This is a genomic window from Nostoc sp. (assembly GCF_036917815.1).
Lineage (GTDB): Bacteria > Cyanobacteriota > Cyanobacteriia > Cyanobacteriales > Nostocaceae > Nostoc.
Map to the genome: position 1 here is coordinate 1 of NZ_JBALEK010000042.1, position 57671 is coordinate 57671.

General features: G+C 42.9%; 52 protein-coding genes and 1 pseudogene. 33 read left to right on the forward strand and 20 right to left on the reverse strand.

Annotated features, from left to right (window positions below):
- Window positions 1-219 precede the first annotated feature (219 nt).
- Together V7K97_RS12155 and sufR are read right to left on the reverse strand one after the other, a co-directional pair.
- A complete protein-coding gene (locus V7K97_RS12155; protein WP_334801207.1) occupies window positions 220-480 on the reverse strand; it encodes a hypothetical protein in 261 nt (86 codons plus the stop codon).
- A 45-nt stretch (window positions 481-525) separates the two neighbouring features.
- A complete protein-coding gene (gene sufR / locus V7K97_RS12160) occupies window positions 526-1209 on the reverse strand; it encodes an iron-sulfur cluster biosynthesis transcriptional regulator SufR (RefSeq protein ID WP_334801209.1) in 684 nt (227 codons plus the stop codon).
- A 247-nt stretch (window positions 1210-1456) separates the two neighbouring features.
- Between sufR and sufB the strand changes: the two genes are divergently transcribed.
- The 8 genes and pseudogenes from sufB to V7K97_RS12200 all read left to right on the forward strand — a co-directional run bounded on the left by sufB (window position 1457) and on the right by V7K97_RS12200 (window position 10510).
- Window positions 1457-2896 (forward strand): Fe-S cluster assembly protein SufB, encoded by a 1440-nt coding sequence (gene sufB / locus V7K97_RS12165; protein WP_334801211.1) that lies wholly within the window; start codon window positions 1457-1459, stop codon window positions 2894-2896.
- Window positions 2897-2991: 95 nt separating this feature from the next.
- Window positions 2992-3780, forward strand: coding sequence for a Fe-S cluster assembly ATPase SufC (gene sufC, locus V7K97_RS12170; protein WP_334801213.1), 789 nt, complete (start codon window positions 2992-2994; stop codon window positions 3778-3780).
- Complete coding sequence (gene sufD / locus V7K97_RS12175; protein WP_334801214.1) at window positions 3780-5150, forward strand: Fe-S cluster assembly protein SufD; 1371 nt, start codon at window positions 3780-3782, stop codon at window positions 5148-5150. Before sufC ends, sufD begins: the two co-directional genes overlap by 1 nt.
- Window positions 5151-5258: 108 nt before the next feature.
- Window positions 5259-6521 carry a cysteine desulfurase gene (locus V7K97_RS12180; protein ID WP_334801216.1) on the forward strand — a complete coding sequence of 421 codons (1263 nt, stop codon included), beginning with the start codon at window positions 5259-5261 and terminating at the stop codon, window positions 6519-6521.
- Window positions 6522-7266: 745 nt separating this feature from the next.
- Complete coding sequence (locus V7K97_RS12185) at window positions 7267-7389, forward strand: hypothetical protein (RefSeq protein ID WP_334801217.1); 123 nt, start codon at window positions 7267-7269, stop codon at window positions 7387-7389.
- Between the two features lie 338 nt (window positions 7390-7727).
- Window positions 7728-8117 carry an agenet domain-containing protein gene (locus V7K97_RS12190; RefSeq protein ID WP_334801219.1) on the forward strand — a complete coding sequence of 130 codons (390 nt, stop codon included), beginning with the start codon at window positions 7728-7730 and terminating at the stop codon, window positions 8115-8117.
- A gap of 258 nt (window positions 8118-8375) precedes the next feature.
- Window positions 8376-8753, forward strand: coding sequence for a hypothetical protein (locus V7K97_RS12195; protein ID WP_334801220.1), 378 nt, complete (start codon window positions 8376-8378; stop codon window positions 8751-8753).
- A 69-nt stretch (window positions 8754-8822) separates the two neighbouring features.
- A pseudogene (locus V7K97_RS12200) lies at window positions 8823-10510 on the forward strand (tetratricopeptide repeat protein).
- Between the two features lie 69 nt (window positions 10511-10579).
- Here V7K97_RS12200 and V7K97_RS12210 read toward each other — a convergent pair.
- The 3 genes from V7K97_RS12210 to V7K97_RS12220 form a co-directional block, all read right to left on the reverse strand.
- Window positions 10580-10885 (reverse strand): type II toxin-antitoxin system RelE/ParE family toxin, encoded by a 306-nt coding sequence (locus tag V7K97_RS12210; protein ID WP_334801223.1) that lies wholly within the window; start codon window positions 10883-10885, stop codon window positions 10580-10582.
- A gap of 2 nt (window positions 10886-10887) precedes the next feature.
- Complete coding sequence (locus V7K97_RS12215; protein ID WP_334801224.1) at window positions 10888-11148, reverse strand: type II toxin-antitoxin system ParD family antitoxin; 261 nt, start codon at window positions 11146-11148, stop codon at window positions 10888-10890.
- Between the two features lie 200 nt (window positions 11149-11348).
- Window positions 11349-11648, reverse strand: a complete 300-nt coding sequence (locus V7K97_RS12220; RefSeq protein WP_334801226.1) for a type II toxin-antitoxin system HicB family antitoxin — start codon at window positions 11646-11648, stop codon at window positions 11349-11351.
- A 233-nt stretch (window positions 11649-11881) separates the two neighbouring features.
- Between V7K97_RS12220 and V7K97_RS12225 the strand changes: the two genes are divergently transcribed.
- From V7K97_RS12225 to V7K97_RS12255, 7 genes are all read left to right on the forward strand, one after another.
- The gene (locus tag V7K97_RS12225) at window positions 11882-12100 is read left to right on the forward strand and encodes a type II toxin-antitoxin system HicB family antitoxin (protein ID WP_041565577.1); all 219 of its coding nucleotides are present in this window, start codon (window positions 11882-11884) and stop codon (window positions 12098-12100) included.
- A 2-nt stretch (window positions 12101-12102) separates the two neighbouring features.
- Window positions 12103-12291 carry a type II toxin-antitoxin system HicA family toxin gene (locus tag V7K97_RS12230; protein WP_292750017.1) on the forward strand — a complete coding sequence of 63 codons (189 nt, stop codon included), beginning with the start codon at window positions 12103-12105 and terminating at the stop codon, window positions 12289-12291.
- Window positions 12251-12460: a hypothetical protein gene (locus V7K97_RS12235; protein ID WP_334801228.1), complete on the forward strand. Its 210-nt coding sequence runs from the start codon at window positions 12251-12253 to the stop codon at window positions 12458-12460. The genes V7K97_RS12230 and V7K97_RS12235 overlap by 41 nt, the downstream gene beginning before the upstream one ends.
- 30 nt (window positions 12461-12490) lie before the next feature.
- On the forward strand, window positions 12491-13060 hold the full coding sequence (locus V7K97_RS12240) for a Uma2 family endonuclease (protein ID WP_334801229.1): 570 nt from the start codon (window positions 12491-12493) through the stop codon (window positions 13058-13060).
- A gap of 117 nt (window positions 13061-13177) precedes the next feature.
- Complete coding sequence (locus V7K97_RS12245) at window positions 13178-15025, forward strand: aspartate kinase (protein ID WP_334801230.1); 1848 nt, start codon at window positions 13178-13180, stop codon at window positions 15023-15025.
- Window positions 15026-15482: 457 nt separating this feature from the next.
- Window positions 15483-17543 carry a tetratricopeptide repeat protein gene (locus V7K97_RS12250; RefSeq protein WP_334801232.1) on the forward strand — a complete coding sequence of 687 codons (2061 nt, stop codon included), beginning with the start codon at window positions 15483-15485 and terminating at the stop codon, window positions 17541-17543.
- A 92-nt stretch (window positions 17544-17635) separates the two neighbouring features.
- Window positions 17636-18616: a magnesium transporter CorA family protein gene (locus V7K97_RS12255; protein ID WP_334801233.1), complete on the forward strand. Its 981-nt coding sequence runs from the start codon at window positions 17636-17638 to the stop codon at window positions 18614-18616.
- 236 nt (window positions 18617-18852) lie between these two features.
- On the opposite strand, the gene V7K97_RS12260 is transcribed toward V7K97_RS12255, so the two are convergent.
- From V7K97_RS12260 to V7K97_RS12270, 3 genes are all read right to left on the reverse strand, one after another.
- Window positions 18853-20217, reverse strand: a complete 1365-nt coding sequence (locus V7K97_RS12260; protein WP_334801235.1) for a Rid family detoxifying hydrolase — start codon at window positions 20215-20217, stop codon at window positions 18853-18855.
- A 110-nt stretch (window positions 20218-20327) separates the two neighbouring features.
- A complete protein-coding gene (locus V7K97_RS12265; protein ID WP_334801237.1) occupies window positions 20328-20759 on the reverse strand; it encodes an NUDIX hydrolase in 432 nt (143 codons plus the stop codon).
- A gap of 96 nt (window positions 20760-20855) precedes the next feature.
- Window positions 20856-21023, reverse strand: coding sequence for a hypothetical protein (locus V7K97_RS12270; protein WP_334801239.1), 168 nt, complete (start codon window positions 21021-21023; stop codon window positions 20856-20858).
- On the opposite strand from V7K97_RS12270, the gene malQ reads away from it, so the two are divergent.
- On the forward strand, window positions 20998-22506 hold the full coding sequence (gene malQ, locus V7K97_RS12275) for a 4-alpha-glucanotransferase (RefSeq protein ID WP_334801241.1): 1509 nt from the start codon (window positions 20998-21000) through the stop codon (window positions 22504-22506). The two genes, V7K97_RS12270 and malQ, sit on opposite strands and share 26 nt — an antisense overlap.
- A 135-nt stretch (window positions 22507-22641) precedes the next feature.
- On the opposite strand, the gene V7K97_RS12280 is transcribed toward malQ, so the two are convergent.
- Window positions 22642-23457, reverse strand: a complete 816-nt coding sequence (locus V7K97_RS12280) for a helix-turn-helix domain-containing protein (RefSeq protein ID WP_334801242.1) — start codon at window positions 23455-23457, stop codon at window positions 22642-22644.
- Window positions 23458-23486: 29 nt separating this feature from the next.
- Entirely contained in the window at window positions 23487-24245 is a 759-nt protein-coding gene (locus V7K97_RS12285; protein WP_334801243.1) for a pseudouridine synthase, read from the reverse strand.
- A 134-nt stretch (window positions 24246-24379) separates the two neighbouring features.
- Here V7K97_RS12285 and V7K97_RS12290 point away from each other — a divergent pair, with 134 nt between their 5' ends.
- A complete protein-coding gene (locus V7K97_RS12290; protein ID WP_334801244.1) occupies window positions 24380-25093 on the forward strand; it encodes an LmeA family phospholipid-binding protein in 714 nt (237 codons plus the stop codon).
- Window positions 25094-25267: 174 nt separating this feature from the next.
- On the opposite strand, the gene V7K97_RS12295 is transcribed toward V7K97_RS12290, so the two are convergent.
- Both V7K97_RS12295 and cbiT read right to left on the reverse strand, forming a co-directional pair.
- Window positions 25268-26149, reverse strand: a complete 882-nt coding sequence (locus V7K97_RS12295) for a phosphatidate cytidylyltransferase (protein WP_334801449.1) — start codon at window positions 26147-26149, stop codon at window positions 25268-25270.
- Between the two features lie 177 nt (window positions 26150-26326).
- Complete coding sequence (cbiT, locus tag V7K97_RS12300) at window positions 26327-26929, reverse strand: precorrin-6Y C5,15-methyltransferase subunit CbiT (protein ID WP_334801246.1); 603 nt, start codon at window positions 26927-26929, stop codon at window positions 26327-26329.
- Between the two features lie 94 nt (window positions 26930-27023).
- Between cbiT and V7K97_RS12305 the strand changes: the two genes are divergently transcribed.
- The 5 genes from V7K97_RS12305 (at window position 27024) to tatA (ending at window position 32183) form a co-directional block, all read left to right on the forward strand.
- Window positions 27024-28412 carry a serine/threonine protein kinase gene (locus V7K97_RS12305; protein WP_334801247.1) on the forward strand — a complete coding sequence of 463 codons (1389 nt, stop codon included), beginning with the start codon at window positions 27024-27026 and terminating at the stop codon, window positions 28410-28412.
- A 153-nt stretch (window positions 28413-28565) separates the two neighbouring features.
- On the forward strand, window positions 28566-29999 hold the full coding sequence (locus tag V7K97_RS12310) for a serine/threonine protein kinase (RefSeq protein ID WP_334801248.1): 1434 nt from the start codon (window positions 28566-28568) through the stop codon (window positions 29997-29999).
- 59 nt (window positions 30000-30058) lie between these two features.
- A complete protein-coding gene (locus tag V7K97_RS12315; RefSeq protein ID WP_334801249.1) occupies window positions 30059-30271 on the forward strand; it encodes a hypothetical protein in 213 nt (70 codons plus the stop codon).
- Window positions 30272-30362: 91 nt separating this feature from the next.
- Window positions 30363-31445 carry a DNA-methyltransferase gene (locus V7K97_RS12320; RefSeq protein ID WP_334801251.1) on the forward strand — a complete coding sequence of 361 codons (1083 nt, stop codon included), beginning with the start codon at window positions 30363-30365 and terminating at the stop codon, window positions 31443-31445.
- Window positions 31446-32009: 564 nt separating this feature from the next.
- Window positions 32010-32183, forward strand: a complete 174-nt coding sequence (tatA, locus tag V7K97_RS12325; RefSeq protein WP_334801450.1) for a twin-arginine translocase TatA/TatE family subunit — start codon at window positions 32010-32012, stop codon at window positions 32181-32183.
- A 58-nt stretch (window positions 32184-32241) separates the two neighbouring features.
- On the opposite strand, the gene cphA is transcribed toward tatA, so the two are convergent.
- On the reverse strand, window positions 32242-34947 hold the full coding sequence (gene cphA / locus V7K97_RS12330; RefSeq protein WP_334801451.1) for a cyanophycin synthetase: 2706 nt from the start codon (window positions 34945-34947) through the stop codon (window positions 32242-32244).
- Window positions 34948-35376: 429 nt separating this feature from the next.
- Entirely contained in the window at window positions 35377-36240 is an 864-nt protein-coding gene (locus tag V7K97_RS12335; RefSeq protein WP_334797970.1) for a cyanophycinase, read from the reverse strand.
- A gap of 540 nt (window positions 36241-36780) precedes the next feature.
- Between V7K97_RS12335 and trmD the strand changes: the two genes are divergently transcribed.
- The 8 genes from trmD (at window position 36781) to V7K97_RS12375 (ending at window position 45122) form a co-directional block, all read left to right on the forward strand.
- Window positions 36781-37470, forward strand: a complete 690-nt coding sequence (gene trmD / locus V7K97_RS12340) for a tRNA (guanosine(37)-N1)-methyltransferase TrmD (RefSeq protein ID WP_334801252.1) — start codon at window positions 36781-36783, stop codon at window positions 37468-37470.
- Between the two features lie 141 nt (window positions 37471-37611).
- Complete coding sequence (ispF, locus tag V7K97_RS12345) at window positions 37612-38097, forward strand: 2-C-methyl-D-erythritol 2,4-cyclodiphosphate synthase (protein ID WP_334801253.1); 486 nt, start codon at window positions 37612-37614, stop codon at window positions 38095-38097.
- A 117-nt stretch (window positions 38098-38214) separates the two neighbouring features.
- Window positions 38215-39939, forward strand: coding sequence for an ABC transporter substrate-binding protein (locus V7K97_RS12350; RefSeq protein WP_334801255.1), 1725 nt, complete (start codon window positions 38215-38217; stop codon window positions 39937-39939).
- A gap of 125 nt (window positions 39940-40064) precedes the next feature.
- A complete protein-coding gene (gene larB, locus V7K97_RS12355) occupies window positions 40065-40853 on the forward strand; it encodes a nickel pincer cofactor biosynthesis protein LarB (protein WP_334801256.1) in 789 nt (262 codons plus the stop codon).
- A 107-nt stretch (window positions 40854-40960) separates the two neighbouring features.
- A complete protein-coding gene (locus V7K97_RS12360) occupies window positions 40961-41167 on the forward strand; it encodes a hypothetical protein (RefSeq protein ID WP_334801258.1) in 207 nt (68 codons plus the stop codon).
- 108 nt (window positions 41168-41275) lie between these two features.
- The gene (gene argH / locus V7K97_RS12365; protein WP_334801259.1) at window positions 41276-42673 is read left to right on the forward strand and encodes an argininosuccinate lyase; all 1398 of its coding nucleotides are present in this window, start codon (window positions 41276-41278) and stop codon (window positions 42671-42673) included.
- Window positions 42674-43589: 916 nt separating this feature from the next.
- Complete coding sequence (locus tag V7K97_RS12370; protein WP_334801260.1) at window positions 43590-44084, forward strand: NUDIX hydrolase; 495 nt, start codon at window positions 43590-43592, stop codon at window positions 44082-44084.
- Window positions 44085-44279: 195 nt separating this feature from the next.
- Window positions 44280-45122 (forward strand): alpha/beta fold hydrolase, encoded by an 843-nt coding sequence (locus V7K97_RS12375; RefSeq protein WP_334801262.1) that lies wholly within the window; start codon window positions 44280-44282, stop codon window positions 45120-45122.
- Here V7K97_RS12375 and V7K97_RS12380 read toward each other — a convergent pair.
- Genes V7K97_RS12380 through V7K97_RS12390 form a run of 3 tightly spaced genes read right to left on the reverse strand, consistent with a single transcriptional unit; the run spans window position 45114 to window position 46939 of the window.
- A complete protein-coding gene (locus tag V7K97_RS12380; protein ID WP_334801263.1) occupies window positions 45114-45461 on the reverse strand; it encodes a hypothetical protein in 348 nt (115 codons plus the stop codon). The two genes, V7K97_RS12375 and V7K97_RS12380, sit on opposite strands and share 9 nt — an antisense overlap.
- Complete coding sequence (locus V7K97_RS12385) at window positions 45449-46018, reverse strand: RNA-guided endonuclease InsQ/TnpB family protein (protein WP_334801264.1); 570 nt, start codon at window positions 46016-46018, stop codon at window positions 45449-45451. The genes V7K97_RS12380 and V7K97_RS12385 overlap by 13 nt, the downstream gene beginning before the upstream one ends.
- Window positions 46019-46939 carry a pantothenate kinase gene (locus V7K97_RS12390; RefSeq protein WP_334801265.1) on the reverse strand — a complete coding sequence of 307 codons (921 nt, stop codon included), beginning with the start codon at window positions 46937-46939 and terminating at the stop codon, window positions 46019-46021.
- A 109-nt stretch (window positions 46940-47048) separates the two neighbouring features.
- Between V7K97_RS12390 and V7K97_RS12395 the strand changes: the two genes are divergently transcribed.
- Window positions 47049-48773 (forward strand): diflavin flavoprotein, encoded by a 1725-nt coding sequence (locus tag V7K97_RS12395; protein WP_334801266.1) that lies wholly within the window; start codon window positions 47049-47051, stop codon window positions 48771-48773.
- 152 nt (window positions 48774-48925) lie between these two features.
- Window positions 48926-50638, forward strand: coding sequence for a diflavin flavoprotein (locus V7K97_RS12400; RefSeq protein WP_334801267.1), 1713 nt, complete (start codon window positions 48926-48928; stop codon window positions 50636-50638).
- A gap of 261 nt (window positions 50639-50899) precedes the next feature.
- On the opposite strand, the gene V7K97_RS12405 is transcribed toward V7K97_RS12400, so the two are convergent.
- From V7K97_RS12405 to V7K97_RS12415, 3 genes are all read right to left on the reverse strand, one after another.
- Window positions 50900-52846, reverse strand: a complete 1947-nt coding sequence (locus V7K97_RS12405) for an amino acid transporter (RefSeq protein WP_334801268.1) — start codon at window positions 52844-52846, stop codon at window positions 50900-50902.
- A gap of 749 nt (window positions 52847-53595) precedes the next feature.
- Entirely contained in the window at window positions 53596-54363 is a 768-nt protein-coding gene (locus V7K97_RS12410; RefSeq protein ID WP_334801270.1) for a DsbA family protein, read from the reverse strand.
- 47 nt (window positions 54364-54410) lie between these two features.
- Window positions 54411-55292, reverse strand: a complete 882-nt coding sequence (locus V7K97_RS12415) for a 4-hydroxybenzoate solanesyltransferase (RefSeq protein WP_334801271.1) — start codon at window positions 55290-55292, stop codon at window positions 54411-54413.
- Between the two features lie 379 nt (window positions 55293-55671).
- On the opposite strand from V7K97_RS12415, the gene V7K97_RS12420 reads away from it, so the two are divergent.
- Window positions 55672-57330, forward strand: coding sequence for a Ppx/GppA phosphatase family protein (locus V7K97_RS12420; RefSeq protein ID WP_334801272.1), 1659 nt, complete (start codon window positions 55672-55674; stop codon window positions 57328-57330).
- Window positions 57331-57671: the final 341 nt, after the last annotated feature.

A 57671-nucleotide genomic window follows, 5' to 3' on the forward strand; every position in this document is an offset into this window, starting at 1 on the left:
AGACGGCGATTGATCGCGTCTCAAAAAGACGGCGATTGATCGCGTCTCAAAAAGACGGCGATTGATCGCGTCTCAAAAAGACGGCGATTGATCGCGTCTCAAAAACTCAAAAACCCAAAATTGTTGCCAGTAGCCTTTAACTGAACCATATTGCCTAATAAAATAGAACCCCGACTTTTGATGATCAGTCGGGGTTCTGGGTATTAGTTTATATCTAGTTCACCATTTCAAATATGAATCTTCAATTCCCTGTTCACGTCGAATTTTGCCATCTTTTTCAAACCAAGCAATTACTTGTTGTGCTGTCAAATCTTCAATAGCAACACCGTACTCTTGGGCGATATGCTTCAAAAGCTTAAGTGATGAAATTGTCAATCTTGTTAAAAACTTTTCTGGAGAAGACAACAAAGCCGCGTCTACTTTTGCTGACTCTTCCAGAGTTAAAAACTGTGCTGATGGTTGCTGTGGTAGTACGTCCATAAACGCTATCTCAAACTTAGTTGACTAATGACTAATGACTAATGACTAATGGCGAACTTGTACTAAATAGCCACAACGATGTTCGCCATCAATAATCCAGTGGGTGCGTTCTACGGTACAATCAGGTAATACAGCAGCAAACATTTCTAATTCGTGACCACAAATGCTGGGGAAAGATTCGGCAACGTTAGAAATGGCGCAGTTATGCTCTATAAAAATAAAGCGATCGCTCTCAAAGCTGTCATTCACATCAACAGGGTGATATTCTGCCATGAAGCCTTCTGCTTTTCTCAATTCTACTAAGTTGGCTACCCGTTCTCGCAGTGAACCGCTACCCACGCGATCGCGGTATTCTAGGGCTTTGCGTTGCCACTGTTTCTCTAAAATCGATTTAAATTGGTCGTGTCCCATCGTTTCGGCTAAGGTGTCTAGCAACGAAACCGCAAAATTGCCGTGGCCATCACCAAAGCGATCGCTCATTGTGCGGTGCAAGCGATCGCGTCCCTGACGACTCAGTTGATAAATGTGTTGTGGCCGCCCCATGCCCACCGCCTGTACAGATGTCGCATACAAAACTAGCTCCTCCGTCTCCAAATCCTTGAGATGGCGACGAATCGCTTGGGGGGTAACGTCTAAAACTTCAGCTAGCTCCAAAGCCGTTGCTTTTTCGTGTTTGTGCAGATACTCTAGGATATCTTGCTTGGTTGAGGACTGGTGAGTAGTCGCCATCTTCTGGTGCGAGACGTTCAGCGAACGTCCCAAAAATTTCTTTGAAAATTTGACTTTGACAACATTGTTGTTGTTAATTTAGCGTAAAATGAAGATACATTAAACAACATAGCTGTTGTTTTACTCTCCACCACTATTCTAGCAGCCGTGTAACCATTCCGTAATGCGATATGGGGAATCGGCTAAAGAAAAGTCCGACTCCCATCCTTATAAAGATTCAAGTTCCGAACACGAGAGATTATTACTGATGAGTGCCACTGTCAAAACCTTAGTCAACCAACCTTACAAGTACGGCTTTATCACCGATATTGAGTCCGACACTATACCGCGTGGACTAGATGAGGACGTTGTTCGCTTGATCTCTTCCAAGAAGAACGAGCCGCAGTTCATGTTGGACTTTCGCCTCAGAGCTTATCGCCAGTGGCAAAAAATGACGGAACCAACTTGGCCCAATGTCAAGTATCCGCCAATTAATTATCAGGATATCATTTACTACTCAGCGCCGAAACGCAAGAAAGAAAAACTAAACAGTTTGGACGAAGTTGATCCAACTCTTTTAGAAACCTTTGAGAAGTTAGGCATTTCCCTATCTGAACAGAAGCGACTGGCAAATGTCGCCGTCGATGCAATTTTCGATAGCGTCTCTGTCGCCACGACATTTAAAGAAAAGCTAGCGGAAGACGGCGTTATTTTCTGTTCGTTTTCGGAAGCGTTGCAAGAACACCCAGAACTGATTAAAAAATACCTGGGTAGCGTTGTTCCCATCGCTGACAACTATTTTGCCGCCTTAAACGCCGCCGTCTTTAGTGATGGTTCCTTTGTCTACATTCCTAAAGGCGTTAAATGTCCAATGGAACTGTCTACCTACTTCCGCATCAACTCTGGTGATACGGGACAATTTGAGCGGACTTTGATTGTCGCCGAAGAAGGTAGTTATGTTTCTTACCTTGAAGGTTGCACCGCGCCGATGTATGACAGCAACCAGTTGCACGCCGCCGTTGTGGAACTTGTCGCCCTCGACAACGCTGAAATTAAATACTCAACTGTCCAAAACTGGTACGCTGGAGATGCCAACGGTAAAGGCGGTATTTACAACTTTGTCACCAAGCGCGGTTTGTGTCAGGGCGTAAATTCCAAGATTTCTTGGACTCAAGTAGAAACAGGTTCGGCAATTACTTGGAAATATCCTAGCTGTGTATTGGTGGGTGATAACTCTGTGGGTGAGTTCTACTCGGTGGCGCTGACAAATCATCAGCAGCAAGCTGATACGGGTAGTAAGATGATTCACGTTGGTAAGAATACCCGCAGCACAATTATTTCTAAAGGAATCTCCGCAGGTAAATCTAGCAATAGCTATCGGGGTTTGGTGAAAGTTAACCCGACAGCGATTGGGGCGAGAAATTATTCTCAGTGTGACTCCATGCTGATTGGGGATAATGCTCATGCGAATACTTTCCCTTATATCCAGGTGCAAAATAACGCCGCGAAGGTGGAGCATGAAGCTTCTACTTCTAAGATTGGGGAAGATCAGTTATTTTACTTCGCTCAAAGAGGTATTTCTTCGGAAGATGCTATTTCGATGATGATTAGCGGCTTCTGTAAGGATGTTTTCAATCAGCTACCGATGGAGTTTGCTGTGGAAGCTGATAAGTTGTTGAGTTTGAAGTTGGAAGGTAGTGTTGGATAAATGGAAGCAAGGATAAACACGGGGACATCTGTGTTTATCTTTGGAAGAATAACGAACCGCAGAGGCGCAGAGAGCGCAGAGAGAAGAGAGAGAAGATGATTATTGAAAATAGTGAAGTTGTGCTGTCAGTAAGGAATCTGACGGCTAATGTTGATGGGACACCGATTCTTAAGGGTGTGAATCTGGAGGTGCGATCGGGTGAAATTCATGCGATCATGGGGCCGAATGGTTCTGGTAAGAGTACTTTTTCTAAGGTGTTGGCTGGGCATCCAGCATATCAGGTGACTGGTGGTGAGGTGATTTTTCAGGGGCAAAATCTCCTGGAGTTGGAGCCGGAGGAACGGGCTAGAAGTGGTGTGTTTTTGGCGTTTCAGTATCCATTAGAAATTCCGGGTGTGAGCAATTTGGATTTCTTGCGGGTGGCGTACAATTCCCGGCGGAAGGCCCAAGGTTTAGAGGAAATAGACGCTTTTGATTTTGACGATTTGATTGAAGAAAAGCTGGATGTGGTGAAGATGAATCCCAGTTTTCTCAGTCGGAGTTTGAATGAAGGGTTTTCTGGTGGTGAGAAAAAGCGGAATGAAATTCTGCAAATGGCGCTGCTGGAACCAAAGTTGGGAATTTTGGATGAGACTGATTCGGGTTTGGATATTGACGCGCTCCGAATTGTGGCGAATGGGGTAAATCAACTGGCAAGTCCAGAAAATGCCACAATTTTAATTACTCACTACCAACGGTTACTTGATTATATTGTGCCTGATTTTGTCCATGTGATGGCACAGGGGCAGATTATTACAAGTGGTGGTAAGGAACTGGCGCTAGAGTTAGAATCTCGTGGTTATGACTGGGTGTTGGCAGAATTTGCAGCTGAGGTGGGTGTGTAATGAGTATTCAAGTTTCTCCCAGCACAATTCCTAACTCAAATGTAGTCAGTTTGACATCGACTCTGTTAGATAAAGATGCCTACCTAACTGAATTGTTAAATCAGGTAACTGCATCAAAAACAGAGGGGTGGTTGCAGGATTTACGCCAAAGTGCTGCTAGTTGGGTACGCCACTCGACTATTCCCACCACGCGCGAGGAAGAATGGCGATTTACTGATTTGTCGTCTCTGCGTAAGGTGCAATTTAATGTAGAGACGGTAAATTATGCGTCTTTACAATTTGATGTTTTGCCAGAAGCGGCTAATAGTCGCTTGGTATTTGTTAATGGCGTTTTTGCACCGGAGTTATCCGCAGTTTCAGATTTACCATCTGGTATTGTGGTGAGTAATTTGGCTGGCTTACCTCTGCATGAGCAGGAGGGTGTACGGCAGTATTTAGCTCAAGCTGAGGGAGCGCAGGAGGTTTTTACTGCTCTCAATACGGCTGGGATAATTGATGCAGCTGTGGTGTGGGTGAAGAAGAATGTGGTTGTTAAAACGCCAATTCATTTGGTGTTTATTTCAGGTAAGACGCTGACGATTTCGCAACCGCGTTGTTTGGTGGTGGCGGAAGGTGGTTCGCAGGTGACGTTGGTTGAGGAGTATACGAACCGCAGAGGCGCAGAGAGCGCGGAGGAAGAGGGAGTATATTTTACTAACGCGGTTACGGAAGTTTGGGTTGGTGACAATGCCCAGGTGAGTCACACTAGGGTTGAGCGAGAAGGTGCAGAGGCTTTTCATATTGGGAAGACTGCGATCGCACAATCTCGTGATAGTGGATATACTTGTCATGCCATAACTTTGGGTGCGAAGTTGTCACGGCACAATTTGGAGATTTTGCAAACTGGTGAGCAGACTGAAACTACTCTCAATGGTTTGACGATGATTTCTGGTAAGCAGTTGGGGGATACTCACAGCGCGATCGCACTCAACTATCCTCACAGTACGAGTAAGCAATTGCATAAGTGTATTGTAGGCGATCGCGCTCACGCAGTCTTCAATGGTAAAGTTTTAGTTCCCAAACGAGCGCAGTTGACAGATGCAGTCCAGATGAATCGGAATTTGCTGTTATCATCTAAAGCCAGGGTTGATACTAAACCCCAATTGGAAATTACTGCCGATAATGTCAAATGCGCTCACGGTGCCACCGTTAGCCAATTGGAAGATGATGAAATATTCTATCTACAAAGCCGGGGAATTGATGAAAACGATGCTCGGAAGTTGTTAATTAACGCCTTCGCTGCCGAAATCATCAACCAAATACCAGTTCCTTCTCTGCGAGAAATCCTTTTAAACACAGTCAATAATCTTAAGTCCTTGACTAATGACTAATACTTCTCTACGAGAGGCTGCGCCAACGGCTTCTCTACGAGACGCTACGCGTAGCTTGCTTCCCCGGAGGGGTACGCTCAGTACAAGTGACTAATAACTAATCTACCAATGACTTTCACAACTACCAAAACCCTAGCTGATAAAGTTCGCGCTGACTTCCCGATATTGCATCAGGAAGTCAATGATAAACCCCTGGTTTATCTCGATAATGCTGCGACATCGCAAAAGCCTTTGTTTGTATTAAATACCCTACGGGATTATTACGAGCAATATAATTCTAACGTGCATCGCGGTGCCCATACTCTGAGTGCTAAAGCTACCGATGCTTATGAAGGTGCTAGAGATAAAGTTGCCAAATTCATCAATGCTGCATCGCGTCAGGAAATAGTCTACACTCGTAACGCAACTGAGGCGATTAACCTCGTAGCTTACAGTTGGGGTATGAACAATTTGCAGCCGGGAGATGAAATTATTCTGTCGGTGATGGAACACCACAGTAATATTGTACCTTGGCAATTCGTCGCCCAAAAAACGGGTGCAATACTGAAATTTGTGGAACTGACACCAGAAGAAACTTTTGATTTGGAGCAGTTTAAAAAACTGATTTCAAACAAAACTAAATTAGTATCAGTGGTGCATATTTCTAATGCTTTGGGTTGTATTAATCCAGTGCAAGAAATTGGTGCGATCGCTCACCAATATGGTGCTAAATTCTTAGTCGATGGTTGTCAAAGCGTTCCCCACTTCCCTATTGATGTCCAACAAATAGATTGTGATTGGTTGGTAGCTTCCGGCCACAAAATGTGCGCCCCAACTGGCATAGGATTTCTGTATGGCAAGTTGGAAGTGTTAGAATCAATGCCACCATTTTTTGGTGGTGGTGAGATGATTGCAGAGGTGTATTTAGACCATTCCACCTATGCAGAATTACCACATAAATTTGAAGCCGGTACACCTGCAATTGGAGAAGCGATCGCGCTTGGGGCTGCCATAGATTATCTTAGCAGTATTGGCATGGATAAAATTCACGCCTATGAAGCCGAATTAACGGCTTATTTGTTCCAACAATTAGAGCAAATTCCCCAAATTAGAATTTACGGACCCAAACCAAATGCGAAAGGAGAAGGTAGAGCCGCTCTTGCGTCGTTCACAGCCGGGGAAGTCCACGCCAACGACTTATCTACATTATTAGATCAAGAAGGCGTTGCGATCCGTTCTGGACACCACTGTACTCAACCATTACACCGTTATTTAGGTCTTGCTGCAACCGCACGAGCAAGTCTATCTTTCTACAACACGCACGAGGAAATTGATATTTTTATCAAAGCACTGAAAGAAACTTTGGACTTTTTTGCAGGTTTCCTTGCTTAAAGTTACAAAATATTCACATACTATACGACTACTATTTGATTTTCAAAAAGATACATAGGGTGTGTTAGCGACAGCGTAACGCACTAAATCCTTACGAATGGTGCGTTACAGATTTCATCCTAACGCACCCTACAGTACCTAATTTTGTTCAAAAATCAAATAGGAATCCTATAATTGTGCCAACTATCAGCAATATATCTTGCTAATAGTTGGGCACAATTTAATTATCTGGATTATTTACTGGATAAACTCAAGTGTCATCCAGTGACTTTACTTTAGATAGAGTTAGAAAAACCTTTGGCTTAACTATATTCTGATAAAATCGATATATTTGGATCTGTACATGAAGTAGAGTCTCCACCACTACTTGCAGAAGTCTTGCGGGAAAATGTATCTTTAGCTCTTGCTAGTAATACGGGAAAATCCCGTTCATAGATGATTATAGCGCCATTTTAATTGCTGTAAAAAAAAATATTTAAATAATCGAATAAGTTGATTTTCTGGTATCGATTTTACTGTTGATTCAGCACAAGCTTTAAATGGGAATTGCGATTTTATTATTAGCCATTCACCAGAGTTACTAATTCTGAATGCACCAGTTGTCACAATTGTAGAAGCTAATACCAATTTAATGTGAAGTTGCACATATCTTGATCCCCCTAAATCCCCCGATAAATTGGGGGACTTTGATAGATGTTTTTCCGGTTCCCCCCTTATTAAGGCTTGTTCGGGGGGATCGAATTATATGCAGCTTCATAAAAAATTGGTATTAGCAGCTAAATTGTTTAATGAACGTGAGGGTAATAACATTCAGGCAATTTATGGAACGGGAGCATCCCAGTTTTATTCTGCCGATAAAGATAAATGAGATGTGAGATGGTGAAGAAATAATCGCAGCGATTCCGAAGGCGAGCTACGCCTACGCTAAAATACTCTACAAAAATGCTCCAGTTGAGGAACTAACAAGCGTAAGGATTGATTGAAGTAGTACGTAGTAAAATGCAAGAAGGTATTATACCAGGAGTAGGTTTTTTACCCTTAAATGTCACTGTGCTAACTTCATATATCGCGGTGGAAATTCCTAATTTTTGCTGAGGCGATCGCTAAACTAATCCCATAAAAATAGTAACAGTTAATTGCAAATTTTGAAGTAGATTTCCATAAATCATCATCAAAATTCGGTTTTACTATTTGAGGATAAAAATCATGAAAAACAAAGTATTGTTTAGTGCCATCTTTATGGCAACTTGGGTAGGAACATTGATTCCCAGTGCTTTTGCTGCTTCACCCTGTTCTGTGGGACAAAAGGCTGAGGTTCTTTGGAAGCAAGCATGGTATCCGGTAACGGTACTTAAGGTTAATGATGATAAGTGCTATATTACCTACGATGGTTATGATAGTTCCTGGAATGAATGGGTTGGTAGTAGACGCTTCCGGGCATCATTTCAAACTGGAGATGCAGTCAGAATTTTGTGGAAGGGAAAATGGTATCCAGGGCAGGTTTTAGAAGTTAGTAACAATCTTTATAGAATTACTTATGATGGCTACGATAGTTCTTGGGATGAGTGGGTTCAACCTTCCAGGGTAAGTAGATAGGGAATATTTCACTTTTATAAATTGGAAGGGACGATTTCATTTGTTGGAGTCGTCCCTTTAAACTTATAAAAGGGCGGTTAGAAACCGCAGCTACACAGGCAAAACCCACCTTTCCTTCGGAACGCTACGCGAACGTGGGTTTCATTAGTCCGCGTAGGCGGACTTTGTTTGTGTAGCCGCGAATTCTATTCGCCTTGGCTCTAAGTTGACTGTTAAACTGAGAACCATAAGTAAAATCTCGTGTATTTTGGCAAACTTATGGAGCCAGTATCACTGACAGCAGCTGCGATCGCAACCTTGGTAATCACCAAAGCCTTTGAAAAAACTGGTGAAATCATCGGCGAAAAGGCTTGGGACGAAGGCGAAAAGTTGTTAGTTCTGCTGAAACGCAAGGAACCTAGCACAGCGAAGGTTATCGAACAGGTTAAAACACAACCTTTAGATTATGGTCAAGCTTATCTCATTGGGCAGCAAGTAGAGGAAGCGGCGAAGAAAGATCCTGAGATTGCTCAAGCTGTGGAAGCTGTAGCTAATGAGGCACAACCTCAACTGACGAACACTATTATAGAAAATTGGCAGGGGATAAATATCAAAGGTGGAACTAATACCATTTCTGGTAACACCTTAAACTTCTGACTAAAGTCGCCCCCAGGGGAATCGATACTTTCTACTGAAATACCGCAAAATTTGCCCCTGAGTGGGGTAATGGAGTTTGTCGGGCGTGAAGAGGAATTGCAAAATCTTCACCAACTTTTGCAGGATAATAAACAAGTTGCCATTGTTGCGATCGCTGGCATGGGTGGAGTTGGTAAAACAGAACTCGCCTTACAATATGCCATCAAACGGCGCGAAACATATAACGGTGGGCTTTGCTGGTTGCTAGCAAAGACTGGAGATGTGGGCATTCAAGTTGTGCAGTTTGCCAGAACGCAGCTTGATTTAAAGCCGCCAGAAGATTTTGATATAGTCGCGCAAGTGCAATATTGCTGGCGGCGTTGGCGTGAGGGTGATGTGCTGCTAGTGCTGGATGATGTCAGCGACTATGAGGAAGTTAAGCCTTACTTCCAGTCGCTACCTTCTCGGTTTAAAGTGCTGATGACTACGCGCCAGAAGTTGGGACGCATCGCGCAGTTATCTTTAGATGTGCTGCAACCACAGGCGGCGCTGGAGTTGTTGAAGTCACTTATTGGCGTAGAACGAATTGAAAAAGAGAATGACCTAACCCCCCAGCCCCCTTCCCTACTAGGGAAGGGGGAGTTTTATTCCCCTCCCCTCGTAGGGGAGGGGTTAGGGGAGAGGTCACTCGGGGAACTGGCAGCATTGCATCTGTGTGAATGGCTGGGATATTTACCTTTGGGTGTGGAATTAGTGGGGCGCTATCTGGCGCGGAAACAGGATTTATCTCTAACAGAAATGTTGCGGCGGTTGAAGAACAAGCGATTAGATGAGCGTTCCCTCTCTAAATCTAAGTCGGAAGCTGACATGACAGCACAACGAGGTGTGTTAGCAGCCTTTGAGTTAAGTTGGCAGGAATTAGAAGACGATGATAAACAACTGGGCTGTTTATTGAGTTTATTTGCAGCCGCACCCATACCTTGGAAGTTGGTGGAACAGTGTTTACCAGAAGAAGATGCCGAAGATTTAGAGGAAATTAGAGACGATCGCTTGCTGAATCTGCATTTACTCCAGCGCAAAGGAGAGGGAATCTATCAACTGCATCCACTGCTACGGGAGTTTTTTCAATATAAGCTTACAGGTTTAGAGCAAGCAGAAGAACTCAAGCATTGCATTTGTCGGGTAATTGTAGAAATTGCCGACGAGATTCCTGAAACTCCCAACCTTAACCAAATTACCGATGTCACACCCGCAATACCTCATATAGCTGAAGTAGCGAACAATCTTATTCAATACGTCAGCGATGATGATTTAACTTTGCCTTTTATTGGTAATGCCTGGTTTTACAGTGGTCAGGGTTTGTATGATCAGGCTTTACCTTGGTGTAAAAAGTGCAGAGAAATAACTAAACAACGCTTGGGTGAGGAACATCTTTATTTTGCTTGCTGGGTGAAGAACATCCTGATGTTGCTACTAGCTTCTACAATCTGGCGGAACTCTACAACTCTCAAGGAAAATACAGCGAAGCTGAACCCCTCTACTTGCAAACTTTAGAACTAAAGCGACGCTTGTTTGGAGAGGAACATCCTGATGTTGCACAAACCCTCAACAATCTGGCTGGATTCTATGAATCCCAAGGCAGATACAGCGAAGCCGAACCCCTTTTCATTCAAGCATTAGATATTTTGGAGCGACGGTTAGGCGCAAATCATCCTAATACTGTTACTGTGCGTGAAAATTTAGTATATTTGCGCGATCGCCTCCCCCCACCACAGTAAAATTTAACCTTATAAAACTTAAAAGTGTAAATCAACAGGCGATGTCTACGACGGGCTACGCCTACGCTGTTATTTTTTCTCACTGCCATGAAAAATATCTTCAAAATCTCGATGTCCGCTCAATACTCTCTCAACTTGGATACCATTTTTAACCGGACGATAAAAAATCACTTGATTATCCACTGGCAAACTGCGTAAGCTGGGTGCTAGTTCCTCACGACTACGCCCAAGTTCGGGAAAATCTGCTAGTAAAACACACTTTTCCTCAAAAGCATCAAGAAAGCGTTCAGCTGCACCTAAATTAAACCGAATTATATAGTTTTTTATATCTTTTAAATCTTGCTTGGCAGCAGCACTCAAAATATATCTGCTCATTCTTAATCCTGCTGCGCCTGTTGAATTTCTTCCCGCAGTTCTCTTAATACCTCTTCGCCATCAAATACATCACCGCGATCTGAATCTCCAATTCCAATAGCAATTTCTTTGCGGAGTTCCTCTAATTTGACTAAACGCTCCATCTCCCGTTCTTCTAGCAGTCGTAAGGCGGCGCGAACTACCTCAAAAGCAGATGAGTACCTACCCCTTTTGACTGTTGACTCGACAAACTGCTCTAGTTCTGGTGTTAAAGATATATTCATTTGAGCCTTCTTGGATTGCTGCTTCCATATCCTTGCTTAAGGATAACGTCTATTGACTAATCCAGAAAGCGATGTCTACGATGGTCACTGAGCTTTGTCGTACCACTCCGTGGAAGCAAGCTACGCGCAGCGTCTCGTAGAGAAGTGCGGGCTGTTCAGTGACGCTATTATATCGTAATATCTTCACAAAATCCCGACGCTTACACGGTATCTATCGGCTCAAGGGTCGGCTCCTTGTTGAGATCAACATTATCAATAACTGGTAAAGGATGTCCCAGTTTCAGCCCAAGCAAAATCCAGTCTTCCAGTATTGAGCGTAATTCATCCTCACACTCGCGCAAAGTCGATGCAAAAGCTATCACTCCTTTGCAAACAGGAATCCTACCTGTAAATGTACCATCTTCTAACTTGTCATAAATTGCCTGGGCGTAGACGCAAAGCGGCTTGTCGCCAGACATCGCTCGGTCAACATAGTCGCTCAGAATAAATTTTATGGTCATGAAATCTTGCGTTGTGCTACCAGTTTAATCTTACGTTAAAAAATGGATTCCTCTGACAGTTTACCTCGATTGAATGATGAGGTGTCAGGGCGATGTCTACGACGGTCACTGAGCGCAGCCGAAGTGCGGGCTACGCCTACGCTATTATGCAGTTATGAATGATGAAGAGCAATGTCTCCCACAACAAAAAATCAGCTACGATAAATCATATAATTATCTTCACAAACATAGCAATGTTAATTACATACACTGCAAAATATACAAAAACTAATAGCGGATATATGGGACAACTTATTGAATGGCAAGAAGTCATCACAGAAGGAGAAACCATAGAAGAATGTAGAGCTATGTTACAAGATGCAACCAAAGAAATGGTTCTTGCCTATCGTCAACAAAATAAAGAAATTCCCACAGGTGGTTCTTTGCTCGAACAAATTCCTATAGAGGTTTGAGTGTGTCAGTCAAACGAAAAGAGCTAATTAAATACTTAGAGCAAAATGGCTTTTATTTATTAAGGGAAGGAGGAAATCATTCTATATATACTAATGATATCAAAACTCTTCCGGTAAAACGGCATCGTACCATTGATCGTATTACTGCTAATGAAATTTGTAAACAAGCGGGTTTATCACCTAATTTTTAACTGCCACTTAGAACCGTCGAAGGTAATGAAATTTTGGGCAGCTTGTAAACTAAGTGAAGGTGACTATTTGCAAGTTAAAGAAAAACTATTTGCTAAAGAAACGGTTGCCAGCTTATATGCCAAAATCAAAGAATATCAAGATGGTGATAATAAGCAATCGCTAGAATGAAGCCTATATTCCTAAATTAAAGGTTCAACTATGATAGCCTCACCCCAACAAAACTACGTCACCGTTGAAGAGTACCTCCAAATGGAGGAACAGAGCAATATCAAGCATGAATACATCGACGGCTATATCTACGCAATGGCTGGAGCGCTAGATCCACACGTTACCATTGCGGGAAACTTATTCGCTCTCCTCCGTAATCATGTCCGCGGCTCTGGTTGCCGTGTTTACATTGCTGACATGAAAGCCAGAATTGAATCTCTGAATCGCTTTTATTATCCCGATGTGATGGTTACTTGCGATCAACAAGATCGAGAAACCCCAGGTTATAAAAGATTTCCCTGTTTAATTGTCGAAGTTTTATCTAATTCTACCGAAGCCTTTGATCGAGGCGACAAATTTGCCGATTATCAAACACTGGAAAGTTTGCAGGAGTATGTTTTAATTAATACAAAACGTCAGAGAGTAGAGTGTTTCCGACGCAATGAGCAAGGGTTGTGGGTTTTACAATCTTATACATCAGAACATCAATCATTTCGACTCAACAGTGTAGATTTTGAGGAAACAATAGCAGCACTCTACGAAGATGTAGTTTTTGAATAATTATGATGGGGCATTCGGCACGATATTTAGTACACTATATAACTGATAAGCCTTCAAGGTTTCCTAACCCGGCGGAAGTGTTGATGAAACCAGGCACAATTGATTAAATAAAAAGTTATGGCGCTCATAGTTCAGAAATACGGTGGTACATCTGTCGGTTCAGTGGAACGGATTCAAGCTGTTGCACAACGTGTTTATAAAACTGTTAAAGCTGGAAACTCTATCGTTGTAGTGGTTTCGGCAATGGGCAAAACCACCGATGGACTCGTCAAACTAGCTAATGAAATTTCTCCAAATCCTAACCGCCGGGAAATGGATATGCTGCTTTCCACTGGCGAACAAGTAACCATTGCCTTACTGAGTATGGCTTTGCAAGAACTCGGACAAGCCGCAATTTCCATGACTGGCGCTCAGGTAGGAATTGTTACTGAAGCCGAACACAGCCGCGCTCGGATTTTGCATATTGAAACTACCCGCCTAAGTCGCCACATAAATGAAGGTAAAGTAGTTGTCGTAGCAGGGTTCCAAGGTACATCCAGCGCCGGAGAGATGGAAATTACCACTTTGGGGCGTGGTGGTTCTGACACCTCAGCAGTGGCGATCGCTGCCGCCTTAAGAGCGAATTTTTGTGAAATTTATACAGATGTTCCAGGGATTCTCACTACAGATCCCCGATTAGTTCCCGAAGCTCAGTTGATGGATGCCATCACCTGCAATGAAATGTTGGAATTAGCTAGCTTGGGTGCAAAAGTATTGCATCCCCGAGCTGTGGAAATTGCCCGTAACTATGGTGTTCCCCTGGTAGTTAGGTCTAGTTGGACGGATCAACCAGGTACTTGGGTGACATCAGCTAAACCCCAAGGGCGATCGCTAATCAATCTAGAAATTGCTCGTCCAGTGGATGCTGTAGAATTTGACACTAACCAAGCAAAGGTTGCTTTGTTGCGCGTACCCGACAAACCAGGGGTAGCAGCCAGGTTATTTGGCGAAATTTCTCGGCAAAAAGTAGACGTAGATTTGATTATTCAATCAGTTCATGAAGGTAACAGTAATGACATTGCCTTTACAGTAGCAACACCAATATTAAGACGTGCAGAAGCAGTAGCAGCAGCGATCGCCCCAGCACTGAGGAGTCAACCTAACCCCAAGTTTGACGAAGCCGAGGTAATGATAGAACATAACATTGCCAAAGTCAGCATCGCCGGCGCAGGAATGATTGGCCGTCCCGGTGTAGCTGCGAAGATGTTTGCTACCTTAGCCGAAGCTGGCGTGAATATTCAAATGATTTCCACCAGCGAAGTGAAAGTAAGTTGTGTAGTCGATGCCACTCAATGCGATCGCGCCGTCAACGCACTTCGCACCGCCTTTGAAATAGAGGCAGGGGAGCAGGGAGCAGGGAGCAGAGGAGAACTCCTAACTCCTAACTCCTCACTCCTAACTCCTAACTCCTCCCCCACTCCTCCCGTTCGTGGCGTTGCCCTCGATTTGAATCAAGCGCGTCTTGCTATTCGCCAATTGCCAGATCGTCCAGGGATGGCGGCGAAGTTGTTTGGATTATTAGCGCAGCATAACATTAGCGTTGACATGATTATTCAATCTCAGCGCTGTCGAGTGATTGATGGTGTTCCTCGGCGAGATATTGCCTTTACCGTCTCGCGGATGGATGGGGAAAATGCCAAAGAGATGCTCACCCAAGTAGCAGCAGAGTTAGGATGGGGTGAAGTTGTTTTAGATAGTGCGATCGCTAAGGTGAGTATTGTCGGTGCAGGTATGGTAGGACAACCAGGTGTTGCCGCTAAAATGTTTGAAGCGTTAGCCCAAGAACAAATTAATATTCAAATGATAGCCACCTCAGAAATAAAAATTAGTTGTGTAGTGGCACAAGAGCAAGGTGTTAAAGCTTTGCAAGCCATTCATGGAGCCTTTGAACTAGCTGGTAGTGAGAAATTTGTAATTCCAGCGTAAAACCTGACTATAACTCCCTCTTTGCTGTAAATACAGGAACTATTTTCTTCTTGCATTGTTAATGCATCGGCTTGCAATGGCGTGAGTTTGATAGATTTGATTTGACACTGTTTAAACCAATACAGTTCAGTTAAGCAATTTTTTCCTCCTCCTTCTTCTCTCTCCGTGTCGCGCCAGTTGCTTTTCCCAGGGGGAGACGCTGCGCGAACAAGTCGGGGCAATACGGTTCGTTCGGATAAGGTTTTTTGATGACACGCCGCTAATTGTAGAGACGGCGATTTATCGCGTCTCTTGCCTTAACCGAACCGTATTGCTCTTTAAACCTCTACCCATTGGCATCAGCCTGCCGTTAGGCAACCGAGGAGAGGCTTAAGGAATTTTCAAGAAATAAATTATCTCATTTTAAATTTTTTACTTAAGCTATAATCGAACAATTTATAAAACTAGATTGATATTGATGAATAGTAATTTCCTAGATGGACATTATCGAATACTAAAAGTTCTCAGTGATGGGGAAAAGGGTAAAACCTATCTAGTTCAAGATGTTAATGTTTCTGACAACCAATTTATAGTAAAGCAGTTATGTCCTCCTAGTAGCAATCCTCAAACTTTAACAATCTTACACCGCTTGTTTGCCAGAAAGACAGCAACATTAAAACAACTAGGACAAAAACACGATAAAATTCAAAAGCTAATTGCTTATTTTGAAGAAAATGAAGAATTCTATATAGTCCAAGAATTCATCCCCGGTAATCTTTTCGCTGACGAAATTATCCAGGGACAACCTCTGAGTGAAGACCAAGTAATTACTCTTTTATCAGAGGTGTTAGAAATTTTGGTGATTTTACATAGCTATGGCGTGATTCATCGGGATATTCAACCAGCAAATATTATTCGGCGGGAGTCAGATAAAAAGTTAGTTTTAGTTAATTTTGGTACTGTTAATGAAGCTATGACTAATACCGTTGACAATCTCGAATATATGCCTATAGAGCAAGTTAACGGCAACCTCAAATATAACAGTGATATATATGCTTTAGGTATGGTTGCGATCGCAGCCATGAGAGGTTTACCAACAAAGGAAATATCTAATTTGCGAAGTCAGAAAAATAACCTGACAGGTGAAATAATTTGGCGCGATAAAAATCTAAAATTTAACAGTAAATTAGTAAAAATTATTAATAAAATGGTGCGTTTTGACTATCGTCAGCGCTATCAGTATGCAACTGAAGTTTTAGATGATCTAAAAAAGTTAAAAAATGTTGAAACCCATCAGCAAAAACAGCATGATAAAAAATTATTACTAGTTCTAATGGGTGTAGCTGGATGTATCACACTTAGTGTTGGGACGTGGTTTTTGCAGTCGCCAAAACCTGTAAATAATGCTGAAAAAAAATTATATCAAGATGGACTAAATAAATATGACGCCGGAAACTATGAAGGAGCAATTGAAGATTTCAATCAGGCTATTGAATTAGATCCGCGAAACGCTTTGGCTTATAATAGGCGAGGTAATGCTTATTATCGATTAGGAGACTACGAGCAAGCACAAGCAGATTCTAGCCAAGCGATTTTGCTCAATCCTCAAGATGCTAATGCCTATTATGACCGAGGATTTGCTTTTTCGGAATTAGGCAAGTACAAAGAAGCGATCGCTGACTATAACCAAGCAATTAAGTTAAATTCTCAGAATGTCTACGCTTACTATGGCCGCGGGTTAGCTCGTGCTGAATTGAAGGATAATAAAGGAGCAATTGGAGATTTTAACAAAGCGATCGCTCTCAAACCTCAGTATACCGAAGCTTACTTACAGCGAGGGATTCTCCACCGTCGCCTCAGACAAAGACTTGGAGCAATCGAAGATTTTGATAGAATCATTAAGATTAATCCCAGTGATGCCAAAGCTTATTATCAAAGGGGTTTAACTCAATTTATTAATAACCAAAAATATGCAGCACTTAAAGATTATACCGACGCAATTAAAATCAATCCCAAATATATAGAAGCCTATCTTAATCGTGGGGATGTTTACAGCGATTTGGGAAATAAAATCGAAGCGACTGAAGATTACAACACTATTTTACAGATTGATCCTAAATTTATTGCAGCTTATATTCACAGAGCTATTCACCGCTTTTCTTTCGGAGATTATCAAGGCGCGATTGAAGATTACACCGCAGCCCTAAAACTAGATCCTAATAATGTAGTAGCTTACAACAACCGTGGTAACGCCTATCTCGAACTGGGAAATAAAAAAGCTGCAAATCAGGATTATTCACGAGCGATCGCAATTAATGGCAACAATGCTTTAGCCTACTATAACCGGGGTGTGATTCGCACCAAGCAGAAAAATAAATCAGGTGCGATCGCAGATTTCCAAAAAGCTGCCAAACTATTCCAACAACAAGGAGAACAAGATAGTTATCAAGATGCACAGAGGGAAATTGCAATTCTACAAAATAATTCAGCACCGGCGAAAAATACTCGCCCTAAATCTGGGAAAATAGAAAAGAATTGAAATTTTGAATTATTAAGTGTCGTCTGTAGTCAAAGAAACTATCGTTCAAAATGAGTCACCGTATTTTATCACGACTCAATTAGGATTGCTATATGCTAATTCTGCTCACTTTTCATCCAGATAACCTGGAAATATTTACCAGTAGGGATGTCGATACGGTACTAAAAAGAATTGATGGCTCTCACAATATTTGGTTGCGTTGTGTTCACTTCCGCGATCGCACTGCAACAGCCAGAATTATCAAGCACTTTGGACTCAATCCATCTCGTGTTAACATGATTTTTAACCATTCACCTCTAGGAATTGATGAAGATGTAGAAGATTGTTTATTTGACAGCTATGAAATCTTAACTCCTCAAATAAAAAATCATGAGTTTGAGGTTGTGCGTGGCAATATTGTGGTTGGAAATAATTTTATCATCACCTTTGAAATCACTGAATTAAAAATTTTAAGCATTCTAACTAATAATCTGCAAAAGGGAACTCTAGATATTCATAAGTTGGGAATTGACTATCTTTTTTATCTCATTTTTAAAGATATTTTGAATAATTATGAAACTGTATTTAGCTATATTTCTAGAAAACTTGATGATTTAGAAGATGAAGTTTTAGACAATTCCGGTGATGAATCAACGTACAAAAAAATTGCCACAATGAGGCAATCTACTCGTTCTGGACGCCGTAATTTTCAAAGTATCAAGTTACTTATGGGTATTATGGATAACGAAGATTTTCAATGGATTAGCCAGCCAGTGAAAGAACTATTCAATCAAGAATTGGTTCATCACGTTGATAAACTCTGGCAAGAATATCAAGCTCTGAGAGCCTGGATGTCAGAATTAATGGAAATTCAACGCGATAATATTGCTAGCAAAACCGGTGAACGAATTAATCGTCTGACTATCCTCTCGACTATATTTTTACCAATCACTTTCATGTCTGGTTTCTATGGAATGAACTTCAAATATATGCCGGAATTAGAGCAACCTTGGTCTTATCCTGTTGTGATTTGCGTTATGGCATCAATTGTGATTGGTAGTATTGTCTATGCTAAAAAACAACGTTGGTTGTAATGTCTATCAAGTTACGAACAAAAATAAAAATATCCCCGACTTATTGAACAAGTCGGGTATCTGAGTCTCTTGAAGGAATGTGGATTAAAATAAGGGATTTCCAAGAAATAAATTATCCAAAGAAACGAACCACAGAGACGCAGAGAACACGGAGAGAAGATAAATAGAGAGGATTTTTGCGTCAGTTTTGGGATATTTTTTATTTGTCAGTCCCTAACTCATGCTGGCACTAACCACTAACCACTAATCACTGCGATCGCATCAATCTCTACCAACACATCTTTAGGTAAGCGCGATACCTGGACACAAGCCCGTGCTGGGGCTGTATCTTCGGGGAAATATTTTGCATAAACGGCATTCACCGCCGCGAAATCATTCATATCAGCTAAAAATACAGTGGTTTTCACCACATCTTGGAAAGTTGCACCAGCTGCTGTGAGGATGGCTTCAAGGTTAGCTAATACCTGCTCAGTTTGCTTTTTAACATCATCAGTGTAGACGACATCACCAAGGCGGGGATCGATGGCAATTTGTCCAGCGACGAATACAAATTGACCAGAAGCGGCGATCGCTTGATTATAAGGGCCAACTGGAGCCGGTGCTTTATCAGTATTAATTACTTTACGGGTCATAGATATTACTTTGTTTAACGATGTTTCCTGTGTACCGATTTCTGCTTCAGCTGCGATCGGCTTGTAAACTTCTCCATCTGGCATTATTGCACGACTGAAGTCAGCATCCTCAATTAGCCATCCATAAGTAGTAGCATCAGTCAAGTCTGCTCTGGTGAAATTTGTTTCCTTCAAATTTGCCTTTCTCAAATCTGCTCCTTGCAGAACTGCTCTCTCCAGATTTGCCCTTTGGAGACAAGATTCTTTGAGGTTTGCCTGTGTGAGATTAGCTCCAGCCAGATCAGTTCCAGTCAAATTTAAGCCTGATAGATTAAATTTCTGTAAATTTACTGCTTGCAGTTTAGCACCCTGTAGATTTGCCTTTTGAAAGTTTACGCCCTCTAAGTTAGCTCGACTCAAATCTGCTGCTACCAGGGAAGCTCCACTAAAATCTACACTACTGAGTGTTGAATTACTCAAATTTGCTCCTGTTAAGGAAACTTCTCTCAGTTTTGCACTATTCAAATTTGCATGACTCAAATTTGCCTTGTCTAAGCTGGCGTGACTCAAGTTTGCACTATTCAAATTTGCATGACTCAAATTTGCCTTGTCTAAGTTGGCGTGACTCAAGTTTGCATTAATTAGATTTGCTCCACTTAAGTTAACACTGCTTAAGTTTGCACCACTAAAGTTTGCTGCCGGCTGTAGCACACGCTGATGGCGGTTACCAATCAAAATAAATGTACCATTCACTTTACTGAGATTTGCGGCTGTTAGACATGCCTTACTTAAATCGGTTCCGTTAATTATTGCCTCTGTCAGGTTTGCCTTACTTAAATCCGCACCTTTAAAATTTGCACCAGTTAGGTCGGCATTCGATAAGTCTATTTGAATGAGGTCTGTATTTCTGAGGTCTACATTTTTCAGTACTGCTCTCTGAAAGTTCCTTTGTCCTGCGGCATATTTCTCCAACAGTTCCTTAGCATCCATAATGCACCATTAAATACCACTGACACAGTATAATCACAAAAACTTTGTGTCACAGGTATTCTTCTCTCCTCTTCTCTCTGCGCTCTCTGCGCCTCTGCGGTTCGTTCCTCCTACCCCAACCTCGGACGTATCCCATAATGCCGATATCGCCAATAATCGCGCAAAATGCGATCGTGGTCAAAACATAAATTACTAGGCACTCGCCAAGACTCAAAAATACCTACACCCTTCGCATCATCCCCAGCCACAACTTCCCCCGTAGCTGTCGCCAAAAACACAATACTAATGGTATGCTGACGCGGATCGCGATTCGGGTCAGAATACACCAGTAATTGTTCAACTAACTCCACCTTTAAACCCGTCTCTTCCTCAGCTTCTCGCCGCGCCGCCACTTCTACAGATTCCCCATAATCTACAAAACCACCAGGAATAGCCCAACCCAAGGGTAAATTATGTCTTTCAATTAACACTATTGGCCGATGAGGTCGATCTACTAGTTCAATGATGATATCAACTGTCGGTGTAGGATTTCGGTAAGACATGGAATTTTGGATTTTAGATTTTGGATTTTGGATTAATTAAAGATTGGGAATTGGGAATTGGGCACTTGTACTGAGCGTACCCCTCCGGGGATCTTGCTACGCGTAGCGTCTCCAAGAGTTGCCGAAGTATTGGTTATTCTCTTTGTCCTCCTCATCTCCCTTATTCCACCAGCTTTCAAAGCTGAACGTAGCGTGATAGATTCGATGCGATCGCTCTTTCTCATAACTCAGGTTAAATATGCCTTTTCCTAGATCCAGTGGCATTTTGCTGCATCCTACTTCCTTTCCCAGTCGATTTGGTATTGGGGATTTAGGCTTAGAAGCCTATCACTTCATTGATTTTCTCAAAGAGAGCCATCAACAATATTGGCAAGTTTTACCCTTAGGCCCGACTGGATACGGCAATTCTCCGTATATGTGCTACTCGGCAATGGCAGGAAATCCCCTGCTGATTAGCCCAGAAAAACTCCTAGAAGAGGGTTTGCTAGTTGAAGAAGACTTTGCTAATTTACCAGGATTTCCGGTAGAAAAGGTAGATTTCGAGCAGGTTGTACCAATTAAGATTAGGCTACTCAAAAAAGCCTGTGAAAACTTTAGAACTAATGCTACACCTATCCAGCATAAAGAGTTTGAAGGTTTTTGCGACAGTAAAGCCTATTGGTTAGATAATTACGCCTTATTTATGGCACTGAAAGATGCTAACAATGGTGCAAGCTGGAATACATGGGAGCCAGAATTTGTCAAGCGCGAACCGGAAGCATTAGCTCAAGTAGAGAGCCGACTCAACGAAGATATTTTTTATTACAAGTTCGTCCAATTTCAGTTTTTCCGGCAGTGGTCAGACCTGAAAAACTACGCCAATATGCGGGGCATTGACATTATCGGCGATATCCCCATCTACGTAGCTCATGATAGTGCCGACGTGTGGGCGCATCCCGACATCTTTTGCTTAGACGAAGAGACGGGAGAAGTTGCTCAAATGGCAGGAGTACCACCAGATTACTTTAGCGCCACCGGTCAATTGTGGGGCAACCCAGTTTATAACTGGGAGCAATTGCAAAAACAAGACTTTAAATGGTGGGTACAGCGCTTTGAGGCCATGCTGGATTATGTAGATATAATTCGCATTGACCACTTCCGGGGCTTCGAGGCTTATTGGTCAGTACCCAAAGGTGAAGAAACTGCTATTAACGGCGAATGGGTGGAAGCACCTGGAGATGCTTTTTTTGAAGTGATTAGGCAGAAGTTGGGCAAGCTACCCGTCTTGGCGGAAGATTTGGGAGTAATTACACCAGGGGTAGAAGCGCTGCGAGACAAATATGAATTTCCGGGAATGAAAATTTTGCAGTTTGCCTTTGGTTCAGATCCCGCTAATCCATTTTTACCATTCAATTACTCACGAAATGCTGTAGTTTATACTGGCACTCACGATAACGACACAACCATCGGCTGGTTCAACACAGCTAATGACAACGAAAAGCAAAACTTATGGCTTTATTTAGGTTGTATCAGCCCTGAAGGTGTCCACTGGGATTTAATTCGCCTAGCTTTAAGTTCCATAGCCAACCAAGCGATTATTCCTTTGCAAGATATTTTGGGATTAGGAAACGAAGCACGAATGAATTTTCCCAGTATTGCTGAAGGTAACTGGGAGTGGCGCTATCAAACAGGAGCCTTAAGAGACGAATTAGGCGATCGCTTAAAAGTTCTTACCAGACTTAATGGACGCGCCCCGCAAGCCCAGTAAGGAGTGAGTGGGGTGGGGTAGCAGGGCAAGATGGGGAGATGAGGGAGCAGGGGGAGATAAGGGAGAGAAAGCAGTAAATGCCTCCTTGTCCTCCTCATCCTCCTCATCTCCCTCATCTCCCTCATCCTCCTCATCTCAAAACTTAGGCTTGGCAGCAATCCTAACTTCTTCCTCTTTCCCCGGCTCTCCCATTTCCTTCGCTTTCTCTTGATTGACGCTCATCAACACACCACCAGCATTATCAGTTTTCACTGTCAGTTGCTCTTGGGCTTTCCAAATCCGGTGAGTTCCCTCAGGCAAAGTACCCTCAAACTCGGTTTTGCCATCGGCTACTACGCGAATCCAAGATGATGCTTTCAAGGTGACACCAATCTGTACAGCCTGACTCTGCTGGACACCGCTAAGAGTATCGCTGATCGGCTGGATTTCTGCTGACTCTTTTTGTTGGGCTAGTTCTGGTTTGACAACGGACTTTTGTTTTGGATATGGCTGGTTTTGGCCATTACTTGCTTGTAGTACAGCGTTATTTAATAACTGAGACAAGCCATTTACAGAGCATAGAATTAGCAAGATGTAAAGAAAATAAAGATGAATCGGACGTAGTTGAGCAAGGGGTGAAGTATTACCCATACTTCCGGGGTTCAGTTGTGCAGAACTGATCGGAAAAGTGCCAGAAAATTCTACTCCATTCAAGCCTAGAGCTTCGGCAAATTGCCTGATCAAACCCTGAATATAGACTGGTTCCGGCAGATCGTTTAAATTACCTTCTTCGATCGCTTGCAATAATCGTTGGGGAATCCTGGTTAATGCAACCACTTGCTCTAGAGATAAACCTTGTTCTTGCCGCAATGCCCAAAGTTGAGCGCCCATTTCTGCCAACCTTTCGGCTCGTTGTTCCTCTAATGAAAGTGATGGTTGGTGATTATTCTTCTTCTTTCTTAGCCATTTCATGCCTACTGACTCTCCTTGACTCTGCTGAATCAATAATTAGGTTGCGTTATCTGCTCTTGCAAAAAGTGAATCTCATGATCCTTGAGGAAACGATATTTACCCTCTGACAAAAAGGGTTCTTTTAGAGTTTGTAATTGAATTTGGCCGATCGCAGTCCGATGCAGCTGAATTACTGGGTATCCTAACTGTTGGGCTATACGGCGAATTTGACGATTTCTTCCCTCCTGCAACACTATTTCTAAAAGGCTTTGCTCGGTATAAAGTTCTATTAGATGTACCTGAGCGGCTCTGGTTTTTCTACCCTCTAACATCACACCCTGACGCCACCTTTGGAGTACTGCTTCTGGCGGATGTCCTTTGACCAAAACACGATATGTCTTGGAAATGCTGTGGCGTGGATGGGTTAATCCAAATGTCAGTTCCCCGTCATTGGTTAAGATTAATGCTCCTGTAGAGTCTGCATCTAAACGCCCAACTGGATGAATCCCTAAACCCTCCCGTAATTCTTTCGGTAGTAGATCCAGGACTGTTGGTTTTCGGTGAGGGTCGTAACAAGTCGAAACCACTCCCGCCGGTTTATGCAGCAATAGATATATTAAAGCCGGACGGTGCTTTACGGATACGGGTTTATCATCGATCGCGATCGCATCTTTTTCGGGATCAACTTTTTGACCTAAATGTGCCAATACTCCATTGATCCGCACCCGTGAGTTCCTAATCATTTCTTCGGCTTCACGACGTGAGGCGATGCCCCATTGAGCAAGAATTTTTTGTAACCGTACCTCCATGTGGAAATTGCTTATTTATTGTCAACAATTAAATGATATTTGCATTTTGTCGCGAGTAGGCATAAATGTTACATTTAAGGCTTGTTTAATTTCTGTTCGGTTGTTGCACAAATACTCATAAACAGATTGGTTAAATGCCAGAGCAAAATTCCCAAACTACAAATGCAAATAAAATCCGCATAATTACGCAGGTACTCACAACAGCAGTAAAGCTCTGGTTGAGAACGCAAGTCAGCCAAATATCGGAATTAGAAGTAGAGATTAAAGCGAGCGATCGCCAACTTCTCTCTGGACGCATCCCCTTGGTATCTATTTTTGCTACTCATGCAGTTTATCAAGGTCTACTGATTACACAAATTAAATTAATAGCAGAAAATATTCGGATAAATATTGGCTCCGTACTTAAGGGGAAACCCCTACAACTGTTAGAAACAGTACTAGTGGTTGGCGATTTAATCGTAGACGAGAAGGATCTTAATGCTTCTCTCTCATCTAACTTATTATCGACTGCTTTGAGTGATTTATTGGTTAAGGTTTTACCAACACATTACCCACAGTCACAACCAATTAATTGGCAAGAAATTCTCCTTGGGAACAATCAAATTATACTACGAGGTATGAGAGTAACCAATAGTGAAACAACACCTCTAGAGATTTGTCTAAGCTCACAGTTACTCAGTGGGCATGAGTTAAAAGTGGCACATACCCAAATCAAGCCTGACCAAGGAGATATATTAGAGGACAATCATGAGTACAATCTGGATCTTGGTTCAGATGTAGATGTCGAAGAACTAACGCTGATCCCAGGCAAGCTGGTGTGTCGTGGGCGGATTAACGTTAACCCTTAATCATTAGAAATAAAAAATAAATATTAATACCGCATTTTAAGTGATATGGCGTTTATTGGGGAGTGGGGAGTGGGGGGATAAGGGAGATGAGGGAGATAAATAACTCTTAACTCCTGTACAGACGCGATTAATCGCGTCTCTACTTCTAACTCCTAACTTACAATACCCAATGCCCTATAGTAGCGGCAAAAGTAATGTCACAAAATAGTAAACCAAAGGAGCCGTGAAAATATAACTATCAGTACGGTCTAAAATACCACCATGACCAGGGATTAACTGTCCAGAATCTTTGACTCCAGCATCCCGCTTGAGCATAGATTCGGTAAGATCCCCTAAAAGACTAGCAATGCCAATCAGCAAACCCAGTGCTAAACCTGTGAATGGGGATCTGGGTAAGTGTAGATAATAAGCTCCTGCTATGGCGACGGCAACACTTGAAGTAATGCCAAAGACGGCACCTTCTACAGTTTTTTTCGGACTAATCTCAGATAGACGGGTTTTCCCAAAGAATTTGCCAATAATGTAAGCACCGATATCGGCTGCCCAAATACACAAAAAAGTCAGCAGTGTTGCTGTAAAACCTTGTGGTAAAGAAGCGGAATTTGCCTTTTCCCAAAAATCTGCCCAGGTTGTAGGCCAGTAACCTCCAAAAGGGAGATTGCTAAAAACAGCACTATCAATTGCTCGTAACCGCACCCAGTAACTCGGTAAATAACCTACGTAAAATAGCCCCATAATGGAAGCGGAAACATCAGCGATCGTGGCAAATTTGGGTTGAAACAGTAGGTAAAAACAAATAAGTGTGCCAGCTATTGGCATCACAGCATCAGCTAAACTGCCGTCTAGCGTACAAATCACCAGCAATACTTGGCTAGCAAACATTGTGGTTTTAGCAGCAGGAACTATTCCTCTGGCTCGTACCAAATTAAAATATTCCTGTTGACCCAAAAAGATGATAACCGCAAACACGATGGTAAAGTACCAACCGCCCAAAAGGGTAACAGAAAGAGCAAGAGCGATCGCAACAATTCCACTAATAATCCGAGACCAAGGCATAGAAGTATTAAATATTGGGAATGGGGCATTGGACATTGGACATTGGGCATTGGGAATTGGGCATTGGGAATTGGGAATTGGGCATTGGGCATTAATTAATTATTTTTTCTTCCCCTGCTTCCCCTGCTCCCCCTGCTCCCTCATCTCCATTTTCCCCATGCCCCAATCCCCCATTCCCTAATCCAGTTTCTCACCACTGAGGATAAAAATGGGATCAACGGCGGTAAAGCTTTGAGAAAAGCCACGCGTCTCTAAACGGTTAACCGCAGATTGGACGACTTCAATATTTCTAGCCCTTAACAGAGAAAAGCTCTGGGAAATAGCATATAGACTTTCTAGATTAGCAGCTGTGGCTACAACCCGACCGGATGGTGGCAAATAATGCCAAGCTGCTTGTAGTATTTCCTGAATGGGGCGTCCTCCCTCGATACAAACGCGGTGAGGGGCAACCTTGAGGTCATGCAAACATTCTGGGGCGCTGCCTTCAACAACTTCGACATTTTTCACATCAAAGCGATCGCAGTTACGCTTAATCAGATTAGCTACTTCTTCATCCCTTTCTATAGCAATAATCTTTCCACCTGGACACAATAGCCCCACCTCTACCGGAATTGTACCTGTCCCTGCGCCAATATCCCACAATACGGAATCTGATTTTAGCCGTAGTTGGGCAATCAATAGCAGTCGGACTTCTCGCTGACTCAGGGGAATTCCTGGCAAATGTTCAAACAACTCATCGGGAATACCAGGGGTAATATAAGGCCAAAGTTGGGAGGGCATAGAATTACGCAATTATACTAAAGATATCGATTTGCCAAATTGAAAAGCGATAAGCTATAAAAACTTTTCAACCGTAGCATGATAAAAAAACATAATGATTGGCGAAATATTCGGCGAACGCTACGAAGTTCAGCAGCTATTAGGAAAAAAAGCAGGGCGGCGGACGCTATTAGCTCGTGACTCGAAAACTCAGGAATTAGTGGTTATCAAGTTACTCTCTTTTAGTAGTGACTTTGAGTGGGATTCACTAAAGCTGTTTGAGCGGGAAGCCGAAACTTTAAAAAACCTAGCACATCCCTCAATTCCGCGCTATTTAAACTATTTTGAGGTAAATTTACCTACCATCAAAGGATTTGCTCTAGTACAAACTTATATTCCCGCACAAACTTTAGAGCAATGCTTACAAACTGGGCGGACTTTTACCGAAGCTGAAGTCAAGCAGATAGCCAAAGCACTTTTAGAGATTCTCGTTTACCTACATGGGCTGTATCCGCCTGTAATTCACCGTGATATTAAGCCTAGCAATATTTTATTGGGGGAGCGTTCTGGTAATAGTGTCGGTCAACTCTATTTGGTAGATTTTGGCTCAGTTCAGACAGTTCTGGCTACCGAAACCGGCACAAGAACTGTGGTAGGAACCTATGGCTATATGCCACAGGAGCAATTTGGCGGACGCACTGTTGCAGCATCAGACCTTTATAGTTTAGGTGCAACCTTAATTTATTTAGTGACGGGTACTCACCCAGCCGATTTACCCCAAAAGGATTTTCGCATTCAGTTTGAACAAGGGGCTAATTTGAGTCCCAGCTTTAGCAATTGGTTAAGGTGGATGGTTGAACCCAGTTTAGAACGCCGTTTGAGTTCTGCTACCGAAGCAATCGCAGCTTTAGAAAAACCACAGGCGACAAACTTACCTACTTTGGTGGTTGGCAAACCAGATGGGAGTAAGATTCTATTAACGAAAAATGGGGATTCTCTAGAAATTATCGTTCCACCAGGTGGTTTTGATCCATCAATATTATTCACAGGTTTATTTGCGATCGCTTGGAATTCATTTATCCTCTTTTGGACAATTGGCGCACTATCAGCGCCTTTTCCTGTCAACATCCCCTTTGCCTTGTTTTCACTTCCTTTTTGGGGTGCTGGTTTTGGCATGATATATAAATTTCTCTTTCATTTATTTGGACGCATCTGCTTACGCCTGAATTCCGAACAAATTACCCTAACCTGGGAGTTGTTTAGTTGGAAATTTTCTCGTCCCCGTGCATCGTCAAGACAAAGTATTACTAAGTTGGTTTACATTCCCAAACATTTTACTAAAGACTCTGAAGGCATAAGAATTGCCGTTCCACCACAATTAGATATTTGGGCAGGAGTAAAAAAATATCAACTTGGTGGTAGTGCGATTAAATCTGAAGCGGATCTGGAATGGCTAGCTCAGGAATTGAAGTATTGGTTAGGTATTGATATTACAAGGGACTAGTACGGCAAGGCGGAGTTCAAAATTAAAAATTAAAAATGAATACAGCCTAAGCGTTTCATTGATTTGCAATGGTTGGTTTATTTACGGCGTGCTGTACTAGTTATGGCTGAATTTAGATGTGCCTCAAAAATAAAGTATAAAACAATACTTTTTATGATTGGTCAAGTATTAAGCGATCGCTACGAAGTCAGGCAGCTATTAGGAAAAAAAGCAGGGCGGTGGACGCTGTTAGCTTGTGACTTGAAAACTCAGGAATTAGTGGTTATCAAGTTACTTTCTTTTGCTAGTGACTTTGAATGGAATTCACTCAAGCTGTTTGAGCGGGAAGCCCAAACCCTAAAATCTTTATCACACCCCTTTATTCCTCAATATTTAGACTATTTTGAGGTAAAATTACCTACTCTCAAAGGATTTGCCTTAGTACAGAGTTATATCCCAGCACAAACTTTAGAGCAATACTTACAAACTGCGCGGACTTTTACCGAAGCTGAAATCAAAGAGATAGCCTTAGCTCTTTTAGAAATTCTGATTTACTTACATGGGTTGCATCCGCCTGTAATCCATCGTGATATTAAGCCTAGTAATATTTTATTGGGCGATCGCTCTGGTAATAGTGTTGGTCAACTTTATCTGATAGATTTTGGTTCTGTGCAAACTATCCTAGCTACAGAAACAGGTAGTAAGACTGTGGTAGGAACCTATGGCTATATGCCACAGGAACAATTTGGCGGACGCACTGTTACAGCTTCTGATCTTTATAGTTTAGGAGCGACGTTAATTTATTTAGTGACAGGTACTCACCCAGCCGATTTACCCCAAAAAGATTTTCGGATTCAGTTTGAGCAGGTAGCTCATTTGAGTCCAGGACTGACTCGTTGGTTAGAGTGGATGATTGAACCGAGTTTAGAACGGCGTTTGAGTTCTGCAACTGCTGCACTAAAAGCTTTGGATGAATCAGAGTTTCCAGCGACAAATGTTTTAAGCATTGGTAAACCAGCAGGTAGTAAAATTCAACTAACCAAAAATTTGGATTCTTTAGAAATTATCATTCCACCTGTTGGTTTTAATCCATTAATAGGATTCTTAGGTTTAGTTGCGATCGGCTGGAATTCATTTAACCTCCTTTGGACAGTTAGCGCACTTTTTGTTGTACCTTTTCCTGCCAACATCCTCTTTGCCTTATTCTCACTTCCTTTTTGGGGTATTGGCTGTTTCATGGTGTATACCGTTTTATTTGCTCTGTTTGGACATATTCGATTGCATATAAATCAGCAGCAAATTACCTTAAGCTATGATTTATTGGGATTTACATTCGATCGTCCCGACCCATCGCTAAGAGAAAATATCAGTAAACTGCTTTACGTTCCCAAACACTCTGCTAAAAATTCTGAGGGAAGTCAAATTGAAGTACCCGCGCAATTAGAGATTTGGGCTGGAGTACAAAAATATCAGCTTTGTATTAAAAATAACAGCACTATTCCATCTATTCCATTTGGTATTAACGGCACTATTCAATCACAAGCAGAACTCGAATGGTTAGCCTGTGAATTAAGTGATTGGTTGGGTATCCCAATTCAGCGAGAATAAGCAAAACGAATAATCTAAAACAGGTCTAAAAATGGCACCTACAAGCAGAAGGCGATCGGGTGCATCCCGATTTTGCAGATTTATTTGTAGTGCGAGCATCTTGCTCGCTGCTATCTATTACGCGAGCGAGACTACATATTCCAAAATGGGATGCTCCCAAGGCGATCGCTAATGGAATTAATTCAAAAACATCTAAACGCCGAAAGCCTTATTTTTGGGTAGGGGCAATTCATGAATTGCCCCTACCGCGTGTAGTTTTGCCTAAGTCCTAAAATTGAGCAAAAAAATAACTAACAATTGGAAAACTTATGCTTTTATGGATGATACTGTTTTCATACGTACAAATATACTAACAAAGTTTAGATGAGACTTAATTGTAACCCTTACTACGAAACGAAATTTGGTGGTGCTTATTTGGGAAACAGCCTAGAATTAATGGCAGGTATTCTCGACGAAAGTATCGACTTAATTTGTACCTCTCCACCATTTGCATTGGTTCGTAAAAAAGAATACGGAAACGTTGATGCTGATGAATATGTTGAATGGTTTAAAGATTATGCGGCACAATTTTATCGTATTCTTAAACCAACAGGCTCACTAGTTATTGATATTGGTGGCAGTTGGATTAAGGGGATGCCAGTTCGTTCTCTTTATCATTTTGAACTGGTTGTTGCTTTGTGCAAAGCAAAAGAAAAAGGCGGACTTGGATTTTATCTTGCACAAGAATTGTATTGGTATAATCCAGCAAAACTACCCACCCCTGCCGAATGGGTAACAGTTCGCAGAGAAAGAGTTAAAGATTCGGTAAATACAATTTGGTGGCTATCAAAAGAACCGCATCCTAAAGCTAATAATAGAAGGGTTTTAAAGCCTTATAGTGATGCGATGAAAAACCTTCTAAAGAATGGGTATAAACCCAAGGTTAGGCCATCAGGTCATGATATTTCCGATAAGTTTGGGAAGGACAGGGGAGGAGCTATTCCACCGAATATCATTGATGGACGTTCTAGTACAGACAAAGAAGAAATAGGGCAACAGACTTTTATACAAGAAATTTTATTTGAAGATTTAGTTCAGCCGGTAAATGTGATTTCTGCCTCGAATACTGCGTCCAACGATTATTACCAAAGGCGTTGCAAACAAGAAGGTTTTAAGCCACATCCAGCAAGATTCCCTCAAGCTTTACCAGAGTTTGTTATTAACCTTTGTACAGAACCAGGCGATATTGTTTTAGAACCTTTTGCTGGTTCTAATATGACAGGTCGAGTTGCAGAAACTTTACAAAGACGCTGGTTAGCTTTTGAGATTGATGAAGACTACATTAGAAGCTCAAAACTGAGATTTGAAGAAAATGCTCCTTTGGTTGTTGAATCTCCAGTAGATTTACCACCAATAGCAACAGAAAATGCTGATAATAACAAATCAGTACAGTTAGGACTGTTTTAGAGGTTGTTTGAAAAGTAGTTGGCTATTATTTTAAGTACTTGTATCGGTTCCCACTCAGATGTCAATACAGTTCAGTTAAGCAATTTTTCCTCATCCTTCTTCTCTCTCTGTGTCCTCTGCGCCTCTGCGGTTCGTTAAAAAAATGACTTTGACTCATAGTACTAGCCTTAACTGAATCGTATTGACTCAGATGTGGTACAAAATTCGTTGGGGGGTAAGATTCAAAGCCTCTCTCCTTTTAGAGGATGTCTGAAAAGTATCAAATATTTGTTGATCCTCCCTAAACCCCCTTAAAAAAGGGGGGAATAAGAGTCTTAAAGTCCCCCTTCTTAAGGGGGATTTAGGGGGATCTCCAAGGGTTAGGCGTATACAAAAAAACTTTTCAGACATCCTCTTAGGAGAGAGGTCAGAGTGTATTGCATACAAACGAGAAGCGCTATATTTCTATTGATTTTATTTATACCCTGTCTCTGCAAGAGGATCGAGCGCTGATCAGTGGCGAACTCATTGGATTTGAGCCATCAATGTTTATATTTAATTACAGAAGCCTTAGAGGAAATTTATATGTTTGGACTCGGATGGCCAGAAATAGCTGTAATTAGCATAGTCGCTATTCTAATTTTCGGCCCCAAAAAAATTCCCGAACTGGGAACCTCACTGGGCAAAACCCTACGAGGTTTTAAGGAAGAGATGAAAACTCCCAGCGAGGAAACCAATCAGGAAGAAGAAAAACAGTAATTGTAATTAAAGGAGTCAGAATACAGGAGTCAGTCCGTTAGCTCCTCCTGATTCCTGACTACAGCAAGGTATTAACAACAGAAGAAGGTGTGGTCCCATTTTGGGAATCGACAACAGTTGTGCCAGGATTTTGTAGGTGTGTCTCTTCCTTCGCTAAACCACGCAGCTTAATTAACTTAATAGCGCGAGTCACGCTTTCTGGCAAAATTACTACCAGACTGTTATCAGGAGCCATATCTAAGCCTTTATTTATCGCTTGGGTTTCATCCAGAATTGATTCATAGCGGCTATCAGGCTTAACTTCGGTGATGCCTTGAATAATCAACTGGGCGGCTGATCCCCGTAGTCGTCCCCGTGTGTCATCGTCTTCTTTGATGATGATGTAATCAAAAATTTGTGCTGCTAGTTTACCCAAAGTAACAAAGTCTTCGTCGCGGCGATCGCCTGGTCCACCAATTACGCCAATCCGTTGTCCTGTAGTCCAGTTCCGCACAAAGGAACCTACAGCTTCGTAACTGGCTGCGTTGTGGGCATAGTCTACCAAAGCGTGGTAGTTGCCTAAATTAAATAGATTCATCCGTCCCGGTGTTTGACTAACTGAAGCCCGGAAAGTCTTCAAACCAGCCCGAATTTGTTCAATTGTGACGTTTTGCACGAATGCTGCCAAACTTGCAGCTAAAGCGTTGGCAATCATAAACGGCGCACGTCCGCCCATTGTTAAAGGTATACTTTCTGCTCTTTCTATGCGGTGTGTCCAATCACCTTTAACAATTGACAAATAGCCATTTTCATAAACTGCTGCTACTCCGCCCTTTTGAATGTGCTTTCGCACCAATTCGGAGTCGGGGTTCATGGTGAAGTAAGCAATATTAGCCTTGGTTTTTTCTGACATGGCGGCGACACGGCGATCGTCGGCATTGAGTACCGCATAGCCATCAGGGAATACGGCTTCCGCTACTACACTTTTGAGGTTAGCTAACTGCTCAATGGTATCTATATCGCCTATTCCTAAGTGGTCTGATGCTACATTCAATACCACACCGACATTTGCAGCTACAAAGCCCAATCCAGAGCGGAGAATGCCACCGCGAGCCGTTTCCAGCACTGCTACTTCTACTGTGGGATCTTGCAGGATGACGTGGGCACTTTGGGGGCCAGTGTTATCGCCAGCTTCTACTAAGTAATCACCGATATATGTCCCATCTGTAGTAGTATAACCTACTACTTTACCCGTCTGTTTATAAATATGTGCTAGCAGTCGGGTAGTGGTGGTTTTGCCATTAGTACCCGTGATGCTGAGGATGGGAATTTGGCTAGATTGCTCATTAGGAAACAACATATCCATCACTGCGCCAGCAACGTTGCGGGGAATACCCACACTTGGGGCAACGTGCATCCGAAAACCGGGAGCGGCGTTAACTTCGACAATTACGCCATCAACTTCCCGCAGAGGACGGCTAATATCCGTGGTGACAATATCGAGTCCGGCGATATCCAAACCGATAATCTTGACTACCCGTTGTGCTAACCAAAGATTTTCTGGGTGAATTTCATCGGTGCGGTCTACGGCGCTACCACCTGTACTCAAGTTTGCTGTTGCTCTGAGATAACAAAGGGTTCCTTTGGGTGGCATGCTATTTAGGGTATAGCCTTGTCTTTCTAGCAACTGGTAGCTGGTGCGGTCTAGTTCAATCTTGGTTAGGACGTTATCATGTCCTTCACCGCGATTTGGGTCAAGGTTTGTTTCCTCAATCAGTTCGGCGATGGTGGATCTGCCGTTGCCAATGACATGAGCCGGGACGCGTTCGGCGACTGCGACTACTTTGCCATTTACCACTAATACCCTATGGTCGCGCCCAACATAATACCTTTCGACAATAATTGACCGGGAAACCTGTCTGGCAGCTTCATATCCGGCTTCAGCTTCTTCCCAAGTTCTGATATCAATGGTGATCCCACGTCCATGATTGCCATCTAGAGGCTTGATGACGATGGGATAGCCGCCAACTAATTCAATAGCTTGTTCCAAATCGTCTAAGAAGTTGATCACTGTACCTCTGGGTACTGGCGCACCAGCAGCCGCGAGGATGCGTTTAGTGGCTTCTTTATCGCAAGCTAATTCTACGCCCAGAATGCTGGTGTTATCAGTCATTGTGGCTTGCATTCGCTTCTGGTTCACGCCGTAGCCTAGCTGAATCAAAAAGCGGGCTTCCAGAGACATCCAGGGAATACCTCTTTTTTCTGCTTCTTTGACGATCGCTTCGGTGGAAGGACCCAAAGAAGCCTCACGGGTGAAGTCTTTCAGGTCTTGGATATCTTGCTCTAGTTCTGCCTTGGGATAACGGCCTCGATCAACGATACTCTGGCACAACCGTACTGCGGCTCGTCCTGCGTAGCGTCCCGCTTCCTCATTCAGGTACTCGATCACGACTTGGTAAATTCCGGGTGTGGCAGTTTCGCGGGTGCGACCAAAGCCGACATGCATACCAGCTAATTCCTGGAGTTCTAAAGCTACGTGTTCCACTATGTGACCGATCATAGTGCCTTCTTTGACTCGCATCAGAAAACCACCACGACAGCCAGGCGAACAATAGTGACCCTCCAGACTCGGCAGCGCCTCAACTAATCCTTCATAAAAGCCAGGGATTTCATTGGAGGGCGTCTGGCCAAGGGTTTCTAAATCGAGGCGCATGACGATCAGTTTGTGGCGTCGAATGCTCCAATAGTTTGGGCCGCGTAAGGTCTGGATCTTGAGGATTCTCATGGGAATAGGTAGATGGAGATTCGGAACCAAAATTCTAGTTTCTTACTGTAATTGACCGCTAAACTGTTCATTGCAAACAGTTTTTTCTTTTTACATGGTATTCTTATCATTTTTCTACGGTAAGAAATAAATGTGCGGTCAACCAACTTTGGATTTTAGATTGACGATAGCGTAGCGTTAGCAAGTTATCGAGGGTTTTTTAGATTGAAAGAGACTACAAAGGTACTTAACTCCCTTAATTATTTAGATTAACGATAGCGTAGCTAATCTGAGTTGGGAGAACGGTACGCTGCAAAACCAGGATCTTTGAGATTTGTTTCGCTAACTTTCTGACGAATGATGCAGGAAAAGCTCTTTTCATCTAAAAATCCCAAATCCCAAATCTAAAATTTGCGGTCAACACAGTGTAACCTCAGATACTCTACCCCGTCAGCTGGAGATCCGGTGTACAGCAGGCAATACAGTGCGCTGGTACAAGTGGAAGCGATCGCCGTAGCTGAGGATATGGAGACGTAAATTATGCACGGTTAATGGTTCATTAGCACCGACATGGGGTTCGTTGGTGTGGGTGAGTTCGGTGGGATCGACAATGGTAACACTGCCTTTACCCATAACCTGTAGCCAACCATCACGTTCAAACACCGCACAAGTATCTTCGTCAATGCCAATACCTAAGCGATCGGGGTGAGCTGCGATCGCACTAATCAGTCGCCCCATTCGATTCCGGTTGTTAAAGTGTTGGTCAACAATTACTTCAGGAATAAATCCTAAACCCGTTGCCATATCCACCAGGGAACGATTTGGCGTTTCTCCACTCCCGCCGCCAGCAATCATGTGATGCCCCATTACTGCTGCTCCAGCGCTGGTACCTGCTAATGTCAGTTGCCCTGCCCTCACCCGTTGGCGAATAATTTCCATTGCTGGCGTATCTGCCAATACGCCACAAAGACGCAGCTGGTCTCCTCCTGTTAAAAATACCCCACTACAGGCTTCTAAGGATGCTTTGATCTGTGAGGCTTCACACTGTTCCCGTTCGCGGATGTCTAAAATCTCTACCTTCTGGGCACCCATTTCTTCAAAAATGCGAATATACCGACCACCGATGATGGCGGGTTCGCGAGAGGCAGATGGAATAATTGTAATATAAGCCTTACTAGCACCAGCACGTCCAAAAAAAGTTCTTAGGATTTCGCGCCCGTGAACTTTATCTTCTGCGCCTCCGATAACCAGAACGGCGGTTTTAGTTGCTTGGGGTGTCCTCATTTCTAGCGATTTAGCTTGTAATTGCGGCATATTGTGTTTCTCCTGTCAACAACTCTCAGGTGAATTTAACAAGGTTCAGAAGCAGCCATGATTTTTGCACTTTACTTCTTTGAGAGGACACTTTTTGGAAGTTTGGAACTGGGTCAGGCACTCTCTAAATTCTCGCTTAACGCTCGCGTTGCCTTCAGTCTAAACGTGTCCGTTCCCGTTCCTCAAAACCAGCGCCTTGTTTTCACCTGTCCACTTGCAGCAGGGCAAAATAGTCTTTGGGGGCTAGATTCCCACTCTAGGGTTGGGCACGAGCAGTTAAGACTACGCTTGTTTCTGAGGCTGGTTCGATGCATCCTGGAAGTTGTTAACTTGATATGATTATTAATTTAAATGTACTTGTGACAACATTTAAACATAAATTAAGTAATTAGAAAAACTTTTGATCCCATCTAAAATCCAAGAGGTCTGGTAGTTTTAGATACTATTGATAAAGTTTAACTGGAGTTTGACCCGACCTTGGCTTGATGGTGTTTGCTAGACATTCAAATTTAAGATTAGTGTCCTCGAATACGAATAACTGTGCGCTTTGATATAGTTACGCTTTTTCCCGACTGTTTTCACTCTGTTCTCAATTCTGGGCTGCTGGGTAAAGCCTTAGCCAAACAGATTGCCGAAGTGCATCTGGTTAATCCACGGGACTTTACCACTGACAAGCACCGAAAAGTAGATGATGAACCCTACGGCGGCGGCGTTGGGATGCTAATGAAGCCAGAACCGATTTTTAACGCTGTGGAGTCGCTGCCAATTCTAACCCGAAGAGAAATAATTTTGATGAGTCCGCAGGGTCAAACAATCAATCAACCTCTTTTGAAAGAATTGGTGAGAAATTATGACCAATTAGTAGTTATTTGCGGGCATTACGAAGGAGTGGATGAGAGGGTGCTACATTTGGTAACTCGTGAGGTGTCTTTAGGTGATTTTATTCTCACTGGCGGAGAAATTCCAGCAATGGCTTTGATTAATGGTGTAGTGCGGCTATTACCCGGAACCGTTGCCAAAACGGAATCTCTCACAGCAGAAAGTTTTGAGGAAGGATTGTTGGACTATCCCCAATATACTCGTCCTGCGGATTTTCGCGGCTTAAAAGTGCCTGATGTTTTACTCAGTGGGAATCATGCCGCGATCGCCCGGTGGCGTTATGAACAACAAATTCAAAAAACCCGCGATCGCCGCCCCGATCTTGTGGAGAAATGGGAGATCAGCGAGTGAGGGAGATGAGGGAGTGAGAGAATAACCAATACTTCTCTTCTTAGGCTGCGCCAACGGCAACTCTTGGAGACGCTACGCGTAGCAAGATCCCCGGAGGGGTACGCTCAGTACAAGTGCCCAATGCCCAATAAGTAATGACTAATGACTAAAATTCGTATTGGTAACGGCTACGATATTCACCAACTAGTAAGCGATCGCGCTTTAATTTTAGGTGGAATTCAAATTCCCCATGAACTCGGTTTGTTGGGGCACAGTGACGCTGATGTGCTGACCCACGCGATTATGGATGCCATGCTTGGGGCATTATCCTTGGGTGATATTGGTCATTATTTTCCACCTAGTGACTCTCAATGGGCGGGAGCAGATAGTTTAGTACTATTAGCTCAAGTACATCAACTGATTCGGGATCAAGGCTGGCAAATCGGAAATATTGACTCGGTGGTAGTAGCAGAACGTCCAAAATTAAAGCCGCATATTCACAATATGCGCGACAAATTAGCGGCGGTTTTAGAATTAGAACCAAATCAAATTGGCATCAAAGCTACCACCAACGAAAAATTAGGCCCCGTTGGCCGAGAAGAAGGTATCTGTGCTTATGCTGTCGTCTTGCTAGTCGCTTTCGAGTAACTTTTTTTAGCCTCTGATCAAGATATAGAAGACTGATTAGGATGGAATAAATTTGAAATTATGAAATTTTTCAGAAAAAGATTTCTGGCAATTAAACATTTTTGGTTGCCAATAATTATGACTTCAGCAATAGTACTTATACTTACCTCCTGCAACCCAGCTAACTTTAAAAGCCCAGCTGCTAAAGTGCCGCAATTAGTAAGTAGCATTCTCAGCGATCCCAAAACCTTTAACTACCCTCTGAGTCAGGAATCGCCAAATGTTTTTCCTCTAATTTATGAAGGGTTAATCGGCCAAAATCCGATAACTGCTAAAGTCGAGCCAGCATTAGCAGAATCTTGGCAAATTTCCGATGATAAATTAAAGATTGTTTTTACCCTACGCGAAGGTTTGAAATGGTCTGATGGTCAGCCACTAACAGTAGATGATGTGGTGTTTACCTACAACGATATTTACTTAAACGAAGCGATTCCTACTGATGTTAGAGACTCACTGCGGATTGGTGAAAGTCGGAAATTGCCCACTGTCAGAAAAGTAGATGAACGTCGGGTTGAGTTTAGCGTACCGGAACCCTTTAGACCTTTCCTACTGAGTACGGGTTCGCCAATTTTGCCCGCCCATATATTGCAAGAATCGGTAAAAACAAAAGACCAAAATGGGCATCCGACCTTTCTGACAAAATGGGGTGTTGATACTCCTCCAAACCAAATTATTGTCAATGGTCCTTACAAAATAGAGCGCTACGACACGAGTCAGCGTGTGGTCTTCCAGCGTAACCCCTACTACTGGCGCAAGGATACTCAAGGCAATTCCCAGCCTTATATTGAGCGGGTAATTTGGGAAATTGTGGAATCAACAGATACCTCCTTGCTACAATTTCGTTCTGGCGGGTTAGATACTGTCGGAGTGTCACCAGAGTACTTTTCTTTACTAAAGGTGCAAGAAAAGCAGGGTAATTTCAACATTTATAATGGTGGACCAACATCCAGTACATCGTTTATTTTGTTCAATCTCAACAAAGGTAAAAGAGACGGAAAACCACTGGTCGATCCGATTAAGTCTCAATGGTTTAATAATGTTCAATTTCGGCAGGCTGTAGCCTATGTAATTGACCGCCAAACGATGATTAATAACACTTTTCGCGGCTTGGGTGTAGCACAAGATTCGCCGATTTCTGTGCAAAGCCCATATTACATTTCCCCTAAAGAAGGGTTAAAAGTTTACGATTACAATCAGCAAAAAGCGAAGGAATTACTACTAAAAGCAGGATTTAAGTACAACAACAATCAGTTAGTAGATGCTCAGGGTAATCACGTTCGTTTCTCTTTACTTACCAATGCTGGAAATAAAATCCGTGAGGCAATGGGAGCGCAGATTAAACAAGATTTGAGCAAAATCGGCATTCAAGTTGATTTCACGCCGTTAGCATGGAATACTTTTACTGACAAAGTTTCTAACTCTTTGGATTGGGAAGCTTCTTTGATGGGTCTGACCGGCGGATTGGAACCGAATGATGGTGCTAATGTCTGGGCACCCGAAGGCGGATTGCACATGTTTAATCAGAAACCCCAAGCAGGACAAAAGCCGATTCAGGGTTGGGAGGTTGCTCCTTGGGAAACGGAAATAGGGAAGCTCTACATTCAAGCTGCACGAGAATTAGATGAAGCTAAAGTTAAAGCACTTTATGCCCAAACACAGATAATTACCCAAGAAAATTTACCTTTTATTTACCTGGTTAATCCTTATTCAATGTCAGCAGTACGTAATCGTTTTGAAGGGATTAAATTCTCTGCCCTTGGCGGTGCTTTCTGGAATATTGAACAAATCAAAGTAACCGATTAGGGATTGGGCATTGGGCATTGGGCACTTGTACTGAGCGCAGTCGTTGGCGCAGCCTAAGAAGAGAAGTATGGGGCATTGGATGACTGATAAATGACAAAGAACAAAAGATAAAGGGCTAATTACCAATGACCGATGAAAAAACTTTGCGATCGCTCCTCGAAGCGGTTGCCAATGGTAAAGTTACCCCAGATACGGCAGTAGAATCACTCAAAGACTTAGCTTATCAATCTGTAGGTGAGTTTGCCAAAATCGACCACCATCGCCAGCTAAGAACTGGTTTCCCGGAGGTGATTTGGGGACCAGGTAAAACTCCCGATCAAATTGCTCAAATTATGGAGGCGATGCGCCTCCGTAATCCGGTGGTGATGGCGACTCGCATTGAACCAGCAGTTTATGCCGTACTGCAATCAAAAGTTAGTGGTTTGCGATATTACCAATCGGCGCGAATTTGTGCGATCGCTCCCCCTACTATCGAACCACAATTCCAAGGAGAGATCGGTATTCTTTCTGCTGGTACCGCCGATTTACCCGTTGCTGAAGAAGCGGCGGTCACTGCTGAACTTTCTGGTTTTTGCGTCCAGCGCCTCTGGGATGTTGGCGTTGCTGGGATTCACCGCTTATTAAGTAACCGCCACCTGATTGACTCAGCATCGGTGTTGATTGTCGTGGCGGGGATGGAAGGCGCTTTACCTAGCGTTGTCGCTGGTTTAGCGAGTTGTCCTGTAATTGCCGTACCCACCAGCATCGGTTATGGCGCAAGTTTTGGCGGTTTAGCACCTTTATTGACAATGCTTAACTCTTGTGCTGCGGGAGTAGGTGTAGTAAATATCGATAATGGTTTTGGCGCAGCAGTTTTGGCGGGGCAAATTTTGCGAACTGCCGAGAAATTGCGGTTGGCATCGGCTGCATCTTGAGTTAAGACATTAAAGTTATATCCAAGATTTCAGTACAATATCAGTATTTAATATCAAAAATAGACTGATGCTGAAATTTGCCACCCTTTACTTCTTAAGCATCAAATATGAGCCAATACAGCAATTTAATCTCTCAGTTATTTTGGCATTTGCCTGTAAATTTGACAGCCCTAGCACAAACAATCACCGATCCAAACGTTTTGGGTCAGATTGAAAAAGCTTGGAACCACTTTATACAAACAGGTCAAGTGTGGGCATTCTTGATTGGTTTAGTCATTGGCTATATGATTCGGAATCTAACAAGCTACGGTTGAATTTAGGGGGGAGTGGGGAGTAGGAAATCAGGAAAATTGTCTTCCTCTCTTCCTAAAACATTACTCCCCATTCCCCACTCCCCACTCCCCACTCCTTTCATAATATTTATGACCAAAGAAGAAACTTGGAGCCAGCGATTTGAATCAGCGTTGCATCCAGCGATCGCGCGTTTTAATGCCAGTATCGGTTTTGATATTGAATTAATCGAATATGACCTGACTGGTTCTCAAGCTCATGCCAAAATGCTTGCTCACACGGGCATCATCTCCCCAGAAGAAGGAGAGAAACTGGTTGCAGGTTTAGAACAGATTCGCCAAGAGTACCGCCAGGGAAAATTTCAGCCTGGTGTCGATGCTGAAGATGTGCATTTTGCAGTTGAAGGGCGATTGACGGAAATTGTCGGCGATGTGGGTAAAAAGCTGCATACGGCGCGATCGCGTAATGACCAAGTTGGCACCGACACTAGACTCTACCTCCGCGACCAAATCCAACAAATCAAAAGCGAATTGCGAGAATTTCAAGGTGTTTTACTGGATATAGCCGAAAAGCACGTTGAAACCCTAATTCCTGGCTATACACACCTGCAACGCGCCCAACCCCTGAGTTTAGCTCACCACCTCTTGGCATACTTTCAAATGGCGCAGCGCGACTGGGAACGCTTAGGAGATGTTTCTCGCCGCGTGAATATCTCACCTTTGGGGTGTGGTGCTTTAGCGGGAACTACTTTCCCCATCGATCGCCACTACACAGCCAAACTGTTGAATTTTGACGATATTTATGCTAACAGTCTCGATGGAGTGAGCGATCGCGATTTTGCGATCGAATTCTTGTGTGCTGCTAGCTTGATCATGGTTCACCTCAGCCGTCTTGCAGAAGAAGTTATTCTTTGGTCATCAGAAGAATTCCGCTTTGTCACCCTCAAAGATAGCTGCGCTACAGGTTCCAGCATCATGCCCCAAAAGAAAAACCCCGATGTGCCAGAATTGGTGCGGGGAAAAACGGGGCGGGTATTTGGTCATCTCCAGGCAATGTTAGTGATTATGAAGGGGCTACCCCTGGCATATAACAAAGACTTACAAGAAGATAAAGAAGGTTTATTTGATAGCGTTAAGACAGTCAAAGCCTCGCTAGAAGCGATGACGATTTTGCTCAGAGAAGGTTTGGAATTTCGTACCCAGCGCTTGGCTCAAGCAGTGACAGAAGATTTTTCTAATGCTACCGATGTAGCAGATTATCTGGCAGCACGGGGCGTTCCTTTCCGAGAAGCGTATAACCTCGTGGGTAAAGTAGTCAAAACTAGTATTGCCGCAGGTAAACTCCTGAAAGATTTGAAATTGTCAGAGTGGCAAGAACTACATCCAGCATTTGCAGCAGATATTTATGAGGCCATATCCCCCCGTCAAGTTGTGTCAGCCCGCAACAGTTACGGTGGTACTGGCTTTGTACAGGTAAGAAAAGCACTCATAACTGCCCGCGCTCAAATTGGAGTGGGGACTGGGGACTAGGGACTGGGGAGGTAATAAACAATGCCCAATGCCCCATTCCCAACAATAAATAAGGGCGCACATTTTTTGTACGCCCTAAAAACTAAATAATCAAAATAACAAAGATTTAGGCAGGCAGCTTATTCAGTGTCAGCTGCTGCTGCGCCTTCTTCTTCTTCACTCTTTGGTGGTCTTTGTTGGAACCTTCTCTGCATTCTTCCTGTCGTAGTCCGTTTACGAAACTTTCTGGCATACGCCTGGTTCCGTAGCGCCTTTTCTTTTTTCGGGTTACGGCGCTTGGCCATGTTCACCTCATTAATAAACAACAAAAAAACTAACAACTAGGCATCACGTAGGCAATATCAGCTACCAATGTTATTGATATACTTGTAGCCTAGTGCAGCAATAAATACGCTTTAAACAGTGTACTAGTCTACCGCATTCAACCTTGTTATGTCAAGAAAATTTATAATTATCCCTGACCAAAAATACCTTGTGTTAGATTCAAATCTATCAAAGTAGGTATAAGTTAGCTAACTAGTTGTTTTTATTGGAACAAACCAATCAATATTCTCAAGAACTACGTGGCGGTCTCAAACCCCGCTTAATTTTCAATTGTGAATTCTGGATTTTAACTTATTATTCAGATTAATTTCTTGAATATGTGCTGAAAAACTATTAGTGATAGCTGGTTTGGGCAAGGCTAATGTTAGTTATAAACTGAAAAGTCTTCTGATTTAACAAATTTTATGTATATTTAAGTACAGTGCTTCTGTTGAAACTTGATGTTAGAATTAATAATATTCTACGTAAATCGTGAGAATAAAATCTCAACCCACAAGCATTTTTTGTATAAAAAAAACTCAACAAAAATTTTATTAGTTGAGTGTATGTAAGTGGTAGGGAACCATAGAATACAACACATAAATTTTGAAGATTGAACGTTATTGCTTTTTTTCCGGCAGCTGTCGAGTCCACACGTAACTTATGGCGTATTGGACAAACAGTATTGGGTATCATATTTCGTCATCCCATTACTGGCACTAGTATCATCCCAATTTTACCCGATGGCCGGATAGTTCTAATCCGGCGGCGCGACAATGGTCTTTGGGGATTACCTGGAGGGATAGTGGATTGGGGAGAAGATATTCCCAATACAGTCCGCCGGGAGTTGATAGAGGAAACGGGGCTAGAATTGCTGAAAATTAACCGTTTGGTAGGAGTTTACTCTGCACCGGACCGCGATCCCAGAATCCATTCAATTTGTATTGTGGTTGAAGCCGATGTACATGGGACAATGGAAACTAAGGATACTTTAGAAGTTATGGAAATCCAAGCTTTCTCTCCCAGTTTGCTACCTTCAGAAAAGATGTCTCACGACCATACTCGGCAGTTGCAAGATTACTTAAATGGCTTGACAACATTGGCATAACAATATTTAGTCATTAGTCCTTTGTCCTTTGCCGCCAAAGTTATGATTTAAGGAAGCCCTCTTCTCTATGAGAGGCTGCGCCAAGGAGACGCTAAACGAACGGCTCCCACTTCTCTTTTTGTAATTTGTCCAAAACTAATTAATAATGACTAATGACTATTTATTATGATGCTACAAGTTAACTACTAAATTAAGATGGATATACTATTCCGTAACTCCCGAAGAAAGCTCTCTCAAGGGCTATTATTCTGGCGTGAAGTCGGTGAAAACACTCCTATAATTTTTTTACACGGTGCTTGGAATGAGAGCAGTCAATGGTTATCTGTGATGGAGTCCCTTGCACAAGATTTTCATTGTTTTGCACCTGATTTATTAGGCTTTGGTGAATCAGAGAATCCGAATATCCACCATTCGATAGATTTACAAGTTGAGTGTCTAGCTGAGTTTTTGCAAGCTGTAAAGCTAGAAAAAGTATATTTAGTAGGGCATTCTCTTGGAGGTTGGATTGCTACTAGCTATGCTTTAAAGTATCCAGATAAAGTTGATGGTGTGGTACTGCTAGCACCGGAGGGTGTAGAGATAGCAGGACAAGAAGAGTATTGCCGGAAGATGCGGCGATTATTGAATTATCCACCACTAATAGTTAAATTGTTGCGATCGCTAATTCCCTTAACTAAAATCCTGGGTTGGCATGAAAAAATTGCCCAGGACTTGCAGTTACGTCAGGATGTGTCGCGTTACCCTATAGCTTGTCAGTTACTTTTTAAACGGCGACAAGTAGAAATTGATGCGGAATTAGTGCAAAAGCGGCTTTATATGATAGATGTCCCAGTTTTTATTTTACAAGGTGGCCAAGATACACCAGATGCTTTAGCCAAGAGTCGGGTTTATGCTCAACTGATGCCGAAAGTTGAGTTAAAAATCATTGCCCATGCTGGAAATGACTTACCAGAATCTTGTGCTGGAGTTGTGGCAATGGAGATTGGGGAGTTTATTAAAACTATCTTAAAAAGCCATAATTTAAACGAATTAAACTAGCTCATTCAGAGTTTGCAGCCAATCCAATACACATATTCCTTGGCTCTCAAACGGTGATATGTGTTTTAAGTTTGTTGTCATAACTATGACCTGAGCAAAACTCTTCAATTGGAGAATTGCTTGAGCAGCAAGAATTACATCACCATCCAAGCTTTCATTGCTTGCTGTAGGTTTGCTCTGGTTTCTGACCCATGCCCATAATTCGGCTGCTTTTCGCATCGTTTCGGGAGTCAGTGGTATGAGACAAGTTGGACTAAGTTTGTTGAGGCGGTCTATACTTTTTTGTTTTCCTTGTCTCAATAGTTCACGCCGAAGTTCATAATCGGCTATTTTTGGCACACGTATAACAGTATTGCAGTTTTATAATGAAAGTCTTTACGCTGATTGGCAACTTTTAAATGAGTTTTCGCAACAGGTTTAATAGCCTTCTTGCGACGATTTGACCCCTTGTTTTTTCGAGATAAATGACGTTGCAGCCGCTTCAGCTTCTTCTCGCTTTTACGGTAATGTTGGGGAATTTCTATTTCTTGGTTGTCACTCGTTACCAAAAATGATTTCAGCCCCATATCAATACCCACAGTGTTGTCAGATGTGGGGATAACGTCAGATGTGACGCTAGGCACAGTTACATCTTCTAAGCTAAGACTGATGTAATAGCCGTCAGCAATACGTGTAATCGTGGCAGTTTTGATTTTAAATCCCTCTGGAATGGGACGGTGCAAAATCATTTTCAGTTTGCCAATTTTGGGCAACTGAATAAACTTACCCGTAAGGTGTTCTGGTTTGATAGGGTCGGGAAACGCCAAGGAATGATATGGGTAAACTTCTCTGTTAATTTTATTCCATCGGTGCCTTAATCTGTCTGCTTGTTTTGCGATCGCCCCAATATTTTCCATTTACTCATCACCCATAACAATTTCCCGTATTCCCCAAAAAATTAAATTTGGTTCCACAATCAAATATGCTGCTATTTCAGGATATAAAGCTTGTAGATAGTTAATTAATAAAGTGCGATCGCCCCCTTTAATTGCAATATTACCATCAGGAAATAAATCCCACCATGCCTCAATAAAATCTTTAATTCCAGCTATTAATGTGTAAATCACTCCACTTTGAATTGCCTCTGTTGTATTCAGGGCAAAACGTGGTGGTGGAAACGCCAAATTTTGTGTCTCTACAAATGGTAATTGTCCTGTTTGTTGACCGAGAGTTGCAAATTGCAAGCCTAATCCCGGCAGAATTGCACCTCCAACTAGACACTCATTAGCATCGGCAGCCGTAAAAGTTAGCGCTGTCCCAGCATCAATTACCAACATTGGAAAACCCCACGTTTTCCCCGCACCCCACAAAGCTAAAGCCCGGTCAATTCCTAATGTGGGATACACGCCTTTTAGTGGTATTTGGTCTAAGGTAATAATGCGAATATTTGGGTAACTTTGCCAAATAGCAGTTTGGCTGGGAACTACAGAGGCGACGAGGAGAGGACACAGGGGCAGAGTGTTTGTTAGATAGGACTTACGCAAAAAGGCAGTGAAAGCCTTGATTTCCCGTAGGGGCAATTCATGAATTGCCCCTACATTTCGTACTTGATGCGTAAGTTCTATTAGAGATTCACTTTGTGGAAAAATTTTTTCTAGTAAATCATTCAGGGTTTGACATTCAGCCAACTGTTGTATAACAGACTCTGGTAGATAGTCGGTATCCCAAGCTGAATAAAACGTCTCGCCAATAAACAACGCCCAATGTAGCCGAGAGTTCCCAATTTCCAAAGCTAGCCAAATATTATCTGTGTGTTCTGGGTGCTTATGCGGTTTCACACTTTTAACTTTTTTAAGTCAGTTATAGGTTTTTTAATAAAAATTAACATTCAAGCCGTGTAACAATAAAAGAAGAGGAAGAAATACTCATTGTGTCAAGGAGGGAGTTATGGTAGCACTCACCGAAAAAACTGAAAAACGGCTCACCATACAGACTGTGGAAATTGCTCAAGAGACGACGACTATTCGCTCTTTAGATTGGGATCGCGATCGCTTCGATATTGAGTTTGGTCTGCAAAACGGTACCACCTATAACTCGTTTCTCATCCGTGGGCAGCAGACTGCTTTAGTTGATACCTCTCACGAAAAGTTTCGTCAACTATATTTTGATACGCTCACCGGACTAATCAAGCCAACAGATATTGATTATTTGATTATCAGCCATACCGAGCCAGACCATAGCGGTTTAGTTAAAGATTTGCTGCAAATGGCTCCAGAAATTACCGTTGTCGGTTCTAAGGTGGCGATTCAGTTTCTTGAGGATTTTGTACATCAGCCATTTAAACGGCGGATTGTGAAAAATGGCGATCGCTTAGATTTGGGCAATGGGCATGAATTTGAATTTGTGATTGCTCCAAATTTACATTGGCCAGATACCATTTTCAGCTTCGACCACAAAACCAAAATTCTCTACACCTGCGATGCTTTTGGGCTGCATTACTGCTCAGATAGCACCTTTGATGAAGACTTGCCGGCGATCGAAGAAGACTTTCATTACTACTACGATTGCTTGATGGGACCGAATGCACGCTCAGTTTTGTCTGCCCTGAAGCGGATGGCGGAACTGAAAACCATCGGCATGATTGCCACAGGACACGGGCCATTATTATCTCACAATGTTGAGGAATTAGTTGGACGTTACCGCAGTTGGAGCCAAACCCAAGCAAAACCAGAGACAGTGATTGGCATATTTTACGTTTCCGAATACGGATATAGCGATCGCCTCGCCCAAGCAATTGCCAATGGTATCAGCAAAACTGGTGTCGCCGTGGAAATTGTCGATTTGGGTTCGGAAGTCGATTTACAAGAGCTGCGGGAACTAGTTGGACGCTGTGCTGGAATAATCGTTGGTCTACCTCCGGCTTCTGGGACTGCGAGCATCCAAGCTGCACTCAGCACAGTTTTAGGATCTGCTAAAGAAAAGCAAGCTATCGGCGTATTTGAAACCGGTGGTGGCGATGATGAGCCGATAGATCCTTTAGTGAGTAAATTCCGTAATTTGGGTTTGACAACAGTTTTTCCAGCGATTCGGATTAAACAAACACCCACAGAAAACACTTACAAGTTGTGTGAAGAAGCGGGTACAGACTTAGCTCAATGGGTAACACGCGATCGCACTATCAAAGCCATGAAATCCATTGGTGCTGACTTAGATAAAGCACTAGGCAGACTTAGCGGCGGACTGTATATTATTACTGCGAAAAAAGGCGATGTTTCCAGTGCTATGCTAGCCTCATGGGTTGCTCAAGCTAGCTTTAAACCCTTGGGATTTTCCATTGCAGTCGCCAAAGATCGGGCAATTGAATCACTCATGCAAGTAGGCGATCGCTTTGTTCTTAACATTTTAGAAGAAGGCAATTTCCAACCACTCATGAAACACTTTTTGAAACGTTTCGCCCCTGGTGCTGATCGCTTTGAAGGCGTGAGAACTCAGTCAGCCGAAAATGGTGCGCCGATCCTCAACGATGCCCTCGCCTATATGGAGTGCGAAGTCATGAGTAGAATGGATTGCGGCGATCATTGGGCAGTATACAGCACAGTCTACGCCGGACGGGTTTCTAAGCCAGAAGCTTTGACTGCTGTGCATCATCGTAAAGTTGGAAACCATTATTAAGAGAGGGAGTGGGGAGTAGGGAGTGGTGTTTCCTACTTCTTGTTCCCCATTACCCCAAAAGCCATGTCGGAAAGCATTATTAAAAAAGTGAATAGGAAGTGGTGATTCCTACTTCTTATTCCCCACTCCCCACTCCCTATTCCCTACTCCCCATGTCAAAAAATAAACCCCGTGATGTTCAAGTTTATCCAATAGCTACAGATACAAGAATACTGCGATCGCGCAGTTGGTCAAGGCTCAGATTTGAAATTGAATATGCTCTTGCTAAGGGTACAACTGCTAATTCTTATTTAATCGAAAGCGATAAAACCGCCATTATCGATCCTCCAGGGGAAACGTTTACGGAAATTTATTTAGAAGCGTTACAGCAGCGTTTCCATCTCGAAGACTTAGATTATGTAATTTTGGGACACGTAAACCCCAACCGCGCTGCAACTTTAAAAGCAATGTTTACAATTGCCCCACAAATCACCTTTGTTTGTTCTAATCCAGGGGCGAAAAATTTACGGGGGGCGCTGGAAAATCCAGATTTGCAAATTCTTGTGATGCGGGGCGAAGAAACTCTAGATTTGGGTAACGGACATAATTTACAATTTATTCCTACTCCCAATCCCCGCTATGCAGATCAACTTTGCACCTACGATCCCCAAACAGAAGTTTTGTACTCAGATAAGTTATTTGGTGCCCATGTTTGTGGAGATCAGGTATTTGATGAAGGTTGGGAAGTATATAACGAGGATCGGCGCTATTATTTTGATTGCCTCATGGCTCCCCACGCCCGTCAAGTGGAAACAGCGCTGGATAAACTTGTCGATTTTCCCGTGAGAATGTATGCCACTGGGCACGGCCCTTTGGTGCGCTATGGCTTAATCGAGCTTACCAAAGCTTACCGAGAATGGAGTCAACAGCAAACATCTGCTGACTTGACAGTAGCGTTGATTTATGCATCAGCTTATGGAAATACGGCAACATTAGCCCAAGCGATCGCTCGTGGCATTACAAAAGCTGGCGTTGCTGTAGAATCAATTAACTGTGAATTTACTGAACCAGAAGAAATCCGGGCGGCGGTGGAAAAATCGGCTGGTTTCATCATCGGTTCTCCTACCCTCGGCGGTCATGCACCCACACCTGTACAAACAGCTTTAGGAATTGTGCTATCCACCGCTACTAATAATAAACTTGCTGGTGCTTTTGGTTCCTTTGGCTGGAGTGGGGAAGCGGTTGATTTAATTGAAAGTAAATTAAAAGATGCTGGCTATCGGTTTGGTTTTGATACCATCCGCGTCAAATTCAAACCCGACGATGCCACCTTACAATTGTGTGAAGAAGCTGGAACCGACTTTGCCCAAGCACTGAAAAAAGCTCGAAAAGTGCGATCGCCAAGTCTTCCTGCAACTACTGTAGAACAAGCAGTTGGGCGGATTGTGGGTTCTCTTTGCGTTCTCACCGCCAAAGAAGGCGATCGCTCCAGTGCCATGTTAGCTTCTTGGGTAGCTCAGGCCAGCTTTAATCCGCCTGGTTTAACCATCGCTGTTGCCAAAGACCGCGCAGTAGAAACACTGACCCATACAGGAAACAAATTTGTCCTCAATATTCTTAAAGAAGGGAATCATTTGGGATTGATGAAGCACTTCCTCAAACCTTTTGGCCCTGGACAAGACCGATTTGCTGATGTTGCCGCCCAAGAAACTGAAAGCGGTTCTCCCATACTTACCGATGCCCTAGCATATCTCGAATGTTCCGTACAAAACCGGATGGAATCTGGCGACCATTGGCTGGTTTATGCAACTGTTGAGAGTGGCAAAGTGCTAGATACTGATGGCGTTACAGCTGTGCATCATCGCAAGTCGGCAACTCATTATTAAAGCCATTTACCAAGTTAAATTTTGTTTATACGAAACCCCGTTGAAAACCCTTGAAGATGTAGCTTGTAGCGTGGCGGAAAGCTACATCTGTGATTCAAAGCCTCTCTCCTTTTAAAAGGAGAGAGGAATGGAAGTGAGGTCAAAGTGTATTGCTTCCATTCGAGAACCGTTATAGTGTATTTTTCATAACCAATTCATGTTATGGACTACTAGTTTCGGGTGGGCTTTTCCCACCCAGTTCGGAAAATTAGACCTTCTAACTCAACCCCCAACATGAATACCAGGACGTAGATGGGGATTCTTTTCAGCCCGACGGAGTACTTCACGGGTGACTACAGCAATGTCACCTTCACCAAACAAGATAAAACGCAGTAAGTATTGTATGGGGTTTCCTTCAACCCAACCGAAGTAAGCATGGGGAATTTTACCTGTTTGATCGCGAATATAAAGTAGTAAAGCGGCGATCGCATTGGGGACTGCTGCACTTTCAGCCCGGAGGATGCGATAATCACCAACTTGTACCCCTTTTACTACGATTACATCGGCAAATTCCGAAGCATCTGATACATGAACCTCTAGAAACAGAATTGGATCGTTAGGTGGAATATGGTTATCCTCGCGTACCTCTTTCTCTTTTAAAAGATACTCTAGGGCATCGCCCGTATTCAACCGGTTTGCAATCAGTCGTATTGCTCCCTGGCTCTCTTCAGCCAGGAATTGGGCAGCAACTTCGTCAAGTTCGATCCGCTCTGCTCGCAGTTCTGTTGAACGCCAAACACGAGAAACCAGCGAGGTAAAAATGATCGCACCGATAAAGAACCCAGCGATCTTAATCCCTTCTGGTCTTTCGATAATATTGACAACAGTAGTATATAAAAATAACAGTGTGATAATTGCAAAGATGAATCTTGCCCGCTTCTCTCGGTGACGGTGGGCTGATAAGGTGACAGCAAAGGCGGCTGAGGTGATCAACACAAGCACACCAGTTGCATAAGCCCCACCTTGGGCTTCCACACTTGCTTTGAAGATAATTGTGACAACAAAAGCGATCGTTGTGTAGACTAACACTAAAGGTCGCGTTACTCGTGCCCAATTGGGTGCCATGCCATAGCGTGGTAGGTAGCGAGGCACGATATTTAGCAACCCTGCCATTGCAGATGCACCTGCAAACCACAAAATGGAAATAGTACTTAAATCGTAAATTGTACCAAAGCCATTCCCTAAATATAGATGTGCTAAATAAGCAAGGGCCCGTCCGTTGGCTTTGCCCCCAGATGCAAATTCTGCCGTTGGAATCAGTAGAATAGTTATAAAGCTGGTGGTAAGCAAAAAGAAGCTCATAATCAGAGCCGCAGAGGTGAGTAGCTTCCGTGTATTCCGAATTCGCCCTCCGGGATGCTGTGGGGTGTTGCGGGTGCTGCCTTTTACCAGGGGCATAACAGTAACACCAGTCTCAAAACCTGATAATCCCAGCGCTAGCTTAGGGAATATGAGAAGAGCGATGCCGATTAGGATCAAAGGATTGGAATGGCGTGCAAAAAGTGCAGTTTGCCAGTTAGCGATCGCTTCTGGGTGAGTTAGGATGTGATACAGACCCACACTAACGACAATGGAGTTTAAGAGTAGATAAACTCCCACCAAAACTACTGCAATCCCAATTGCTTCTCGGAAACCTCTCAAGAAAACTGCGCCTAGTAATGTAACTAATATCAGAGTGATGGCGATCGTCTGATTGTGAAGCCAAATTGGGGTTAGGGGATTTTCGATGATATGGGCTGTGGCATCAGCCGCCGACAAAGTAATAGTAATAATAAAGTCAGTTGCCACAAAGCCGAGCAAGCATAGCACCAGTAATTTACCTTGCCACCAGGGGAGCAAACGCTCTAACATGGCGATCGACCCTTCACCATGAGGGCTTTCGGCAGCAATGCGCCGATAGATTGGCAATGCTCCAAAGAGCGTCAGCAAAACCAGAATCAGGGTAGCTATAGGAGAAAGAGCGCCAGCCGCCAGTGCTGCAATCCCAGGTTGATAGCCAAGGGTCGAAAAATAATCTACACCAGTCAAGCACATTACCTGCCACCAAGAATGTTGGCGATGTGGTTCTTCCTTGCGGTAAGGCCCTTTCTTCTCTCGTCGGTCTTCTTCAAGCAACCAGTGGATTAACTGGCTACCGAGCCGTTCTGTTGAAACAATTGATTTAGCCATCAAATACGGTTGTGTTGCAAAGGTCGGCTTTGTGGTTTACGAAAATTTTGAACTACAAAGATATAGCACTATTATTGTAGGTTAAGCATCCTGTCCGATTTACAAAATATATAGTAGCTAGATTGTAGTATTCTGGCGTATCAAGTTCAATTGCAGATTTTAGTATGAAAAGAATCAATACTGTATCCGTATATTTTGGGATTAAATCTTTCGCACCCTTAGCATCTTCAAGCTGCATCAGTTCTCAAAAGAGAGCGCTCGATTTCCAATACTGTTCGGTTTGGCAAGCTTAAAATAGTGCATTAGATGTAGGTTGGGTGGAGCGGAGCGCAACCCAACAGATATCAGGATGTTGGTCAGGATGTTGGGTTACGCAAAGCCTCCACCCAACCTACTGCATCAGTTCTCAAAAGAGAGCGCTCGATTTCCCATTGTTTTCTCGTTCATAATGTTCTGTATGCGAATAGCTGCTGACGGAGCAATTAATGAACATTGGTGTGAACATGAAGCTGAAATCTTGTGACTGTATGAGTTTTGCCCTCACCCCCAGCCCCTCTCCCATTTTTGGGAGAGGGGAGTAAATTATCTAGTTCCCCTTCTCCCATAAATGGGAGAAGGGGTTAGGGGATGAGGGCAATTCTGGAACCCTTTCTCTTACCTGACTTCTACATTAAGTTGACACTAAATGATTAATTAATTGTCCCTACAAGTCTTATTAATTAAGATGGTAGTTGGATTGACACCGTGCTTTACTTAGCATCAGCCAATATGCTGTTGACATCTGATAACTGAACCACTCCTGAAAAATTTGGACTATTAATTACAAAGAAAGGTGTGCCAGAAACAGCCAATTTATCAGCTAGCTGGATATCTTTAGTAATTGCAGGAGTGGCAAGAGTTAGATCGCGTTTAAATTTACCCAAATCCAGATTCAGTCTTTTAGCAATATCTAAATATAACGCTTCACCTAGTTGCTTTTGATTAGTAAATAGCGCATCATGATATTGCCAAAATTTGCCCTGTTGATGTGCCGCCCAAGCTGCTGTGGCTGCTGGTAATGCTTCAGGATGAATTGAAGTTAGCGGCAGATTCTTGTAAACTAATCTGAGTTTATCTGGATATTTTGCTAACAGTTCTTTCAAAGTCTTATGCGCCTCAGCACAATAGGGGCATTGAAAATCTGAAAATTCTATTAGCACAGTTTTTGATTTAGTTGAACCTGTGGTGGGAGACTCACCAATCACTGTTTGAGGATTCGTTTTTAACTCCTCTAAAAATGCTTGTTGTGCTTGTTTGATTTTCTGTTGTTGTTGCTGCTGATAAGCTTGAACAGATTCAACAATTGCCTCTGGGTGTTCCCGGATAATTTGTAATACTTGCTGTTCTAACTGCGGGTCAATGGTGCTGACAGCTTGTGCCGAAAATGACCAGGTGAGAACCAAACAGAGTAGACCTATTGCTGCCCAAGTACGCATATACTGAAGTAATGCAGTAAACCAATCAAAAAATGTACCCATACAAAAACTCTTAAATACTTCTTCAAGGGGATTCTATGCTTTTTCTATTAAAAAGATCCAGCAATCATCCCAGCAAGTAAAATAAAACCAATCCACACATTTTGCCGGAACATCTCACCATAAACAGGGTTAGGTAAGTCTTGCTTTCTTAATCGCAGAGACTGCCAAACCCATCCGATAGTAGCAACTGCAAGGCTAATCCAGAAGGCTAAGTGCAGATGTATAACTACGCCTAACCAAGACAATAACAAGATTGTGCCAGCAAAGAAAATTCCAATAGCTACAGGGGCATAATTCCCAAAAAATAGGGCGCTAGAATTAACACCAATGCGGCGATCGTCTTCCTTGTCGCTCATTGCATAAACTGTATCAAATCCTAATGTCCACAAAACAGTGGCACCCCAAAGTAACCAAGTTGGTTGAGAGATGGTTTGTGTGACTGCACTCCAGCTAATCAATACCCCAAAACCCCAAGCGATGGAAAGCACCAGCTGCGGTACAGGAAACACTCGTTTTGCACCTGGATAAAGCAGAATTACAGGCACGGCTGCCACACATAACCAGAAACTCAGGGGGTTAAGATAAAATGCCAGGATTGCTGCACATGCTAGGGAGACGATCGCAACTCCAATGCCAACTTTCACAGATAAGGCACGAGAAGCGAGGGGGCGATCGCGTGTTCTCTCCACTTCTGGATCAATATCCCGATCCCACAAATCATTGACAACACACCCCGCCGCACTTGTGGCCAGAGTACCTAATATAATCACACCAACCAGAGGTAAAGGCGGTTTCCCAGAAGCGGCCAAAAACACTGCCCAAAGTGCAGGAATCATTAAAATTAACCGTCCTTCTGGTTTATGCCAGCGCAAAAGCCGGATAATTACAAGCAAAACTGGTTCTTGGGGGCGTTTTGGTGTGGTTAACATAGTACTGGGGATTGGGGATTGGGGATTGGGGATTGGGGATTGGGGATTGGGGATTGGGAATACTCTTTCCTACTCCCTACTCCCTACTCCCCAATCCCTAGTTCACACATCTTTACATTTATAGAATAACGTTATTTGTTATTTGTAAAAAGATAACCGAAAGTGGCAACTTTAAATACCTTTAAATAGTCACTAGGTTAGAAACAGTAGGGTGAATATACTTAGCTCAGTTACCCTCAACCAAACTGAGTTCTGAGTGCTGACTACTTTTTAATTTACTCAGCACTCAATTTGAGCAAGTATGTTGCAACAAATATTAGTGCCAGCTACTCCGACATACCACCGTTTGCCATCATTTCTTATAAAGAGAGAAAACTAGATGCTGAATTTAGTAGCTTCGGCTAGCTGGGAGAGTGTTACAACTCAACCACCTAACCAACATCGGATTATTGCTGCCATTGACTTGGGAACAAATTCTCTACACATGGTAGTAGTGAAGATTGACCCCACACTACCAGCTTTCAGTATTATTGCCAGAGAAAAAGAAACCGTGAGACTTGGCGATCGCAATCTGACTACAGGGGAACTCAAACCGGAGATAATTAAAAAGGCGATCGCTGCTTTAGGACGCTTCCAAGAAGTTGCCAAAACTATCAATGCTGAAACAATCATTGCTGTAGCAACTAGTGCTGTACGGGAAGCCCCCAATGGTAAAGATTTTTTGCAGATGGTAGAAACGGAGTTGGGTTTAAGCGTTGACTTGATTTCTGGTCAAGAAGAAGCGCGACGAATCTATCTTGGCGTGCTGTCGGGGATGGAATTTAACAACCAACCCCATATCATTGTTGATATTGGCGGTGGTTCCACAGAAATAATTTTGGGCGACAGTAACGAACCCCGTACTCTTACCAGTACAAAAGTTGGTGCAGTGCGACTCACTAGCGAGTTAATTACAAGCGACCCCATCAGCAACACTGAGTTTCAATACCTGCAAGCTTATGCACGCGGTATGTTGGAACGTTCTGTAGAAGAAGTGTTAGCAAACCTAGAGTTTGGGGAATCTCCGCGTTTGGTGGGTACGGCTGGCACAATTGAAACCCTGGCGATGATTCATGCACGAGAAAAGTCGGGTGTTATCCCTTCCACTCTCAATGGCTACCAATTTAGCCTTAAAGACTTGGGAGAGTTGGTAAATCGCTTGCGGAAACTGAGTAACTCAGAAACGGCTGAGATCCCCGGTATGCCAGACAAGCGCGCTGAAGTTATACTTGCTGGGGCAGTAATATTACAGGAAGCAATGACCCTCTTGGGTAGTGAATCGGTAACGGTTTGTGAGCGTTCTTTGAGGGAAGGCGTAATCGTAGACTGGATGCTAACCCACGGTTTAATTGAAGATAAGCTACGCTACCAAAGTTCAGTTCGGGAACGGAATGTTCTCAAACTCGCTAATAAGTACCACGTTAACTTAGGATATAGCGATCGCGTTGCCAAATTTGCCGAGAGTTTATTTGACCAAACTCAAGGTACTTTACACCACTGGGGAGCCAATGAGCGACAACTGCTGTGGGCAGCTACAATATTACATAATTGCGGTCATTATGTCAGCCATTCATCTCACCACAAGCACTCTTACTATCTAATTCGCAATGGTGAATTGCTCGGTTATACAGAAACCGATATTGAAATCATTGCCAATTTAGCGCGTTATCATCGCAAATCGCCGCCTAAGAAAAAACATGAAAATTACCAGAATTTGCTGACTAAAGAGCAACGACAAATAGTTAGTCAATTGAGTGCAATTCTCAGATTAGCAGTGGCATTAGATCGACGACAAATTGGTGCGATCGCTCAAGTACAATGTGAGTATTATCCACAATTGAGACAATGTAATCTGCTAATTTTCCCATCTCAACCTGATGATGATTGTGCTTTAGAAATGTGGAGTTTAGATTATAAAAAAGGAGTATTTGAGGAAGAATTTGGAGTGAAATTAGTAGCGAGTTTAGAAAAAAAGTCTAGCGCTGCTAACTTTTCTTAGAAGGTAGGGTGCGTTAACGCATTGTAAAGCACCTGTAAATACAGCAGATTTCCAGTTGGGAAGGGGTATATAGCGCAATACAGTTCAGTTAAGCATTTTCTCCTTCTCTCTGCGTTCTCTGTGCCTCTGCGGTTCGTTAAAAAAATTAACCTTCCCAAAGAGTTTTAGCCTTAACCCAAGCGTATTGGTATATAGCGGTTCTCGCTTGGATGTAATACATTTTGATCTCTCTCCTAAGAGGCTACGGTGTACACACAAGTCCTAAAAACCTAGCTTGGTAAGACTTTCTTCGTTCCTCGTTCCCAGTCTCCGACTGGGAATGCATTCATTGAGTCTCTGAC

Excerpts from the sequence above, each read along its gene's own strand:
- larB (WP_334801256.1), top strand. The coding sequence starts at position 40,065 with ATGACCGATGAAAAAACTTTGCGATCGCTCCTCGAAGCGGTTGCCAAT.
- V7K97_RS12195 (WP_334801220.1), top strand. The coding sequence starts at position 8,376 with ATGGAGCCAGTATCACTGACAGCAGCTGCGATCGCAACCTTGGTAATC.
- V7K97_RS12310 (WP_334801248.1), top strand. The coding sequence starts at position 28,566 with ATGATTGGTCAAGTATTAAGCGATCGCTACGAAGTCAGGCAGCTATTA.
- V7K97_RS12245 (WP_334801230.1), top strand. The coding sequence starts at position 13,178 with ATGGCGCTCATAGTTCAGAAATACGGTGGTACATCTGTCGGTTCAGTG.
- V7K97_RS12290 (WP_334801244.1), top strand. The coding sequence starts at position 24,380 with ATGCCAGAGCAAAATTCCCAAACTACAAATGCAAATAAAATCCGCATA.
- sufD (WP_334801214.1), top strand. The coding sequence starts at position 3,780 with ATGAGTATTCAAGTTTCTCCCAGCACAATTCCTAACTCAAATGTAGTC.
- V7K97_RS12410 (WP_334801270.1), bottom strand. The coding sequence starts at position 54,363 with ATGGGTACATTTTTTGATTGGTTTACTGCATTACTTCAGTATATGCGT.
- sufB (WP_334801211.1), top strand. The coding sequence starts at position 1,457 with ATGAGTGCCACTGTCAAAACCTTAGTCAACCAACCTTACAAGTACGGC.
- malQ (WP_334801241.1), top strand. The coding sequence starts at position 20,998 with ATGCCTTTTCCTAGATCCAGTGGCATTTTGCTGCATCCTACTTCCTTT.
- V7K97_RS12190 (WP_334801219.1), top strand. The coding sequence starts at position 7,728 with ATGAAAAACAAAGTATTGTTTAGTGCCATCTTTATGGCAACTTGGGTA.
- V7K97_RS12385 (WP_334801264.1), bottom strand. The coding sequence starts at position 46,018 with ATGGAAAATATTGGGGCGATCGCAAAACAAGCAGACAGATTAAGGCAC.
- V7K97_RS12360 (WP_334801258.1), top strand. The coding sequence starts at position 40,961 with ATGAGCCAATACAGCAATTTAATCTCTCAGTTATTTTGGCATTTGCCT.
- V7K97_RS12210 (WP_334801223.1), bottom strand. The coding sequence starts at position 10,885 with ATGAGCAGATATATTTTGAGTGCTGCTGCCAAGCAAGATTTAAAAGAT.
- sufC (WP_334801213.1), top strand. The coding sequence starts at position 2,992 with ATGATTATTGAAAATAGTGAAGTTGTGCTGTCAGTAAGGAATCTGACG.
- V7K97_RS12265 (WP_334801237.1), bottom strand. The coding sequence starts at position 20,759 with ATGTCTTACCGAAATCCTACACCGACAGTTGATATCATCATTGAACTA.
- V7K97_RS12280 (WP_334801242.1), bottom strand. The coding sequence starts at position 23,457 with ATGAAATGGCTAAGAAAGAAGAAGAATAATCACCAACCATCACTTTCA.
- V7K97_RS12255 (WP_334801233.1), top strand. The coding sequence starts at position 17,636 with ATGCTAATTCTGCTCACTTTTCATCCAGATAACCTGGAAATATTTACC.
- V7K97_RS12295 (WP_334801449.1), bottom strand. The coding sequence starts at position 26,149 with ATGCCTTGGTCTCGGATTATTAGTGGAATTGTTGCGATCGCTCTTGCT.
- V7K97_RS12220 (WP_334801226.1), bottom strand. The coding sequence starts at position 11,648 with ATGACCATAAAATTTATTCTGAGCGACTATGTTGACCGAGCGATGTCT.
- V7K97_RS12270 (WP_334801239.1), bottom strand. The coding sequence starts at position 21,023 with ATGCCACTGGATCTAGGAAAAGGCATATTTAACCTGAGTTATGAGAAA.
- V7K97_RS12395 (WP_334801266.1), top strand. The coding sequence starts at position 47,049 with ATGGTAGCACTCACCGAAAAAACTGAAAAACGGCTCACCATACAGACT.
- tatA (WP_334801450.1), top strand. The coding sequence starts at position 32,010 with ATGTTTGGACTCGGATGGCCAGAAATAGCTGTAATTAGCATAGTCGCT.
- V7K97_RS12335 (WP_334797970.1), bottom strand. The coding sequence starts at position 36,240 with ATGCCGCAATTACAAGCTAAATCGCTAGAAATGAGGACACCCCAAGCA.
- V7K97_RS12240 (WP_334801229.1), top strand. The coding sequence starts at position 12,491 with ATGATAGCCTCACCCCAACAAAACTACGTCACCGTTGAAGAGTACCTC.
- sufR (WP_334801209.1), bottom strand. The coding sequence starts at position 1,209 with ATGGCGACTACTCACCAGTCCTCAACCAAGCAAGATATCCTAGAGTAT.
- V7K97_RS12400 (WP_334801267.1), top strand. The coding sequence starts at position 48,926 with ATGTCAAAAAATAAACCCCGTGATGTTCAAGTTTATCCAATAGCTACA.
- V7K97_RS12215 (WP_334801224.1), bottom strand. The coding sequence starts at position 11,148 with ATGAATATATCTTTAACACCAGAACTAGAGCAGTTTGTCGAGTCAACA.
- cphA (WP_334801451.1), bottom strand. The coding sequence starts at position 34,947 with ATGAGAATCCTCAAGATCCAGACCTTACGCGGCCCAAACTATTGGAGC.
- V7K97_RS12225 (WP_041565577.1), top strand. The coding sequence starts at position 11,882 with ATGTTAATTACATACACTGCAAAATATACAAAAACTAATAGCGGATAT.
- V7K97_RS12285 (WP_334801243.1), bottom strand. The coding sequence starts at position 24,245 with ATGGAGGTACGGTTACAAAAAATTCTTGCTCAATGGGGCATCGCCTCA.
- ispF (WP_334801253.1), top strand. The coding sequence starts at position 37,612 with ATGACTAAAATTCGTATTGGTAACGGCTACGATATTCACCAACTAGTA.
- V7K97_RS12305 (WP_334801247.1), top strand. The coding sequence starts at position 27,024 with ATGATTGGCGAAATATTCGGCGAACGCTACGAAGTTCAGCAGCTATTA.
- V7K97_RS12180 (WP_334801216.1), top strand. The coding sequence starts at position 5,259 with ATGACTTTCACAACTACCAAAACCCTAGCTGATAAAGTTCGCGCTGAC.
- V7K97_RS12235 (WP_334801228.1), top strand. The coding sequence starts at position 12,251 with ATGAAATTTGTAAACAAGCGGGTTTATCACCTAATTTTTAACTGCCAC.
- V7K97_RS12185 (WP_334801217.1), top strand. The coding sequence starts at position 7,267 with ATGCAGCTTCATAAAAAATTGGTATTAGCAGCTAAATTGTTTAATGAA.
- V7K97_RS12320 (WP_334801251.1), top strand. The coding sequence starts at position 30,363 with ATGAGACTTAATTGTAACCCTTACTACGAAACGAAATTTGGTGGTGCT.
- V7K97_RS12250 (WP_334801232.1), top strand. The coding sequence starts at position 15,483 with ATGAATAGTAATTTCCTAGATGGACATTATCGAATACTAAAAGTTCTC.
- argH (WP_334801259.1), top strand. The coding sequence starts at position 41,276 with ATGACCAAAGAAGAAACTTGGAGCCAGCGATTTGAATCAGCGTTGCAT.
- V7K97_RS12420 (WP_334801272.1), top strand. The coding sequence starts at position 55,672 with ATGCTGAATTTAGTAGCTTCGGCTAGCTGGGAGAGTGTTACAACTCAA.
- V7K97_RS12260 (WP_334801235.1), bottom strand. The coding sequence starts at position 20,217 with ATGGATGCTAAGGAACTGTTGGAGAAATATGCCGCAGGACAAAGGAAC.
- V7K97_RS12405 (WP_334801268.1), bottom strand. The coding sequence starts at position 52,846 with ATGGCTAAATCAATTGTTTCAACAGAACGGCTCGGTAGCCAGTTAATC.
- V7K97_RS12155 (WP_334801207.1), bottom strand. The coding sequence starts at position 480 with ATGGACGTACTACCACAGCAACCATCAGCACAGTTTTTAACTCTGGAA.
- V7K97_RS12375 (WP_334801262.1), top strand. The coding sequence starts at position 44,280 with ATGGATATACTATTCCGTAACTCCCGAAGAAAGCTCTCTCAAGGGCTA.
- cbiT (WP_334801246.1), bottom strand. The coding sequence starts at position 26,929 with ATGCCCTCCCAACTTTGGCCTTATATTACCCCTGGTATTCCCGATGAG.
- V7K97_RS12350 (WP_334801255.1), top strand. The coding sequence starts at position 38,215 with ATGACTTCAGCAATAGTACTTATACTTACCTCCTGCAACCCAGCTAAC.
- V7K97_RS12415 (WP_334801271.1), bottom strand. The coding sequence starts at position 55,292 with ATGTTAACCACACCAAAACGCCCCCAAGAACCAGTTTTGCTTGTAATT.